Annotated in this window: 43 protein-coding genes (1 of these 43 running past the window's edge); 11 read left to right on the top strand and 32 right to left on the bottom strand. The window is 59.5% G+C overall.

What is annotated here, in order from left to right:
* Positions 1–276 precede the first annotated feature (276 nt).
* The 3 genes from ASG35_RS09650 to ASG35_RS09640 form a co-directional block, all read right to left on the bottom strand.
* The gene (locus ASG35_RS09650; RefSeq protein WP_056355960.1) at positions 277–1,470 is read right to left on the bottom strand and encodes a glycosyltransferase; all 1,194 of its coding nucleotides are present in this window, start codon (positions 1,468–1,470) and stop codon (positions 277–279) included.
* Between the two features lie 52 nt (positions 1,471–1,522).
* Positions 1,523–2,971: a hypothetical protein gene (locus tag ASG35_RS09645; protein ID WP_056355958.1), complete on the bottom strand. Its 1,449-nt coding sequence runs from the start codon at positions 2,969–2,971 to the stop codon at positions 1,523–1,525.
* A gap of 313 nt (positions 2,972–3,284) precedes the next feature.
* Positions 3,285–3,518: a hypothetical protein gene (locus ASG35_RS09640; protein ID WP_156393064.1), complete on the bottom strand. Its 234-nt coding sequence runs from the start codon at positions 3,516–3,518 to the stop codon at positions 3,285–3,287.
* A 107-nt stretch (positions 3,519–3,625) separates the two neighbouring features.
* Between ASG35_RS09640 and ASG35_RS09635 the strand changes: the two genes are divergently transcribed.
* Together ASG35_RS09635 and ASG35_RS09630 are read left to right on the top strand one after the other, a co-directional pair.
* Positions 3,626–4,774, top strand: coding sequence for an acyltransferase family protein (locus ASG35_RS09635; protein ID WP_056355953.1), 1,149 nt, complete (start codon positions 3,626–3,628; stop codon positions 4,772–4,774).
* Between the two features lie 168 nt (positions 4,775–4,942).
* The gene (locus ASG35_RS09630) at positions 4,943–6,121 is read left to right on the top strand and encodes an acyltransferase family protein (RefSeq protein ID WP_162244393.1); all 1,179 of its coding nucleotides are present in this window, start codon (positions 4,943–4,945) and stop codon (positions 6,119–6,121) included.
* Between the two features lie 5 nt (positions 6,122–6,126).
* Here the strand turns inward: ASG35_RS09630 and ASG35_RS09625 are convergent, their stop codons facing one another.
* Complete coding sequence (locus tag ASG35_RS09625; protein ID WP_056355949.1) at positions 6,127–7,332, bottom strand: glycosyltransferase; 1,206 nt, start codon at positions 7,330–7,332, stop codon at positions 6,127–6,129.
* A 363-nt stretch (positions 7,333–7,695) separates the two neighbouring features.
* On the opposite strand from ASG35_RS09625, the gene ASG35_RS09620 reads away from it, so the two are divergent.
* Both ASG35_RS09620 and ASG35_RS09615 read left to right on the top strand, forming a co-directional pair.
* Positions 7,696–8,943, top strand: coding sequence for an oligosaccharide flippase family protein (locus tag ASG35_RS09620; protein ID WP_056355981.1), 1,248 nt, complete (start codon positions 7,696–7,698; stop codon positions 8,941–8,943).
* Positions 8,943–10,022 (top strand): glycosyltransferase family 4 protein, encoded by a 1,080-nt coding sequence (locus ASG35_RS09615; protein WP_056355947.1) that lies wholly within the window; start codon positions 8,943–8,945, stop codon positions 10,020–10,022. The genes ASG35_RS09620 and ASG35_RS09615 overlap by 1 nt, the downstream gene beginning before the upstream one ends.
* A 65-nt stretch (positions 10,023–10,087) precedes the next feature.
* Here the strand turns inward: ASG35_RS09615 and ASG35_RS09610 are convergent, their stop codons facing one another.
* Positions 10,088–10,234, bottom strand: a complete 147-nt coding sequence (locus tag ASG35_RS09610) for an MFS transporter small subunit (RefSeq protein ID WP_056355978.1) — start codon at positions 10,232–10,234, stop codon at positions 10,088–10,090.
* Positions 10,235–10,262: 28 nt separating this feature from the next.
* Positions 10,263–11,660 carry an L-lactate MFS transporter gene (locus tag ASG35_RS09605; protein WP_056355945.1) on the bottom strand — a complete coding sequence of 466 codons (1,398 nt, stop codon included), beginning with the start codon at positions 11,658–11,660 and terminating at the stop codon, positions 10,263–10,265.
* 713 nt (positions 11,661–12,373) lie between these two features.
* Here ASG35_RS09605 and ASG35_RS09600 point away from each other — a divergent pair.
* Positions 12,374–13,195: an alpha/beta fold hydrolase gene (locus ASG35_RS09600; protein ID WP_056355943.1), complete on the top strand. Its 822-nt coding sequence runs from the start codon at positions 12,374–12,376 to the stop codon at positions 13,193–13,195.
* 43 nt (positions 13,196–13,238) lie between these two features.
* Here the strand turns inward: ASG35_RS09600 and ASG35_RS09595 are convergent, their stop codons facing one another.
* From ASG35_RS09595 to ASG35_RS31240, 6 genes are read right to left on the bottom strand one after another with little or no spacing between them, the layout of a single operon-like run.
* Complete coding sequence (locus tag ASG35_RS09595) at positions 13,239–14,348, bottom strand: MraY family glycosyltransferase (RefSeq protein ID WP_056355940.1); 1,110 nt, start codon at positions 14,346–14,348, stop codon at positions 13,239–13,241.
* A 31-nt stretch (positions 14,349–14,379) separates the two neighbouring features.
* Positions 14,380–15,414, bottom strand: coding sequence for a UDP-glucose 4-epimerase GalE (gene galE / locus ASG35_RS09590; RefSeq protein ID WP_056355938.1), 1,035 nt, complete (start codon positions 15,412–15,414; stop codon positions 14,380–14,382).
* A 44-nt stretch (positions 15,415–15,458) separates the two neighbouring features.
* A complete protein-coding gene (locus tag ASG35_RS09585; protein ID WP_056355976.1) occupies positions 15,459–16,604 on the bottom strand; it encodes a glycosyltransferase family 4 protein in 1,146 nt (381 codons plus the stop codon).
* Between the two features lie 28 nt (positions 16,605–16,632).
* Complete coding sequence (locus ASG35_RS09580) at positions 16,633–17,433, bottom strand: glycosyltransferase (protein WP_056355937.1); 801 nt, start codon at positions 17,431–17,433, stop codon at positions 16,633–16,635.
* Positions 17,430–18,686 carry an oligosaccharide flippase family protein gene (locus ASG35_RS09575; RefSeq protein WP_056355935.1) on the bottom strand — a complete coding sequence of 419 codons (1,257 nt, stop codon included), beginning with the start codon at positions 18,684–18,686 and terminating at the stop codon, positions 17,430–17,432. The genes ASG35_RS09580 and ASG35_RS09575 overlap by 4 nt, the downstream gene beginning before the upstream one ends.
* Complete coding sequence (locus tag ASG35_RS31240) at positions 18,680–19,069, bottom strand: hypothetical protein (RefSeq protein WP_156393062.1); 390 nt, start codon at positions 19,067–19,069, stop codon at positions 18,680–18,682. The genes ASG35_RS09575 and ASG35_RS31240 overlap by 7 nt, the downstream gene beginning before the upstream one ends.
* Positions 19,070–19,273: 204 nt before the next feature.
* Here ASG35_RS31240 and ASG35_RS09560 point away from each other — a divergent pair, with 204 nt between their 5' ends.
* The 4 genes from ASG35_RS09560 to waaA all read left to right on the top strand — a co-directional run bounded on the left by ASG35_RS09560 (position 19,274) and on the right by waaA (position 25,211).
* On the top strand, positions 19,274–20,689 hold the full coding sequence (locus ASG35_RS09560; protein ID WP_056355929.1) for a phosphomannomutase/phosphoglucomutase: 1,416 nt from the start codon (positions 19,274–19,276) through the stop codon (positions 20,687–20,689).
* Between the two features lie 1,069 nt (positions 20,690–21,758).
* Positions 21,759–22,754 (top strand): lipopolysaccharide heptosyltransferase I, encoded by a 996-nt coding sequence (gene waaC, locus ASG35_RS09555; RefSeq protein WP_056355926.1) that lies wholly within the window; start codon positions 21,759–21,761, stop codon positions 22,752–22,754.
* Positions 22,755–22,936: 182 nt separating this feature from the next.
* Positions 22,937–23,821, top strand: a complete 885-nt coding sequence (locus tag ASG35_RS09550; RefSeq protein WP_056355924.1) for a Kdo hydroxylase family protein — start codon at positions 22,937–22,939, stop codon at positions 23,819–23,821.
* Positions 23,822–23,855: 34 nt separating this feature from the next.
* Positions 23,856–25,211, top strand: a complete 1,356-nt coding sequence (waaA, locus tag ASG35_RS09545; RefSeq protein ID WP_056355922.1) for a lipid IV(A) 3-deoxy-D-manno-octulosonic acid transferase — start codon at positions 23,856–23,858, stop codon at positions 25,209–25,211.
* Positions 25,212–25,266: 55 nt separating this feature from the next.
* On the opposite strand, the gene ASG35_RS09540 is transcribed toward waaA, so the two are convergent.
* The 11 genes from ASG35_RS09540 to ASG35_RS09490 all read right to left on the bottom strand — a co-directional run bounded on the left by ASG35_RS09540 (position 25,267) and on the right by ASG35_RS09490 (position 33,959).
* Complete coding sequence (locus ASG35_RS09540; protein WP_056355920.1) at positions 25,267–26,448, bottom strand: glycosyltransferase; 1,182 nt, start codon at positions 26,446–26,448, stop codon at positions 25,267–25,269.
* 223 nt (positions 26,449–26,671) lie between these two features.
* Positions 26,672–27,322 (bottom strand): urease accessory protein UreG, encoded by a 651-nt coding sequence (ureG, locus tag ASG35_RS09535; protein ID WP_056355919.1) that lies wholly within the window; start codon positions 27,320–27,322, stop codon positions 26,672–26,674.
* 11 nt (positions 27,323–27,333) lie between these two features.
* A complete protein-coding gene (locus ASG35_RS09530) occupies positions 27,334–28,014 on the bottom strand; it encodes an urease accessory protein UreF (RefSeq protein WP_056355974.1) in 681 nt (226 codons plus the stop codon).
* Positions 28,001–28,621: an urease accessory protein UreE gene (ureE, locus tag ASG35_RS09525; RefSeq protein WP_056355916.1), complete on the bottom strand. Its 621-nt coding sequence runs from the start codon at positions 28,619–28,621 to the stop codon at positions 28,001–28,003. Before ureE ends, ASG35_RS09530 begins: the two co-directional genes overlap by 14 nt.
* A gap of 23 nt (positions 28,622–28,644) precedes the next feature.
* Positions 28,645–30,351, bottom strand: coding sequence for an urease subunit alpha (gene ureC / locus ASG35_RS09520; protein ID WP_056355915.1), 1,707 nt, complete (start codon positions 30,349–30,351; stop codon positions 28,645–28,647).
* 22 nt (positions 30,352–30,373) lie between these two features.
* Positions 30,374–30,679, bottom strand: coding sequence for an urease subunit beta (locus tag ASG35_RS09515; protein WP_056355913.1), 306 nt, complete (start codon positions 30,677–30,679; stop codon positions 30,374–30,376).
* Between the two features lie 31 nt (positions 30,680–30,710).
* Entirely contained in the window at positions 30,711–31,013 is a 303-nt protein-coding gene (locus ASG35_RS09510) for an urease subunit gamma (protein WP_056355911.1), read from the bottom strand.
* 67 nt (positions 31,014–31,080) lie between these two features.
* Positions 31,081–31,800, bottom strand: coding sequence for an amino acid ABC transporter ATP-binding protein (locus ASG35_RS09505; protein ID WP_056355909.1), 720 nt, complete (start codon positions 31,798–31,800; stop codon positions 31,081–31,083).
* Positions 31,787–32,437 carry an amino acid ABC transporter permease gene (locus ASG35_RS09500; protein ID WP_056355908.1) on the bottom strand — a complete coding sequence of 217 codons (651 nt, stop codon included), beginning with the start codon at positions 32,435–32,437 and terminating at the stop codon, positions 31,787–31,789. Before ASG35_RS09500 ends, ASG35_RS09505 begins: the two co-directional genes overlap by 14 nt.
* Positions 32,434–33,111 (bottom strand): amino acid ABC transporter permease, encoded by a 678-nt coding sequence (locus tag ASG35_RS09495; protein WP_056355906.1) that lies wholly within the window; start codon positions 33,109–33,111, stop codon positions 32,434–32,436. Before ASG35_RS09495 ends, ASG35_RS09500 begins: the two co-directional genes overlap by 4 nt.
* 44 nt (positions 33,112–33,155) lie before the next feature.
* On the bottom strand, positions 33,156–33,959 hold the full coding sequence (locus tag ASG35_RS09490) for a transporter substrate-binding domain-containing protein (protein WP_056355904.1): 804 nt from the start codon (positions 33,957–33,959) through the stop codon (positions 33,156–33,158).
* Between the two features lie 472 nt (positions 33,960–34,431).
* Here ASG35_RS09490 and ASG35_RS09485 point away from each other — a divergent pair, with 472 nt between their 5' ends.
* Both ASG35_RS09485 and ASG35_RS09480 read left to right on the top strand, forming a co-directional pair.
* Positions 34,432–35,256: a three-Cys-motif partner protein TcmP gene (locus tag ASG35_RS09485; protein ID WP_056355901.1), complete on the top strand. Its 825-nt coding sequence runs from the start codon at positions 34,432–34,434 to the stop codon at positions 35,254–35,256.
* Positions 35,257–35,304: 48 nt separating this feature from the next.
* Complete coding sequence (locus ASG35_RS09480) at positions 35,305–36,063, top strand: DUF5131 family protein (RefSeq protein ID WP_056355899.1); 759 nt, start codon at positions 35,305–35,307, stop codon at positions 36,061–36,063.
* Positions 36,064–36,113: 50 nt separating this feature from the next.
* Here ASG35_RS09480 and ASG35_RS09475 read toward each other — a convergent pair whose 3' ends face one another.
* The 9 genes from ASG35_RS09475 to ASG35_RS09435 form a co-directional block, all read right to left on the bottom strand.
* Positions 36,114–36,989: an urease accessory protein UreD gene (locus tag ASG35_RS09475; protein WP_056355897.1), complete on the bottom strand. Its 876-nt coding sequence runs from the start codon at positions 36,987–36,989 to the stop codon at positions 36,114–36,116.
* 43 nt (positions 36,990–37,032) lie between these two features.
* A complete protein-coding gene (gene urtE, locus ASG35_RS09470) occupies positions 37,033–37,725 on the bottom strand; it encodes an urea ABC transporter ATP-binding subunit UrtE (protein WP_056355895.1) in 693 nt (230 codons plus the stop codon).
* A 35-nt stretch (positions 37,726–37,760) separates the two neighbouring features.
* A complete protein-coding gene (urtD, locus tag ASG35_RS09465) occupies positions 37,761–38,588 on the bottom strand; it encodes an urea ABC transporter ATP-binding protein UrtD (protein WP_235527499.1) in 828 nt (275 codons plus the stop codon).
* A gap of 56 nt (positions 38,589–38,644) precedes the next feature.
* Positions 38,645–39,835: an urea ABC transporter permease subunit UrtC gene (urtC, locus tag ASG35_RS09460; RefSeq protein ID WP_056355894.1), complete on the bottom strand. Its 1,191-nt coding sequence runs from the start codon at positions 39,833–39,835 to the stop codon at positions 38,645–38,647.
* Positions 39,836–39,850: 15 nt separating this feature from the next.
* On the bottom strand, positions 39,851–41,470 hold the full coding sequence (gene urtB / locus ASG35_RS09455; RefSeq protein ID WP_056355892.1) for an urea ABC transporter permease subunit UrtB: 1,620 nt from the start codon (positions 41,468–41,470) through the stop codon (positions 39,851–39,853).
* 93 nt (positions 41,471–41,563) lie between these two features.
* Positions 41,564–42,865 (bottom strand): urea ABC transporter substrate-binding protein, encoded by a 1,302-nt coding sequence (gene urtA, locus ASG35_RS09450; protein ID WP_056355891.1) that lies wholly within the window; start codon positions 42,863–42,865, stop codon positions 41,564–41,566.
* Between the two features lie 355 nt (positions 42,866–43,220).
* Positions 43,221–44,540, bottom strand: coding sequence for an MFS transporter (locus ASG35_RS09445; RefSeq protein WP_056355889.1), 1,320 nt, complete (start codon positions 44,538–44,540; stop codon positions 43,221–43,223).
* 115 nt (positions 44,541–44,655) lie between these two features.
* Positions 44,656–45,414 carry an SDR family oxidoreductase gene (locus tag ASG35_RS09440; RefSeq protein ID WP_056355887.1) on the bottom strand — a complete coding sequence of 253 codons (759 nt, stop codon included), beginning with the start codon at positions 45,412–45,414 and terminating at the stop codon, positions 44,656–44,658.
* Positions 45,415–45,436: 22 nt separating this feature from the next.
* On the bottom strand, positions 45,437–46,081 hold the 3' end of the coding sequence (locus ASG35_RS09435; protein ID WP_056355885.1) for an aldehyde dehydrogenase family protein. Its footprint extends 795 nt past the window's final position; only the last 645 of its 1,440 coding nucleotides appear in the window; its start codon lies beyond the right edge, outside the window; the stop codon is at positions 45,437–45,439.

Here is a 46,081-nt window from a genome sequence, read left to right as displayed (position 1 = left end):
GGACTGCCCGAAAGTGTCAACCATGTCTCCGCACACCTGTCAGCTATGTCTCCGGTCTAAACACAACGGCGAAAAAGAAACGAAGCAAAGAAAACGCCTTCCAACCGCTAATTCTTAAGTGTCCACAGCGTGCAGTTTTTAATCATGTGGCACGCAAGAAGCACCCCTAGCGCATAACCCCGAACAGTTGAAACCCTCCCCCTCCGTATCCCTACATCCACACGCTTCGCCACCAGTGGTCTCGGGCAAGTTCTGACGGAACCGGATTGCTTCGGTCTACGCAGTTTGTATACGTTTATGTATTGTGTTTGCGCCTTCGCGCGCGCTTGTCTGTAAGACGCGTAGCAAATCCTTCGACATCGCATCGACCGTGAAGCGGCGATCGAACGTATCTATTGCCTGCGCTTTCATCGCTGCAGCCAACGATGGTTCTAGCTCCAGCCAGCGGGTGAGGCTCGATACCGTGCCTTCTACGGTATCCGCTGCAACGAATCCGGCGCCGTCTGTTTCTACCTCGCGCCAGATGTTGACCTTGTCGGAAATCAGCGCCGGCAAGCCGCATCCCAATGCCTCAGCAACCGCAATGCCGAAATTTTCCTGGTGCGAGGGCAACACGAATGCATCGCTTGCCTGGAATGCTCCCCACTTCATGTCTCCAAGCAGCATGCCCGTCCACGTGATGCGATCCGCCACACCAAGCTCAGTCGCTAACTTTTGCAATGTAGGTGTCCAGTCGCCACCGTCGGGGCCGGCCATTACGAGGTGCGCGCGCGGATCGATATCGCGGATCTGCGCAAATGCCTTGATCAGCAGATCGCATCCCTTTTTCTCATGGATGCGGCCCAGGAAAAGCAAGAGGCGCTTGTTATCGAGTTCGGGATATGCGGCAAGGAACGCGTCGCGTACCGGTGCCGATGCCGCCGGCGGCCGCGTCGTGCCGAATGCCACGACTTCTTCGTTCGCCTTGTACAAACGGAACGATTGCCGGGCGAGCACACGTTCTTCTTCGGCTGTGAAAAGCACGCGTTTTGCATCGCGCAGAACGCGATATTCCGCCCACGGCCAGTAGAGCGCCTTCTTCAAATGCTTCAGCGGATACGTGCGCTTGAACCATGGGTCCAACATGCCGTGCGGGAACACGTAGTAAGGCACCTGCATGGCATGCAGCGCTTTCCACGCGCCGTAGCTGTGGTATTGCCACAAACCGTTGACGATGACGGCATCGAAGCGTGCAGCGTTTTGCTTGAGCCAAGGCACAAGGTTCGGCGTCAGGCCGTAGTTGCCCTTCGATGGACCCAGCGCATGCACAGTCAAAGGAAACGCGGCGAGCCAGGACGCGGCAGGGTCATCGAGCGTGACGACTTCCACTTCGTGACCCAGCGCCGCCATGTTGATGCCGCTTTGACGCACGCCTTCAGTCGGGCCTCCAGCACGCGGGTCGATAGTCGATAACAGATGCAGGATCTTCATTGCCAGGCGCGCTCGATGTTAGGTCGTGTCATTTTATAAAGCCGCTCGTACCCTACGCCGATGTGAAGCGCGACAGCGAGTCACGATTTTCTTCGAGCGCGGAGACGTGGCCTGCCGGATGCATCGGCATGGACATGGGGCTGCCGGCCGGTGCAGGCGCGGGCGTCCCAGGACGGCGTTTTTTCGGCATGCCGCGTGCGGCTGCGAGCTCTGCGTTGCGCACCTTCATGGCGTACGAAAGACGCGTGTAGGTCGCGACAAGCAAGCCGAGCGCGACGCCAAACACCAGACCCGAATAGCGCGGACCGAGCGGATTGCCGCCAATCGATGTTGCAGGCAACGCAGCAAGCAACAACAGCGAGCGTCCCATGACCGGCAGGTACAGCAGGTCGGGCGCGCGCCGCCGCCATACGCGATACGCAAAGCCGCCCATCGCAAGCGCGAACAGGATTGCAAGCGGCATCCAGAGACCGAACATCAGGCCGCCGGCAAAAAGCTGATACACCCAGAAATTGTGGCCGGCCGCAAACTCGCGGATCGCGTAGAAGTCCTTCTTGGAGAACTGGCCGGCAAGGTAGGGCAGGTAGTCAGGCGAGTAGTGATAGACCGCGCCGTAGCCTCTTCCCGCTATCAACGCCGATGGTGTCGATGTGACCTGGTCGTACTGGTCCTTCATCTCGGCCAAGCGAGTGATCGTGGTTGGATCGCGGCCGGAGGTCGTCTCTTTGGACGCGAAGATACGCTGCGTCCAGTGATCGGCGACTTCGGGGAAGAACATGGCGGCACCTGCCGTCATCACGCCGATCAACACGCCGGTCATGATGGCGCGCATGCCTGCCCGGACCAGATGACGCGGCGAAGGCGCCGACAGCCACGTGGCAAACAGAAACAGCACGACGGTGCCAACCAGCAAGCTTCGCGTAACGCTCAGCAACTCGATCAGGATCGTGCCGAGGAAGATCGCGAGCGCGAATTTCGTAATGCGTTTGGCGACCACGAATTGATGCAGGATGACGCCTTGCAAACCAAGAAATGTCACCGATACGATCCGGTAGCGCACGTCGTCGAGCGGACCGCCGCTTGTCACCATGCCGTACCCGAAACTGAAAACGAGCGAGATGACCATCGACCAGAACAGCGCTTTTTCGAAGGCCGCAAGACGGTCGCCTTCCCATGGCCGGCATGCTGCGAGATACCCGAGCAGGAACAAGCCGAAGGGCAGCAGGGTACGCAGATAGTTGCCGAAATCGTTGCCCTGAAGAACCTGCGCAACAATGCTGCCGACCACGGTCATGATGGTCGCTGCAGTGATGATGGAGCGGAATCTGGAGCGGCGCGTGAAGCTTGGCGCGATCAGCCACAGCACCACGCCCGCGCCTATTACCGGCAGCGTCATGAGCACCTGTATCACGTGGCTTCCTGCGTCTTCCGCAGCTTTGTAGTCCAGCGAAAGCGGAACTAAAAACAGCCAGATCCACAGGTTCGTATATTTGTTGCGCATGGCGGGTCTCTCTTCGACTCTCAGTTTTTGAGGCTTCGCTTCAAGGCGCGGCTGATGACTTCGAGCTTGGGCGTGCAAAGCGGATTTGTCGGCCAAGCATGGGGCAACCGATGTGTTCCTTCCGTTGCATGTAGCGCATAGCGTCTTCAAAACCGCCACAAGAACGCAGCATGAGTGCGCGAACGAACATTCGATTTCATCGCAGCGAAATGCTTTGCCTATGACTTTCGCGCAACGCGAGCCGACGGCCGGAGCTGCTGGTTGGGAATATAGCAGTGGCGGAATCGGCTGCATCGAAGCAGGCGGTTATGCACTAGTCTTCGTCGTGAATCAACAGAGCGCGCCCTGTGCGCCGCCGCAAGCGGACCGCTGAAACAAGCCTGTTCAGCGCCATTTCAACGATGCACGCATTTGCGCAATGCAACGTGCATTCGACGCCTTCCGAATTGCTTGCGTGCGGCACGCCGCACTGGCTGTCCGTCAACGGCGTGATGTTGGCGGATGAAACCGGACCGGTGAGGAGAATATTCAGGGACCGCCAGATCATTGGTTCGTCGGGCGGTTCTGCCTGCGAATTAAACAGATAAGTCAGGAAATAACTACCGAGCATCAGGTCGGAAATGCGGAGCGAACGCCGCAGAAAAGGGGGTCCCCATGGGCTTGTTCGGCAAACCACGTACACAACAAACATCGAACAGGACGATAGAGCTCGACTTCGTCCGCGGCATTGCAATCATCGCCGTGATGGGTTTTCATTTTCACTCTGTCAAGACCGGCTACTGGTTCATCAGCGCGATCGAATATCCGCTGAAGAGTTTTGGCCGCGAGGGCGTCAATCTGTTTTTTACGCTGAGCGGATTTCTCGTCGGCGGCCTGTTGCTCAAGCAGTATTCCGAGCACGGACGCATTGACGCGTGGCGCTTCATCATTCGACGCATCTTCAAGATCTGGCCCGCGTATTACGTGCTGATCCTGTTTCATGTGTTCGCGGGACGTCACCCTACCGACACGTTCCTGTTCCAGAACCTGACCCACTTGCAGAACTATCTGGGGACATCGATCAGCCAGACCTGGAGTCTTGCGGTCGAAGAACATTTCTACCTGTTCCTGCCGGCGCTGCTGCTTGTTTTCGTGCGCTTCAAGGTGGGCGTGAACGCGATCATCGGGACCTTGCTGTCCATTTGCGGCATCGTGCTTCTGGCGCGTTGCGCGGTGGTATCGAACGGAGATGTCGACGCCGCGTTCTTCCAGACGCAGTACCGCATAGACAGCTTGCTGTTCGGCGTGATCCTCGCCGCGTTCTACTGGATGAAGCCCGACGTCTACAAGAAATTCGCCGATAAAAAATGGCTGCTGCTCAGCATGGTGGCCGTGCTGATTGCGTGGCTCGTGCTGGGAACGACGCACATTGCGCTCGATGAAAGCATTGGCTTCACCATTCAGGCGATCGGTTTTACCGCTGCCATCGTGCTTGCGATCGAATATTCGAAAGGCATTCGCGACTCGCTGCTTTATCGTGGCGTGGCGTGGGTCGGCGTGTATTCGTATGGCATCTATCTGTGGCATTCGCTGGCGCTCGCACCCGCCGACATCCTCATCCGAAAGACTGCCGCCATGCATGTGCCGCCGCTTGCCGCGTGGTTCGTCGTACTGGCGGCGCAGTTCTGCATTGCGATTGTGATCGGCTACGTGACCACGCGCGCGGTGGAGTTCCCGTTCCTCAAGATCCGGGATGCATTGTTCCCGGCCAAACAGCGCAAGGGCGAAATGGAAGTGCCGGTGGTGAGCACTCACGTGTCCTGAGCGTATCGACTGAAACCGCGCGGCAAGTTTTAGCGCAACGCGGTTTCCCTTCCTTTTTTCGATAGTCCGAACTGTGCGGGCTCACGCTCGTACCGTGCCAACCTGTTGCCCGACGCCGATCATGCAAGCACTTCATTACTATCGCGCGAACACTGCGAGGACATGCCGATGACCGCCCCCGCGCGCATTGCAGCGCTCGACGCAGGCCGCTCGCTTGCCGTCATTGGCGTGATCGCGGTCCATCTCGCGCCGTGGATGGTGACGAGTCCGGACTGGCTCGACACGCTAGCGAATCTCGGGCAATACGGCGTGCAGTGTTTTTTCGTGATCAGCGCAATCACGATCTTTGCATCGATAGAACACGATGCAGAGCGTCTCGGTGCAACGCGCGAAGTGGTGCGTAACTTCTACGTGAAGCGTATTGCGCGCATTGCGCCGCTTTATTACCTCGCGATCCTCGGTTATTCGAGCATCGAATTCGTGCTGCATTTCGCGCACAGTCATATCCAGACGCCGCACGATCTCTCCGATGTTTTCCTCAACATGCTTTTCCTTCACGCATGGTTTCCATCGGCCACCGACAGCGTGGTGCCGGGCGGATGGTCTATCGGCGTGGAGATGTTCTTCTACATGGTCGCGCCGGCGCTCGTGTTCGTGTGCCGGACAATGCGCGGCCTGGTGACGGTGTCGTTGCTGACCGCGTTATTCGCGCTTGCGTGCTGGTACTTCGGCGCATGCGACGGCGGTCCTGCATGCCGCGTGGTGAACAACGAATTCTTCTATTTCTGGCCGCCTATGCAACTGCCGTGTTTCATTGTCGGCTTCTGGGTCTGGCGGCTCGGAAGGGATTATCTCGTTGGCGACAGAAGACTGTCTTCACGTGCTTGCACGGGCCTTGCCGCAGGCGGACTCATTGCGTTGATTGCGTTGTTTTTTGCCGGCACGGGACGCGGCTTGGCGCATGGAATTGCGCCGACCTTTGCCGCGCTCGCGACCGCCGCATCGATGCTGTTGTTGACGCGTGTTTCGCTGAAATTTTTGAAAGCGCCGGCCACGGTAATGCTCGGAAAATACAGCTTCGGCATCTACGTATGGCATTTCATCGCGATACTCGGCGTGCGAGCCGTTGTCAGGCTCGACGTCGTGGATGACTTCGCCGAGGACCATGCGGTCCTCGTTTTTGCGGTATCGATGATCGCGGCCACGACGCTGGCCTGCATCGGCGCAATGGTGACCTCACGGCGCATCGAACAACCGTGTGCGCGCTGGGTCCATGAATGGCTGGGCCGCAACCCGGCGCGCGTGTCCGCAAGAAGTGTTGCGGTGGACGGCACCGAGGGCGTTTGAGTTGCTCAGACGATGGCTTGCCTGAGCGTCTGCTTGAACTCGCTCAGCGTGTTGCGTTCAAGCAGATGTGGCGCGCGAACCGGCGTTTCCGAGCGCGCTTCGAACACCTGATCGAGTGCCCGGTTGATCGACGTAACCGACAGATCCTGCACCACCGGCCCCAGCTCGCCCGTACGACAAAACCAGCCGATCAACCCATCCGCCGTCGCGATCACCGGCTTGCCGAAGCGGTACGCCTGCACGAGCACGCCGCTCATGCCGTAATGTCCTTTGTAGCCGAGCCACACGACATCGCAGGCGGAAAACAAATCAAGTTCTTCTTCAGCGGTCACAAAACGATCGATAAAAACCGGCGCCGGAGACAACGCGTCTGCCTTGGAAAAGAACGCGCGGATTTCTTCGTCCTGCGCGCCGGCAACGACGAGCGCCGGCTTATCCGCGCCCTTTCGTTCAGCCAATGCCGCGGCGAGTTCCTGAATGCCCTTGCGCTCGGTGATCGCGCCATACACGAGCACGTGCTTGCCGGCGCCCAGGCCGAGCCGCTGGCGCGCGATGGCGGGCTCGGACGCGCGGGCGTCGGGGAAAGGATCGGCGAGATACTGCACGGCCGCGCCACGCTTCGCCTGATACCGGTCGCGTTGGCCGGGCGTTCCCGCGCACCATTCGGTGAGCGTCGGATCGATGGTCAACAAGGTCTTCAAACCACGCGTCTGGATCGCGCGCCGAAACAGCTGCGCCTTGACGCCGTTCAACACAGGTTCGCGCGGCGCTCTTACGCCCACTTTCGCGTGATGGAAATTGGCGCGCATCGTGATGCCGACCCACGGCGTCGCGCCAAACGGCGAACCAGTGAACGGCAGCGTGTAAAAGAAATAATCGACGTAAGGCACCACCACGAGCGAGACCTTGCGGCCCTGGCTTGCAATGCTGAATGCATGTTTGAAGTCGCGGAAAAAACGCACGTAGCTGACCTTCGCCAAACCTTTCCCGCCGTGCACGAGCGGGCTTACGAACTGGATCTGCAGCTCGGGCCGGTTCTCCCCTGCAATGCGTTTGCTAAGCGAATGGTCCGCGTTGGCGGGGTCGGTCACGATCACGCACCGGTATCCCGCTTCCGCGTAAGCCGCCGCAGCCCACTCGGCGTATCTCCACCGGTGCCCGGTGAAATTCGGTTCGATAATCAGAACGGTATCCCGCGTGTCATTGGCCATGGTCTATTTTTTTATCGAAATCGTACAAAAGGTCGTGATGTTCGGGCGGTAGAACGCAGAACGCCCGCGTAATCGCGCACAACATGTAGTCACGACGCCGGGTATTGGCGATCAACGGCAACACTAGCACCGCAGCAAGTTTTGCAAGCGACAAAACGTAGGGTATTCCTCTGGCGAAAAAAGACAGTGAGCCAGCGTACACGAGGGCCGATATCAACTACGAGATGGCGCACATCACATGGCGTGGCACGTTACCTTTGCGGAAAACCTTGGGCAAGCATTGCTAATGAGAAGTCAAGTCTGGCCGGCAAACCGTTTGTCGCGCTCTAAATACAAAAAACCGACCCGACGCGAGGGATGTCTGTGAGAGCAGTTCGCTTACCGTTTTCAACCGCGAGCGTGCGTTTCGACCAGGACGCCGCCATCTGGGTCCTGCTGCAGCAGATCGTCGTGCGCGGGTTCGTCGCGGTCAAATTCCTGGCGATCGGGCGCATTCTCGGGCCGGCTGCCATCGGCAGCGTCAGTGTGGCGCTGCTCGCGGTTGCCATTGCCGAAGCGCTCAGCGACACCGGCCTGGCGCAAGCCGTGGTGCAGGGACGGGAGACGCCGAATCGCACGCAGCTCGGCGCAGTCTGGACCACGCTGGCTTCGCGCGGGGCGTTGATCGCCGTGCTGATTGCTTGTGCCGCGCCGTTCATGGACCAGCAGTTTCATCTCGGCGGATCCCTGCTGTTGCTGCAGATGGCCGCATTGCTGCCGCTGATTCGCGGCGTGGCGTCGCCGGCGTATTACATCGTGACGCGCGAACGCGGCTTCATGCGCATTGCGGGCGTGGAGATGTCGTCGGCGTTTCTAGATTGCGCGATCGGCCTGGCGTTTGCGCTCGGCGGCGCGGGCGCTTATTCGGTTCTGCTCGGCATGCTGGCAGGCGAGACGCTGAAGACCGTGCTGACATGGACCACGATGGGGCCGCGTCCGCCGCTGCGTGCTTCGTGGAAGGGCATCGGGCATTACGTGAACTTCAGCCGCTGGATCTGGGCCGGCAGCGTGGTCAATCTGCTGCTGAATCAGTTCGATAAAGTGATCGTCGCGAAGCTGCTCGGGCCGGCGCAACTCGGCGCGTACCAGATGTCGTCGAAGCTCGCGCAAATGCTGCTGGCTGATGCGGCAATCGCGATGTCGCAATATCTTTTCCCGACGTTTTCGGCGCATCATCGCAAGGACGCGGACTTCGCCGCGCGGCTTTTCCGCCGTTATCTTGGACTCATTGCGGGAGGACTCGTGGTGCTGGTCGTGATCCTGCGCTTTGCCGCCGAACCGCTCTTCCAGATCGTGCTGGGAACCGCGTGGCTGCCCGCCGTGCCGCTGTTCCGCATCTTCGTGGTCAACATGGCGATAGGCGCCGTGATCGCCGTGCTGGTGTCTTACCTGCGCGCGGTCGGCTTGCCGAAGGTCGCCACCCATGCATCGATCATCCAGGCCGTGGTGCTACTCGCCACAGTGCCGGTCGCGACCCACATGTGGGGCGTGACGGGCATTGCCTGGGCCATGACCGGCGGCCTCGCGGCAGCGGCCGGCTGGATGCTGTTCCGAATCGTCAGGGAGGCGTGATGCGCATCCTTCATCTGGTACTCGCACCACGTCTTTCGGGCGCTGAAGTGTTGGCCAAGGATCTGGCGATTCATCAGCAGAACAGCGGTGAAACCGTCGGCATGACATCGCTCAGGCCGCAGCATGAAGACTTCACCGAACTGCGCCGCGAACTCGATGTAAACCGTGTCGAATGCATGTTTCCAACGGCATCGCACGGAACGCTCGGCAAGTTGTGGCATTTGTACCATTCGGTTAATCACTACAAGCCGGACGTGGTTTTTGCGCACGCGACCATCCCCGCGTTTTACGCGCGCGCGTTGCCCATTGCCGCGCCCGTGGTGTACGTGATGCATTCCGCGACCAACGACTTCGAGCGCGGATTGTTCAGGCGTATTGAACGTGTGTTGTCGCGGCGCGCGCGTGCGGTAATCGCAGTGTCGCCGGCGAATATCGATGACTACGTGGCAGCGGTCGGCCGCCATCCTTCCATGCAGCTCATTCCGAACGGCGTCGACATGGCGCGTTTCTCGAAAGGCCTGACCGCGAGCCCCGCCGACGACCACGCGCAGATCGTGCAGATTGGCCGGTACACGTCGGTCAAGAACCAGTTGCAGACGGTGCATGCGTTCAAGGAGGTCGTGAAGGTCGTGCCGCATGCGCGTTTGCTGCTGGTCGGCGTGATCGAAGATCCTGCCTATTTCACGGCGGTGAACGATCTCGTGGCGAAGCTCGGGATCGAGCGGCATGTCACCGTGGAAGGGCCGCGCTCGGATGTGTCCGACATCCTGTTCAAGGCCAGCGTGTTCGCCATGCCATCGCGTTCTGAAGGGCACAGCATTGCGTTTCTGGAGGCACTTGCTTCGGGCGTGCCGATTGTCGCAAGCCAGATCCGGCCTTTCAGCTTCGCGGAAGATTTCCCGGCGGTGCATCTGCTCGATCCGGAAGACACCGCGAGTTATGCGCGGGCGCTTGTGACGGCGTTGGGCGAAGGACGGGCGCAACGGCCGCTAGGCGGGTTGACGCTTGCCGATACCGCCGAGCGGTATCTTGCCGTGGCAAGAGAAGTGACGAACGGGATGGCGGGGGCGGTGGCTTGAGATTGAAATGAAGCTCCAACGAAAAACGCCGGCTTTAAGCCGGCGTTTTTCGTTCACCTACAGGATCAATGAAACAGCTTCGTGGCCTGCACGAGCGTGTTGATCACGCCCCAGGCCAGCGGCACGATCACATAGATCCAAAAAACGCCAAGCAACGCCTTGTTCGTCGGTACGGCTTTCGACGAAAGATTCTGATCGATACGAGTGTTCATCGCGTTCTCCGGTTTATGGTTGTTCGGCTTATTCCGACGCAAGCGCCGAAGCACTCATGTGATGTTTTGCGTTCACCTGCTTCACGAGGAAATTGCAGATAAAGCCAAGCACCAGCAGCCCCGCCATGATGTGCAGCGTGGTCGTGTAGGCTTGCGCCTTCTCAACGCCATGCGCCACCTGATACGCGCGAATGTAGTTCACCAGCACCGGCCCCGCGATACCCGCAGCCGCCCACGCCGTCAGCAGCCGTCCATGAATGCCGCCGACGAACTTCGTGCCGAAGATATCGGCGAGATACGCTGGAACGGTCGCGAAACCGCCGCCGTACATCGAGAGAATCACGCAGTAGGAAAGCACGAAGAGCGCAACATTGCCGCTCTGCGCAAATTGCGGCACGAGCCAGTACAGCACGGCGCCCAAAGCGAAAAATACGAAGTACGTGTTCTTGCGCCCGAGCCAGTCGGAACCCGATGCCCACACGAACCGTCCGCCCATGTTGAAGAGCGACAGCAAGCCGACAAACCCCGCCGCCGCACCGGCAGTAATGGTCGCCTTGAAGCTTTCCTGGATCATCACCGACGCTTGCCCAAGCACGCCAATACCCGCCGTCACATTGAGGAACAGCACGAGCCAGATCAGATAGAACTGCGGCGTCTTCAATGCCTGATCGATATGCACGTGATTGCGCGTGATCATCTTGTTGCCGTTGCCGGCAGGCGGCGTCCAGCCAGCGGGAAGCCAGTTCGCGGGCGGCACGCGAATGGCGAGCGCGCCTATCGACATGGAGATGAAATAAACGATGCCCAGCACCACGAAGGTCTCGGTCACGCCGTTGCTCGTGGCGCTCTTGAAGTGGTTCATCAAGGCGACCGATGCAGGCGCGGCGATCATCGCGCCACCGCCGAAGCCCATGATCGCCATGCCGGTCGCCATGCCGCGGCGGTCCGGGAACCATCGGATCAGCGTTGAAACCGGCGACACGTAACCGAGCCCAAGCCCGATTCCGCCGATCACGCCATATCCGAGATAAACCAGCACGATCTGATGCAGGTGAATGCCGAGCGCCGCGACCAGGAAGCCGCCGCCGAAGCAGCACGCTGCGGTGAACATCGTGCGTCGAGGGCCGACCTTCTCGAGCCACTTGCCCGCGAATGCCGCCGACAACCCCAGGAACACGATAGCCAACGAAAAGATCCAGCCCAGCGTGGTCAGCGACCAGTCATCGGGCGCCGAATTCGTAATGCCAATCACGCGGGTGAGCGGCGCGTTGAAAACAGAAAATGCATATGCCTGGCCGATACACAAATGCACGGCGAGTGCTGCGGGCGGCACCATCCAACGGGAAAAACCGGGTTTGGCGACAGTGGCTTCTTTAGAAAAGAATCCGGGTGATGCGTGTATTGCGCTATCTGAGCGAGTGCTCATTGTGGTCTCCAGACTTGGTTTATTGCGCTGTTTATCGTTTGCATTTTTTATTGCACGACATATCCGGCACTTCGGCAGCTTTGCCGGAATGCCACTTCGATCGCCGTAGTGCGGTGAAAGAGGAAAAGGATAAGAAATGCGCAGAAAATAGGCTTCCGATCTTCATAATTTGCACGCATTGAAGCGTTGGTGCCACGATAGTTAAGCCATCGAATCAATGCAATAGGATATGTTCAGACATAAGTGTTTGTACTAATAAGGCAACCCCTGCATTCGGATGTTTTTACGGCATCGACTAAACAAAACTTTAGGGTTAATCGTGGGAAGTCGGTAAGAACGGCTTAAACCAAGACGCGTTTTAATAAAGCTATTTACGCAATAGATTGGGTTAATCCCATTTCAATCCAACGAACCAAAATCAAATTCACGCAAGCGCCTTGACGACACGGCCAGTTCATCTACGTGAATTTGGAAGTCTTTTCAGCGACACGTTCCTGCCGTAATCTGAGACACCTCGCGCGCCCCGGGCGTCATCCCCGACAACCATCAACACCAAGACGCCGCACCAACGGCGCAGCTTTTGTATGACCTTGACTGCATGACAAGTACGTTCGAATGCTTTTGCAGGTCCCTCGCGTTGCGCACACAAGAAGCAAGAAGCGCGATTCTCGACTTGGACGCAGCGCGCAATCTCACCTTAAGGAGCACGTTCGATGAGCACGATCAAGACGAAGGACGGCACGGAGATCTTTTACAAGGACTGGGGGTCGGGCAAGACGGTGGTGTTTTCGCATGGCTGGCCGTTGAACGCGGATGCGTGGGATTCGCAAATGCTGTTTCTGGTCCAGAAGGGCTTCAGGGTCATCGCGCACGACCGGCGAGGGCACGGGCGATCCGGTCAGCCCGCGCTTGGCAATGACATGGACACGTACGCCGACGATCTCGCCGCGGTAATGGACGCGCTCGACGTGAAGGACGCCATGCTGGTCGGCCATTCAACAGGCGGCGGCGAGGTCGCGCATTACATCGGGCGTCATGGGACGGGGCGGGTATCGAAGGCAGTATTGATCGGCGCCGTGCCGCCGTTGATGCTGAAGACCGAGGGCAATCCAAACGGCGTGCCCAAAGACGTATTCGATGGCATCCGCGCCGGCGTCGCGGCAGACCGGTCGCAGTTCTACAAGGACCTTGCGCTGCCATTCTTCGGCTATAACCGCGAAGGCGTGAAGAAATCGCAGGGCGTGATCGATTCGTTCTGGGCGCAGGGCATGCTCGGCGGAATAGTCGGGCATTACGCGTGCATCCGCGAATTCTCGGAAGTGGATTACACGGAAGACCTGAAGAAGATCGACGTGCCCACGTTGATCCTGCACGGCGACGACGACCAGATCGTTCCCATCGATACCGCCGGACGCATGTCGGCGAAGATCGTGCCGAACGCCACGCTCAAGGTCTATCCGGGCGGTGCGCACGGCATGTGCGTGGTGGAAGCGGACAAGGTGAACGCGGACTTGCTGGAATTTGCATCGAGCTAAAAAAGCTGCGCCGGCCTGGCAGCCGGCGCATTTTCATGCAGCGTTATTTTTTCGCCGGATGCGCGCGGCGGAACACCATCCATCGTGGCGACTTGAATCTGACAATGCTCACGTAGAGCCATACATACGTGAACGCAAACACTACGACGAAGCAGAACAAGTGCACCGTATGCCGCCAGAACAGCGTGGCGGGAATCACGGCGACCAGACATAGCAACCACAAGTACGGCGATGTCAGCGAATTGCGCCGCGTGAGTTCGCGTGCGTTCTGCGCGCCGACGGCCCATCGCATGAGACGCTTGTAGACGAGCATGTGCAAGTGCACGCCGTCAGGAATGCCCGGCGAAATGCCGCGAATGAACTTCTTCCGGTAGATTGAAAAACACGTCTCGAAGATCGGATACATGAAGAGCAGCACGGGGAACCATGCCGATACATCCCGGTTCCGCATCACGAGCATGATCGACAATTCGGCAAGCATGAAGCCGATGAAATACGCGCCGCCATCGCCCAGAAAGATCAGGCCTGCCGGGAAGTTCCAGATGAAAAAGCCCATCACCGCGCCCATCATGATCAGCGACGCCGACAGCACGACCGGATCGTGAACCTGGAACGCAACGTAGGCGAGCGAGGCGAACATCATGAAGGCGACCATCGACGCAAGACCGTTGAAGCCGTCGATGATATTGATCGCGTTCGCCAGCGCCGCCACCGCGATCACGGTCACGATGCACGAGATCACGCCATAGGTCAGCAGGAAGTCGAGCGGCGGCACGCTGATGCGCGTAACCGCAATGCCGAGCAGGAAATACGCGAGCGCGGCGGCGGCCATGGTGCAAAAGAGGCGCACGACGGGCGTCACGCGCTTGGTCAGGTCTTCGATGAGCCCCGAAAAAAACGCGGGCAAACCGCATGCGACCACCGCGAGAATTCCGCTCGATACAACCGGATAGCTCCATCGAAGCTGCACGGCGGAAACGGCGAGCCCCAGGAGTATCCCGACGCCGCCGACGCGCGGCACCGATCGCGCGTGAAACTTCTGCACGCCGGTGAGATCGGTATCGCCGGAAATGCCTTCGTGCAAGTGCGCGAACCGCACGATCAACAGCGTGATGAACAGCGAAACCAGAAAACCGAGCGCAAAGCTAAGCATGAAAAATAATCACTAGAAAGAACGAGACCGGTCAGGCAAAACCCTTCGGGTTCTGCGACTGCCAGCGCCAATGATCGGCGCACATGCGTTCAATGCCATGTTCCGCCTGCCAGCCGATGAGCGCGGCCGCGGCGGCGGGATTCGCATAACACTCGGCAATATCCCCCGGACGGCGCGCCACGAGTTCATACGGAACGGGTTTGCCCGATGCCGTTTCGAACGCCTTCACCACGTCGAGCACGCTGTAGCCCTGACCCGTGCCGAGGTTCACAACGAAGCTGCGATCAAGCGATTGCAACGCATCGATTGCCTTGATATGGCCGCGCGCGAGATCCACCACGTGGATGTAATCGCGCACGCCGGTGCCATCGGGCGTCGGATAATCGCTGCCGAAAATGCGCAGGCGCTCGAGCTTGCCCACGGCGACTTGCGCCACGTAAGGCATCAAATTATTCGGCACGCCTGCCGGATCTTCACCGATCAAACCGCTTTCATGTGCGCCGACCGGATTGAAATAACGCAACGTGGCAATGCGCCATGACGGATCGGAGATTTCCAGGTCGCGCAAAATCTGTTCGGCAATAAGCTTCGACTGACCGTAGGGATTCGTCGCCGAGAGCGGAAAGGATTCATCGATAGGCACGCTCTTCGGCATGCCATACACCGTCGCCGACGAGCTGAACACAATGTTCTTCACGTCGCGCGCGCGCATGACGTCGAGCAGCACGAGCAGGCTGTCCACGTTGTTGCGGTAATACTCGATCGGTTTCGCGACCGATTCACCCACCGACTTCAGCGCCGCGAAATGGATTGCGCCGGTGATTGCGTGTTCGTCGAAGATGCGGGTGAGGGCGGTTTCATCGCGTGCGTCCGCTTCGTAGAACGCGAGTGTTTTTCCCGTGATCTGTTCCACGCGCTTGAGCGACTGCGCGTTGCTGTTCACGAGGTTGTCGATCACGACAACGCCGAACCCTGCATTCAACAATTCCACGCAGGTATGCGAGCCGATAAACCCCGCGCCGCCGGTGACGAGAATGGTGCCTTTTTCGCTTGTGTGTTCAGTCATGAATCCGCTCCCGGAGGTGCTTTTTAATGTGATGCGCTGATCGCCTAGAAGCCGGTGATCGCGCGTATTGTGCCTTTATAACGTTCCACGACGCCGTTTTCATCGAATTCCCGCGTGACCTTGGCGCGGCCCGCAACGCCCATTCCGGCGCGCGCCGCGTGGCTCAGAAGCAGCATGCGCTCCAATTGTTGCGTCAGGCTGTCCGCGTTTTTCGCTTCGCAGAGAAAACCGGTCACGCCGTTTTCGACGACTTCGCGGCAGCCGGGGACATCGGTGGCGACGATCGGACGGCCCATTGCCGATGCTTCCATCAAGGTCCGCGGCACGCCTTCACGGTACGACGGCAGCACGACGCAATCGGCGTTATCGATAAACGCGCGGACGTCGGACGCTTCGCCGAGATAATCGATGACACCTTCGCGCTGCCACGCCTGGACTTCGTCGAGCGTGATCGCGCTGGGGTTGTCCACGCCGGCCGGCCCGAGCAGCTGGAACCGCGCGTACGGATATTTCGCGCGAATCCGGCGCGCCGCCTCGACGTATTCCGCCACGCCTTTATCCCACAGCAGGCGGCCAATTAAAACGAAAAAAAAGCCTTCCGTCTGCGGGTTGGCGCGCGGTAGCGGCTGAAAAGCGTAATCGGCGAGATCGACGCCTTCGCCGTGCAAAAGACGCGCGCGCTTTGGGTGCACCAGCAGCTTTTGATCGATGAAAGCCTGACGGTCGTCCTTGTTCAGGAACCAGATTTCGCGCGGAAAGCGGAATGCGAACTTGTAGAGTTTCTTCGCGATATTTGCCGTTCCGCTCTGCTGGATAAACACGTAACCCAGGCCGGTGGTCACCGCGATCGACGGAATGCCCGCGAGCTTCGCGGCAATCGTCCCGTAGATATTCGCCTTGATCGTGTAATGGAAAACGATGTGCGGCCTGGCCTTCCGATACTCGCGATAGAGCGCGGCGAGCGTTTTCAAGTCGTCGCGTGGGTTGGTGCCCTTGGACGCCATCGGCAGGTCGATGCATCGGCAACCCATTTCTTCCATCAGCGGGAACGTGCGGTCGCGCGGCGCGATGATCGAAACTTCCGCGCCCTGTTGAATCAACATTCGCAGCAAACCGCGCCGGTAGGTGTAGATCGCCCAGGCGGTGTTGCACACGAGGGCAATGCGTAGGCGGGATTTTTCTGCGTTCATTCTTTCCATTTGAAAAAAGAGGCGTTGTTCAAAGCCCGAGCAGCCGTGTTTTCAAGGCACGCAGCGCACGGTAAGGCAGCAGCAGATGCGCGACGTTCTTCGCAATCCCGATCCAGTCCGGCATGTTCGTCACGCGCATGTATTTCAGCTGAAGCCGCAGCGTGGACCAGACTTGCGTCCGGCGTTTTGTCGCGCTGATGCCGTGTTCATTGAGTTCGTAATACACGCCGAATTCGGGAAGATTCGCGCCCTCGTGATGTTGCAGAAGACGCAGGATCAGATCGAGGTCCTCGGCCGCCTGATATTGCGCGCGGTAATTGCCGGCATCGATCACAGCGTCGACGCGCAACATCAGCGAAGGATGCGTGAAACACGAACGCAGCAGCATGACACGCCGTATATCGGCGGGATCGGTTGGCGGCTGCAAGTCGAAAAGCGGCGCGCCCTCCATGTTCACCACGTGCGTCCACATGCCGAGCACGGCCGTTTCCGGATGCGCTTCCATATACGCGCGCTGATTTTCCAGGCGATACGGCGTCGCGAGATCGCCCGCATCTATACGCGCTGCATATTTGATGCCGCGCACGGCCAGTGCATCCATTCCCGCCTGCAACGCCCGCTCGATCCCGCCATTGCGCGGCATGCGCAGCACGTCGACCGTCATGTTCGCAACGGCCGGCGCGACGATGGGCGGCAGGCTGCCGTCATCGACAATCAATACGCGTACCGGCGCGCGTTCGCAAAACGATGCCAACGTGCGCTCGATATCGTGCTGCGCGTTGAACGCCGGAAGCAGCACGGCGACGTCGCCGAGGAAGGGCGCGCTCATGTCTGCAGCCGGAAGCGAATGTAGTAAAGATTCACCGAAGCCGCCGCCAAATATCCCGCAGCAAGCCCGACGAGTGCGCCATAACTTCCCATGCGCGGAATCGCGATCAAATTGACGATAGCCGCGACCACCAGCGCCAGCAGCCACTTCGAGAGCAATACGAACTTGGCCTGGTATTTCAGCACGACCAGATTACCAATCGCTTCAATACCGGCCGGCAGCGAGAGCCAGACGGCCCAGCGGAAGATATCGATGGAAGCCGTATATGCCGGCCCGAAAACATGCGAAATGATGAACGCCGCCAGCAGGTCGAGGACGATCGCGCCGCAGACCATCAGCACGGCGGTCATCGCGAAGAGGCGCACGATGTTGCGCTTCAACTGCAGCGCGTCGCTGACCTTGTAGACGAACGCCGGCGCGATGGTCTGCGCGAGCATCAACGCAAGCGCGATCCAGTTCTCGTTGAGTTGCTGCGCGGCGGAATACACACCGAGTTCGGCGAAGGAGATATGGCGTTCCAGCATCAGCCGGTCGAGCTTCATGAACACCGACATGCAGATCAGCCCGAGCCAGAACACCGTGCCGGCGCTCGCAAAATGCCTGAAGAGCGAGCCATCGACGTGCCAGCCGAGCTTGCCGCCGTTTCGGCGCATGTAGTAAAGCAGCAATACGCCGCCGATCGCCGCCGATTCCACTGCCCACAGCCAGCCGAAATGCGCCGGACTCGCGGCCGCCCGCACCAACACGAATACGAGCCCGGCTTTGAGGATGGCGGTGACCATGCTGGTCAGCAATTGCGGCTTGCTGTACGTCATGCTTTGCAGCCATGCGTTGATCACGCCGACAAACGGTTCGCGAAACAGCATGGTCACCGCGAGCCCGGCGAGCATGGCGCCGACGAGGGGATCGGTGAAACCTGCTGTTATCCCGATCCACGTCAAGACCAGCGCCGCCGTGGAAATGCTGATGCGCAGCACGAACGCGCTTCCGAGCACAGTGCCAATCTGCTTCGGATCGCGATGCACGATAGTCGGCACCAGGATCTCCGCGCCGCAGACCCATGTGACGGGCGCAATGACGAGCAGAAGCGTGTTTGCGTACTGCCATTTGCCGAAGACATCGGAGCCGAAATAACGCGCGAGCAATCCGCTGATGCCAATTGCAACCGCAATTTGCGTAAGCCGCTCGAGTCCCAGCCAGACGATATTCGCAAGCGCTCGGGCGACGTCCGGGTTCGAGATCCGCTTTAACATGCGCGCACGATGCCCGGGAACGCCTGAATAACAATGTCAGGAACGGGCATGCCGCTTGCTGCCATCACCCGACCGTGTACGCGGTTTATCGACGATTTCGGCCATGCCGTGTCCTGCCGTTCAGAGGCGCGATTGTCTGCACCTTTGTTGCCGTAAATGAAAAAGCGTCGGAGCATTGGATTAGAATATTTGCGCGGGTTCGCACAGCCTTGGAAGTGCGAAACGCATCCGGGAAAGGCCCGGCGCTTCGAAAGACTGCGATTATAGGTGCGAATAGTGTGCGCAAACGCGTGGTTCAATACATCCGGAAGTGATAGAAAGGCGCGTTTGACGATTTTGACCCGGTAACCAGAAACGCTGATGATGGAAGTTACTTCCACCATGGCCAATTTCTTCGTTATTTTTTGCGTCGTGCGTCCGGTATTGTTCCCGGACCGGCAGCACCAGGACCTTGTGCGCGGCGGGACGATGTCGACGCATCGGCGGAAAAACAGGTCTCAAGCAGGTCAGCAGCAAAGGGTCTTCGTGACCCGGGACGCTTCGGGATGCCCCGGAACCATTTCAATTATTAGTCAGGTAGCCATTCCATGAGCCAGTCACCGCAAGCATCAGTTACCCAGTCCATTTTCAAGGCTTATGACATTCGCGGGATCGTGGGCAAGACAGTCGATGCCGGCGTTGCTCGCAACATCGGCCGCGCATTCGGCAGCGAGATCCGCAAACTCGGCGGCGACTCCGTCGTCGTGGCGCGCGATGGCCGCCTGTCCGGCCCTGAACTCGTCGGCGCATTGGCTGACGGCCTGCGCGAAGCGGGCGTGGATGTGGTCGATGTCGGCATGGTGCCGACGCCCGTCGGTTATTTCGCGGCCAGCGTGCCGCTCGCGCTGCCTTCGGGCGAGCGCCGGGTGGACTCGTGCATCGTCGTGACGGGCAGCCATAACCCGCCCGATTACAACGGCTTCAAGATGGTCCTGCGCGGCGCCGCCATTTATGGCGAACAGATCCAGGCGCTGTACAACCGCATCGTCAACGACGACTTCGAAAGCGGCGCCGGCACATACACCGAATACGATATCCAGCAGGTTTATCTCGACCGGATCGTAAGCGACATCAAGCCGGCGCGGCCGTTGAAGATCGTCGTCGATGCCGGCAATGGTGTGGCTGGCGAACTTGCGCCGCGATTGTTCAAGGCGTTGGGATGCGAGATCGTGGAGTTGTTCACGGATATCGATGGCACCTTCCCGAATCACCATCCTGACCCGGCGCATCCGGAGAATTTGCAGGACGTGATCAAGGCATTGAAGGAAACGGATGCTGAAATTGGTTTTGCATTCGATGGCGACGGCGACCGGCTCGGCGTGGTCACAAAGGACGGCCAGATCATTTATCCGGATCGCCAGTTGATGTTGTTTGCGCAGGAAGTGTTGTCGCGCAACAAGGGCGGCCAGATCATTTATGACGTGAAATGCACGCGCAATCTGGCGAAGTGGGTGCGTGACCAGGGCGGTGAGCCGGTGATGTGGAAGACCGGTCATTCGCTGGTGAAGGCGAAGTTGCGTGAGACGGGCGCGCCGTTGGCGGGCGAGATGAGCGGTCACGTGTTCTTCAAGGATCGTTGGTATGGTTTCGATGACGGCCTTTACACCGGCGCGCGGATGCTGGAGATTCTTTCGCGGGTAGCCGATCCGAGCAAGCTGCTCAATGATTTGCCGAATTCGCTTTCCACGCCGGAGTTGCAGCTGAAGCTGAATGAGGGTGAGAATTTCGAGTTGATCGGGAAGATGCAGAAGAACGCCAAGTTCACTGGGGCGGATGATGTGGTGACTATCGATGGATTGCGGGTCGAGTATCCGGATGGGTTTGGACTTGCGCGGTCGTCGAATACCACGCCGGTGGTGGTGATGCGGTTTGAGGCGGACAGCGAGGACGCGCTGAAACGTATTCAGGAAGATTTTCGCCGGGTGATTTTGGCGGAGAAGGCTGACGCCCAATTGCCGTTTTAGGGTTGCTCGCGCCGGTGGACAGATTGGTTTGCTGGCGCGGGGGGTGGGGGTTGGTGCTGGGTTGTTGCTATTTAGGTCTTCGCGGGTTTTTTGTTAGTCGTTCTCTTTAGCACTGTTAGCCACTGTCCGTGGCGGGACTTCATTTCTTTGTCCAACGGCGACAAAGAAACGAAGCAAAGAAAACGCCTTTCCACCGCTAATTCTTAAGTGTCCACAGCGTGCANGTCCGTGGCGGGACTTCATTTCTTTGTCCAACGGCGACAAAGAAACGAAGCAAAGAAAACGCCTTTCCACCGCTAATTCTTAAGTGTCCACAGCGTGCAAGCACCACTGTTTGGCACGCAAGAAGCACCCTTAGCGAACAACCTCGTCCTGTTGAAACCCTCCCCCTCCGTTCATGGCAACCCACACGCTTCGCCACCAGTGTGGGAATCCACTAACCAGGCCTCCGCGCTACGCGCGCTAGCGCCCAAACAGAACGGGCGGCGATACTAACGGCGATGTTTGCAGCTCAAGATGCTTTGATCTGTTATGGGCTAAACCCGTTGTTATATGTGTGACGGGTTTCCGTATTAACGGATTCCGACACTTGTGGCGAAGCGTGTGGGTATCTGTTGCCGGAGGGGGAGGGTTTCAACTGGTCTGGGTTATGCGCTGAGGGTGCTTCTTGCGTGCCACACAGTTGTCGTTGCACGCTGTGGACACTTAAGAATTAGCGGTGGAGAGGCGTTTTCTTTGCTTCGTTTCTTTGTCGCCGTTGGACAAAGAAATGAAGTCCCGCCACGGACACTTAAGAATTAGCGGTGGAGAGGCGTTTTCTTTGCTTCGTTTCTTTGTCGCCGTTGGACAAAGAAATGAAGTCCCGCCACGGACAGTGGCTAATAGTGATAAAGAGATCAGCTAAGACAGAACCCGTGAAGGCCTAAGCAGCAGCAACCCGGCATCAACCCCGACCGCTACAAAAACTCGTCCGACCACTACAAAACACCCGTCCAACCGCTACAAAACACTCACCCAAGCGCCAGCGCCAACCCCGCCCGCTCCATAAAAAAAACCTCCCCCGTCCAGCGTGCAAAAGATCTTGATTGTCAGGGTGTCATCCCTCGGTGATGTCGTCCACAACATGCCAGCCATCGCCGATATCCGGCGCCTGCACCCCAACGCCCAAATCGACTGGCTAGTCGAAGAAAGCTTCACCGGCCTCGTCGAACTCGTCGACGGCGTGCGTCGCGCCATCCCGTTCTCGCTGCGGCGCTGGCGCAAACGCTTCCTCTCCCTCGATAACTGGCGCGAAATTCGCCGCTTCCGGCAAACCCTCGCCGCCGAAAACTACGATCTGGTCATCGATTGCCAAGGGCTCATCAAGACCGCCTGGGTCGCGAGCTGGGCGCGCGGCACGCTCGTCGGACTCGGAAACCGGACCGACGGCGCCGGCTACGAATGGCCAGTGCGTTTCTTCTACAACAAACGCATCCCCATAGATGCACGCACACACGTGGTCGAACGCACGCGTCAACTGGTCGCCGCCGCACTCGGCGACCCACGCCCGGAACCGACGGACAAGATCGAATTCGGTCTGGACACACGCCGCGCCGCGCTCGCGTTGTCGCAAGCGGATCTGAACTTGCCGGTGCCCTACGTGGTGTTCGTCCACGCCACGTCTCGCGCCGATAAACAATGGCCCGATACCGCCTGGATCGAACTCGGCCAGTCATTGATCCGCCGCGGGGTATCGATCGTGTTGCCGTGGGGCAGCGACGCCGAACGCGAAACGAGCGAGAAACTGGCAAAAGAATTCGGCGCAGCCGCCGTCGTGCCGCCAAAATTGTCGCTGCCGGCGGTGGTCGGTTTGATCGATGGCGCCGCGGCGACGGTCGGCGTGGACACGGGACTCGTGCACATTGCGGCGGCGCTCAAGCGGCCGACCATCGAGTTGTACAATTTCTCGACCGCGTGGCGCACAGGCGGTTACTGGTCGCCGCGTGTGGTGAATCTCGGCAGCGCCGGTCAGCATCCGACCTTGCAGCAGGTCAAGGCGACGCTCGCAAGCTTCGGGTTGCTGTGACAGATTGCTACGAGGTCTGAGCGTGTGCGGCACTGATGGCCGGGCCCTTGAGGCCTGTCAATCCGCGGCGTTTCAGGCTGCGGTATTTGCGGCCGGTTTGAGCGAAAATGCGGCTCGTTCGTCGAATGGAGGCACGTTGACCTGCCGACCGTTCACTCGCTCATCCAAATAATCGAAGGCTCATGACCGAATCTCAAATTATCGAAGTCGCTTCCGCCGACTGGCAGGGCCAACAGCTCTCCGTGCCGCGCGAGGCGTTGCTGGCCGGCGTCGAGCGCGGCAAGGTGCTGTACTTTCCGAACCTCGCGTTCGCCGTGGAAGGCGGCGAGCGCGCGCTGCTCGACCCTAAAGTCGCCGATCCCCAGCGCAAGAACATCAGCCTGGCGCCGAATGGCGGCGCGCTCGCCGGCGTGCTCGGCGACGCCGTCACGCAATCGGCCGTGCGCGCGCTGGTCGCCCGCTATCAGGCGAACGCACGCTCGCTCGTGGATGGCCTGTTCCCCGAATATCGCGGCAAGTTGCGCGTCGCGCCGACAAGTTTGCGGCTGCATCGCGTGGAAACGCGCGAGACATCCTGGCGCAAGGACGACAGCCGCCTTCACGTCGATGCGTTCCCCTCACGGCCCAATTACGGCGAACGCATCCTGCGCGTATTCACCAACGTGAATCCCGATGGCGCGCCGCGCGTGTGGCGTGTCGGCGAACCGTTCGAGGAGATGGCGAAACGCTTTCTGCCATCGATAAAATCGCCGGTTCCAGGCTCGGCATGGCTCATGAACCTGCTGAAAATCACCAAGACGCCGCGCAGCGAATACGATCACTTGATGCTGCATCTGCATGACGCAATGAAAGCGGATATTGGTTATCAGAAAACATCGCCGCAAGAAGAAATGCCGTTTCCGCCAGGCTGCGTGTGGGTGTGTTTCTCCGATCAAACCTCTCACGCCGTGATGTCCGGACAGTACATGATGGAACAGACCTTTTTCCTTCCCGTGGGCGCGATGGTGCAGCCCGAATGCGCGCCGCTCGGCATTTTGCAGCGCCTGAAGGGAAGGGCGCTGGTTTGAGCGCCGCCCGGCTTCAGCCATCAAAAGGCCGCCGATGCTGAGGCTCGTGTATCGCGCGTTATGGTGGATTGTCGCGCCGCTCGCCGTGCTGCGGCTTTTGATCCGCTCGCGACGGGAGCGCGGGTATCGCGAGCATATTGGCGAGCGGTTTGGTTTCGGCCCCGCGCGTCGTGGCGATGATCTTTCGCCGCTGATCTGGGTTCACGCGGTATCGGTTGGCGAGACGCGCGCGGCGCAACCCCTGATCGAGGCGTTGCAGCGCGCGTTTCCCGATGCCCGCATTCTTCTCACGCACATGACGCCGAGCGGCCGCGCGACCGGCGAGCAGTTGTTCGGCGAGCGTGTATCGCGCAGTTATCTTCCCTACGATTCACCGTCGCTCGTGCGGCGATTTTTGCGTGCGTGGCGGCCGTCGCTTGGAATCGTGATGGAGACGGAGGTCTGGCCGACTTTGATCGATGAATGCAAGCGCGCCGGCGTGCCGCTGGTGCTGACGAACGCGCGCATGTCGGCGCGTTCGTTCAAGCGCGCGGCGAAGTTCGGTAGTGCGACGCGCGAAGTGTTCGGCGGTTTTACGCGCGTGCTGGCCCAGACTCCGTCCGACGCCGAACGCCTCGGCGCGCTGGGCGCGCGCAACATCGCGGTGCTCGGCAACCTCAAGTTCGATATGTCCGCACCGCCCGAACTCGCCGCGCGCGGCCATGCGTGGCGCGCTGCGATTGGCGGCCGGCCGGTGTGGGTGGCGGCGAGCACGCGCGAAGGCGAGGAGGCGCTTGTGCTGCAGGCATTTACCGCGCTTCGAACGCACTTGCCGGACGCTTTGCTGATTCTCGTGCCACGCCATCCGCAACGTTTCGATGAAGTCGCCACGTTGGTCAACGGCGCCGCGCTGAACCACGTGCGGCGCTCGACGTGGGCAGGACGCGCGGCGGCGGCTGGATCGGGTATCGATGCCGCGCCGCCTTTGCCCGCGGATATCAACGTTCTTCTCGGGGACTCCATGGGCGAGCTCGGCGCGTACTACGCGGCGTCGGATGTGGCGTTTATCGGCGGGAGTTTGTTGCCGCTTGGCGGCCAGAATTTGATCGAGGCGTGCGCGGCGGGCGTGCCGGTGCTGATCGGGCCGCATACCTTCAATTTCACGCAGGCGACCAACGACGCAATTGCGGAAGGCGCGGCGTTGCGGGTGAGCGATCCGGCGGCGTTGGCGCGCGGCCTGCGCGATCTTTTCACCGATAAACCCCGCCGCCAGGCAATGAGCGCGGCGGCATCGGCGTTCGCGGCGAAGCATCGGGGCGCGACGGCGAGGACGGTTGAGGCGTTGGGGGTTTTGTTGCGGACAAACGCCGAGGAAGCAGGAAACGGCTTTTCAATACACGATCCGGCCTGAAACGGTTCTTCCCGGTTCTTCCCGGTCCATCCATCCAGCCGCGTTAGCGGCCCCGCTAACCCCGTCCCGCCAGCAACCGCTCCAAACACACCACAAACCGCGCGTTGCTGGCCTCGAGCCCGTATTCCCGCGCGCGTCCCAACGCCGTGCGCGTGAAACCGTCGCGCAACGTGTCATCCAGCAACAAGCGCGAAATCGCTTGCGCCATTGCGTCCACATCGCCGACAGGAACGAGCAGTCCGAACTTGCCATCGTCGAGAATCTCGCGCGGTCCAGTCGGGCAATCCGTCGATATCACCGGCTTGCCAAGCGCGAGCGCTTCAAGCAGGACCATCGGCATGCCTTCGTAGCGCGAACTCAGCACCAGAGCGCTTGCACCCGCGACCACCGCGTGCGGATTGTTCCGATACCCCGTGAAATGCACACGTTTCTCCACGCCCAACTCGGCCGCGAGCGCTTCCAGTTCCGCGCGAAACCCGCCATCGCCGACGATCACGAGGTCTTCCTTCAACGCGTCTTCATGCGTGGCGGCGAGTTGCGCATAAGCGCGCAGCAAGGTCCGGTGATCCTTCTGTATTTCATCGAGCCGAGCCACCGAGACGATATACGGCCCGGCGCACGGCGGCGCTTCCTGGGCCGCTGCGTTCTCTCGAATCCGGTCTATATCGATGGCATTCGGCAGCACGAATACGTTTCGCAGATGGCCATCGAAGAGCGCGGTCGCTTCCTCGGCCATATGCCGGTTCAGCGCCGCGATACCGTCGTAACGGCCATATTGCGTGAGCATGCGCTTCATTTTCCGGCGCCGGCCGCCGAGCCGGGCATCGAAACTGAAGTGATTCACGCCGAGCCACGTCGTGCCGAAACGGCCGGCAAGCCGGCGCAAGGACATGTCGAAGTCGATGATGATTTCGTGGCGCTGCGCCAGTTCGGCCACGCGCGCTTTCACATAAGGGCGCACGGCGAGCGTGTTGAAGACATCGCGGCCAACGCGGCCGAGCTTGCTCAGCGTATGCGCGTAGCGGTGCTTCTGAAACGTGTTGAGCCAGGGTTTGTTGGTGAGAATCTCGACGTTCACGTCCGCGGGAATCTGCGCGCGAAAGCGCTGTTCGAACGCGGGCGATGAAAACATCACCGAAAGCGTCACCGCAAAGCGCGCGCGGTCGAAGATCCGCAACCACTGCATCAGCGAGGTTTCGATGCCGCCGTCGTTGAAATCCGCGACGTGAAAAAGCACGGAAACACGGCGCAAGGATGCCTCGACGGGCGTTCGGGGCGCGCTAGAGGCCACGGAAGCTCGTTCCAGTATGACGGCGGTATCGGCGGGACTGTCGATCTGAATTCTCCCGGTTACTGGCGAAAAGCCATAGGAATAATTAAGGCAATATCCTATCGCACTCGCACAAGCGGACGCAGGTTCACCGCCGCAGCTTTGATTCACCTTACACCGTTTTACGGTGTCAAACGCTCAGCAAACCCTTCTTCTCGATAAAACTCACCACCTGGTCGAGCCCGTCGAGCGCCTTCAGGTTGCTCATCACGAACGGTCGTTCGCCGCGCATCTTTTTGGCGTCGGAGGCCATGATGTCGAGATTTGCGCCCACGTACGGCGCGAGATCGATCTTGTTGATCACCAGCAAATCGGATTTCGTGATGCCCGGGCCGCCCTTGCGCGGGATTTTTTCTCCGCCGGCGACATCGATTACGTAGATGGTCAGGTCCGACAATTCCGGGCTGAACGTGGCGGCCAGATTGTCCCCGCCAGATTCGATGAACACGATATCCGCGTCCGGAAAGCGTTCGATCATCTGGTCGACGGCTTCCAGGTTGATGGACGCGTCTTCGCGAATGGCCGTGTGCGGGCAGCCGCCCGTTTCCACGCCCATGATGCGTTCGGCCGGCAACGCGCCTGCCACGGTGAGCAAGCGCTGGTCTTCTTTCGTGTAGATGTCGTTGGTGATGGCGACGAGATCGTATTTATCGCGCATCGCCTTGCAGAGCATTTCGAGCAGCGTGGTCTTGCCGGAACCGACCGGGCCGCCCACGCCCACGCGCAGCGGTGGCAGTTTTTTGGTGCGGCGGGCGGCGGCGGAATAAACAGGTGCATTCATGGCGTTTTGGATCAGGAGCGAAATAAGCGCGAATATTGGGATTCGTGGCGCGCGGAAAGAATGCCGAGTTGCGGCGCGAAGGTGTTGATTTCGCCGGGCGAAGTAGCCAGCGCGCGTTCGACCGCTCGATCGATCGCAACGCGCAGCGCCACGATGATCCGTTGTCCCGCGATCTGTCCGAGCGGTACGGCTTTCAGCGCCGCTGCCGCCTGATTTTCCACCCACGCGAAGGCGTAGGCGGCGAGGGCGGCGTCGGGCGCGGCATCGTGGGTAAAGGCGGCGAAAGCAAACGCTGTCGGCTGGGAAATCGGTTTGATCGCGTTCAGCGTGGCGAGGCGCGCCGGATCGCCCCATTCGAGTTGCGTGCACAACTGCGCGAGCGACCAGCCCATTTGCTGCGTCTCGCGGCGCAGTTCGGCCGATTCCCGGCTGGCGAGGAATTCTTCATCGGCGCGAGTCAGTTCGTACGCTTCATGCGCGTGCCAGCGTTGCATTTGATGCGCGAGAAACGGCAGCTCGCCGCGCGCCAGAACGTTTGTCAGGCCGCTTGCGATCCAGTCGCGGGCGCTGTCGCCATCGTGGATAAAACCGTGTTCTATCGCGGATTCCAGACCCTGCGAGTAACTGAACGCGCCGATAGGCAACGCCGGCGACGCCAGATGCAGCAGCGCCGTGAGCTCAGCGGTGCGCATGACCGTGGTCGTGACCTTCATGCCCGTGCGAGCACTGCGAATGGTCGCCGTGATCGTGGCCGTGGTTGTGGCCGTGATCGTGATCGTGCGAATGGCCGTGATGGTCATCGAAGACTTTCTGCGCGAGTGCGTAGTCTTCCACGAAGGTTTCGTCGTGGCCGTGCTTGTGACCGCCGCCGTACGCGCCCGTTTCCGGCTGGAACGGCGCTAGCGCGTGATCGACGTGCGCGCCGAGGCGCTTCAGCATGTCTTCCAGCACGGGATCGGCTTCCAGTTTCAACTGGCCGGCAGCGACTTCAACGGGCGTGTGGCGATTGCCCAAATGATACGCAGCGCGCGTCAATGTCACCGGATCATGCGCGTGCACGACCAGCACGTCTTGCTGCGCCGCGATCACGCGAACCAGGCCGCCGTCGTCGGCAATGAGGATATCGCCGTCGCGCAGCACCGTGCCGCGCGGCAGGACAAGCGCCACTTCTTCACCGTTATCCAGCGTGGCGGCAAGGCGGCTTTTGCAGCGGTCATCGAAGGCGAGGGTGAGTGTCGGCGCGCGCTTGATCAGCGGCGCGGCCAGTTTCGCTTCGATACGTTTGTCGATAGTGCGCATTCGAGTCTCGGGTTCGATCAAATTCAGAATAGGAAGTAGCGCTGCGCCATTGGCAATACGGTTGCCGGCTCGCACGTGAGCAACTGGCCGTCGGCTACGACCTGGTACGTTTCGGGATCGACGGTAATCGACGGCATGTACGCATTGTGAATCATGTCGGCCTTCGAGATGTTCCGGCAGTTTTTCACGGCGACCACGTTTTTCTTCAGGCCATACTTTTCGCCGATGCCATTATCCAGCGCCATCTGTGAAACGAATGTCAGCGATGTCTTGCCGAGCGCCCCGCCGCGCGTGGCGAACATCTCGCGATAATGCACCGGCTGCGGCGTGGGAATGGAGGCGTTCGGATCGCCCATTTGTGCCACCGCGATCATGCCGCCCTTCAGAATCATCGCGGGTTTCACGCCGAAGAACGCCGGTTCCCAGAACACGAGATCGGCCCACTTTCCCGGCTCGATGGAACCCACTTCGTGCGCGATGCCATGCGTGATCGCCGGGTTGATCGTGTACTTGGCAACGTAGCGTTTCGCGCGGAAATTATCGTTGCGCGACGAGTCCTCGGGCAGCGCGCCCCGCTGCGTTTTCATCTTGTGCGCGGTTTGCCACGTGCGCATGACGACTTCGCCAACGCGTCCCATCGCTTGCGAATCGGACGACAGCATGGACAGCGCGCCGAGGTCATGCAGAATGTCTTCGGCGGCAATCGTCTCGCGGCGGATGCGCGATTCGGCGAACGCAATATCTTCGGCAATCGATGGATCCAGGTGATGGCAGACCATCAGCATGTCGAGATGTTCATCGAGCGTGTTGATGGTGTACGGACGCGTTGGATTCGTCGACGACGGCAGCACGTTCGATTCGCCGCAAACCTTGATGATGTCCGGCGCATGGCCGCCGCCGGCGCCTTCGGTGTGATACGTGTGGATCGTGCGGCCCTTGAACGCGGCGACCGTCGTCTCCACGAAACCCGCTTCGTTCAGCGTGTCCGTGTGGATGGCGACTTGCGTATCGGTATCGTCGGCAACGGATAGACAATTGTCGATGGCCGCCGGCGTCGTGCCCCAATCCTCATGCAGCTTCAAACCAATTGCACCGGCCTTGATCTGCTCGATCGCAGGCGCCGGCACGCTCACGTTGCCCTTGCCGAGAAAGCCGAGGTTCACCGGCCAGCCATCGGCGGCTTGCAGCATGCGTTCCAGATGCCACGGGCCCGGCGTGCACGTCGTCGCGTTCGTGCCGGTCGCGGGACCCGTGCCGCCGCCGAGCATGGTGGTCACGCCGGAAGCCAGTGCTTCATCGATTTGTTGCGGGCTGATGAAGTGAATATGCGAGTCGATACCCCCAGCCGTCACGATCATGCCTTCGCCGGCGATCACCTCGGTGGCGGCGCCAATCGCGATCGTCACGCCCGATTGAATGTCCGGATTACCCGCCTTGCCGATAGCAAAAACGCGCCCATTCTTGATGCCGATATCCGCCTTCACGACACCCCAGTAATCGAGGATCAGCGCGTTTGTCACGACCGTATCGACTACGTCGGCATGATCGCGTTGCGACTGGCCCATGCCGTCGCGAATCACCTTGCCGCCGCCGAACTTCACCTCTTCGCCATACGTGGTGAAGTCGCGTTCGACTTCGATCAGCAGGTCGGTATCGGCGAGACGCACGCGGTCGCCGGTGGTCGGGCCGAACATCTCCGCGTAGGCGCGGCGTCCGATGCGTAGCGTCATTTCAAGAATCCTGAAGTTGAGATCAAAGCGGACCCATCACGAGGCCGTTGAAGCCATACACTTTGCGATCGCCGGCGAGCGCCACGAGTTCGACCGTGCGTTCCTGGCCCGGCTCGAAGCGCACAGCCGTACCCGATGCAATGTTCAGCCGGAAACCGCGTGCTGTTTTGCGGTCGAACATGAGCGCCGTATTGACTTCGAAGAAATGAAAATGCGAGCCGACCTGCACCGGCCGGTCGCCCGTGTTCGATACCGTCACGGACACCGTCTCGCGGCCCGCGTTGAGTTCGTGCTCACCGTCGTCGATGAGATATTCGCCCGGGATCATGCGCGGCTCCTTCGGTGAATTCAACGTAAATTCAGGGAATCGGATGGTGAACGGTCACGAGTTTCGTGCCGTCGGGAAAGGTCGCTTCAATCTGGATGTCCGGGATCATTTCCGGCACGCCGTCCATGACGTCGTCGCGCGTGAGAAGGGTGGTGCCGTAGTGCATGACGTCGGCGACCGTGCGGCCGTCGCGCGCGGCTTCCATCAACGCGGCCGAGATGAACGCCACGGCTTCCGGATAATTGAGCTTCAACCCGCGTGCGCGGCGACGTTCGGCGAGCAATGCGGCGGTGAAGATCAGCAGCTTGTCTTTTTCGCGGTGAGTGAGCTTCATGGGATAGGAACGTCTCTTCGATTGGGCGTTATTGTTGCAAGAATCCTAGCATTGCAACCCTACGATTTCATTGGATGAACTTGCGCAACTCGATGGTCGTCGGACGCTCGAAAATCTCTTCCGGCGTGCCGCTTTCCCACACGCGTCCCTGATGCATGAACACCACCTTGTTCGATACCCGCCGTGCAAAACGCATCTCGTGCGTGACCATGATGAGCGTCATGCCATCGGCGGCGAGGCTTTCGACTACGGCCAGCACTTCGCCCACGAGTTCGGGATCGAGCGCGGACGTGATTTCATCGCAGAGAAGCACGGTCGGTTTCATTGCGAGCGCGCGTGCGATTGCCACGCGCTGTTGTTGTCCGCCGGAAAGTTGCTCGGGATAGGCGTTGAATTTATCGGCGAGGCCGACGCGTTCGAGCACTTGCTCGGCCGTCGCGCGCGCTTTTGCCTTGTGGACTTTCTTCACCACCGTTTGCGCGAGCATCACGTTCTGCCCGGCGGTCAAATGCGGAAACAGGTTGTATTGCTGGAACACCATGCCTACTTTCAAGCGCAATGCGCGCAGGTCGGCATGACGGGCATCGATATGTTCGCCATCGATTTCTATGGATCCTTCGTCGATGCTTTCCAGTCCATTCAAGGTTCGCAGCAAGGTGCTTTTGCCCGATCCGCTGCGGCCGATGATCGCCACGACCTGTCCCGGTTCCACCGAAAAATCGATGCCCTTCAGGACCTGGTTCGCGCCGAATTGCTTCTTGAGGTTTTGAGTTTCAACGAGCGGCATTCCATTTCCTTTCGAGCGTGCGCGCGTAGCGGGTAAGCGGATAACAGAGCACGAAGTAGATCACCGCGACGAGACCGTAGACCACGAAAGGCCGGAAGGTCGCGTTCGAGATCATCGTGCCGGCTTTGGTGAGTTCGGTGAAGCCGATGATCGAGACGAGCGCCGTGTCCTTCACGGCCTGCACGCCGAAACCGACCGTCGGTCCGATTGCAATGCGCGTGGCTTGCGGAAGAATCACGTGGCGCAATTGCTCGAAGTAATTCATCGCGAGACTCGACGATGCTTCCCATTGGCCTTTCGGAATCGCCTCCACGCAACCGCGCCAGATTTCGGCGAGATACGCGCTCGTGAAAAGCGTGAGGCCGACCGTAGCTGCAATCCACGGCTGGACCTCCACGCCGAGCAAAGGCAAGCCGAAGAACACCAGGAACAGTTGCATCAGGAGCGGCGTGCCCTGGAAGATCTCGATGTAGATCTTCACGATAGTGCGCAAAACGCGCGAACTCGATACACGCATCACGAGCAGCACGAAGCCCACGATTCCGCCCGCCACGAACGAGACGATCGACAGCACGATGGTCCATCGCGCCGCGAGCAGCAGATTGGTGAGGATTTGCTCGAACGTAAATTCGATCATCGCGCACCTCGCATGTTGCGCGCGAACATGCGCTTGCCCGCTTCGTTGAGCAGGAAACGCAGGATGATCGCCATCACGAGGTACATCGCGGTGATCAGGAAGTAGGTTTCGAATGCGCGGAAGTTGCGCGACTGAATGTAGCTCGCCGCGTACGTCAGATCGGACACCGAGATCTGCGATACAACCGCGGAGCCCAGCATGGTGATCACGATCTGGCTGGTCAGCGCCGGAAACACCTTCGCGATGGCTTGCGGCAAGACCACATGCCGGAAGGTCTCCCCGCGTGTCATCGCGAGCGACGCCGCCGCTTCCAGATGTCCCTTCGGCACCGCTGCAATTCCCGAGCGAATGATCTCGACTGAATACGCGCCGAGATTGAGCGTCATCGCGAGAACGGCGGCAACGTATTCATCGATGCGAATCCCGAGCGCCGGCAGCCCGAAGAACACAAAGAACAATTGCACGATGAACGGCGTATTGCGGATCGCTTCCACGTAGCCGCCCACGAACGACCGCAGCGCCGGGAACTTGCTGCCTTTGCCCGCGGCGCCGAGAATGCCGACCGTCAGGCCCAGTACGGTGGAAACCGCCGTGAGCCCGAGCGTGATCGCCGCGCCGCTCGCGAACATGCCGGCGTATTGCCCGAGGTCGCCGAACTGAAGTTGATATGCCATTGACCGGCGCCTTCTTATTTATGCTTCAGGGGAATCGGGCGGGTTTACAGGCCAGCCGGCAGCGGCGCCTTGAACCACTTTTGCGACATGGCTTCGAGCGTGCCGTCCTTCTTCGACTGAGCGATGGCGGCATCGACTTTCGCGAGCAGGCGCGGTTCGTTCTTGTTCAACCCGACAAAACACGGCGAGTTCTTGATCACGAATTTCGGTTCCGGACGGCGCGGCGGGTTCTTCGCAAGGATCGCCGCCGCCACAATGTTGCCCGCCGCGATCAGCTGGACCTGACCCGATAGAAACGCCTGGATGGTCGCGTTGTTGTCCTCGAAGCGCTTGATGTTCGCGGTCGGCGCCATTTGCGTGAGCGCGATTTCCTCGAGCGCGCCGCGGGTCGCGCCAACGGTCTTGCCGTTCAGATCGGCGGGGCTCGTCACCTTGATATCGGCGGGACCGAACACGCCCTGGAAGTACGGCGCGTACGGCGCGGAAAAGTCCATGACCTTCTCGCGATCAGGCGTTTTTCCCAGCGATGAAATCACCAGATCCACCTTGTTCGTGGTCAGGTACGGCACGCGGTTCGCGCTGTTGACCGGCACCAGTTCCAGCTTCACGCCGAGCGATTTGGCGAGGAGCGCGGCCATATCGATGTCATAACCTTGCGGCTTCATGTCTGCGCCAACCGCGCCGAATGGCGGGTAATCCTCCGGCACTGCCACTTTGAGCGTGCCGGCTTTGGTGATGTTGTCGAGCGCGTCGGCGTGAGCGGTGAGCGAGGTTAAAGCGAGCGCCGGAACGGCGAGAAGGGCGGTGGTTATCGTACGGAGGGCGGTGCGGCGAAGCGTGCTGGTCATTGTCTGCTTTCCTTGAGGCTGTGTGGCGCGGTGCGTATCGTTATTGGATGCACTCGTCGGAAAGGTATTTAAGCGAGAGTCGTGCCATCGGCGTTGAGCCGTGATGGGAAAGGGATTGCGTTGCCTCGCGAAACGTCATGCACACATGTGATACATAATAAAGCTCGAATTTGGTGCGTTTGTGCGGGTTCGGTCTGTTAGCGTCTCGAGCGAGTACGCAGGACACGTCCCGCGAAATAATGCCTTCCTAGGGTATGACTAAAAATCGTTAGTCCAAAAGCAGCTTTTAAGAATTTACTCAAGATGGAGTTCACGGTTGCACGTGATACTTTGTCAACTTAATTGGACTTCAAACTTGGCGCTTCAGCGCTTTGCTTTAGTTCTAAAATTATTAGGAGAGCGACGCACGATAAATCTCAATTGATGCGTCGACCAGTTAAAATTTAATCCGCGAAGCAGTACAGGAGCAACCTTGGCAAGCACAACAAAAATCGTCTACGATCCGGACGATGGATTACCTGTTATGGAAGTCGGACGTTGGGTTACGGAAGAAAAGCATCGAATAATTAAACGATACATTGATGCGTCTTGGGCTGCGCGTCAACGATTCAAATATCAACGTAGCTATATAGATTTGTTTGCCGGAACGGGGCGAGTAAAGATAAAGCACACGTTCGCGTTTGCGGATGGCGGTCCGTTGGCTGCTTGGAATATGGCGCAACAACGCCGGGGTACATTTTCAGACTTTTTCATAGCCGACGCTGACCCGAAGTTCCTTGAAGCATGTGACGCTAGACTGCGAAAATTAGGAGCGCCGGTGCGTTCGACGGTTGGCAGGGCTGACCGTACTATTGATTGGGTTCTTCCAAAACTTGATCCGCAAGGTTTTCATCTCGCACTACTTGATCCATACAACGCAGGTAATCTTCACTTCTCGATTATTCAGAAATTATCCGGGTTGAGAAGAATCGATATCGTGGTTCACCTTAGCACGGGCGATATCCAACGCAATATTGCCTCTGGGCTTCGCAGTGAGAGTTCTCCGTTGGATAATTTCGCGCCGGAGTGGCGTTCAACAATTCGCAAGCAATCATCGAAACAGGAAATGCGTCAAGCTTTCATCGGTCATTGGAAGTTGCTCGTTAACGCCACTGGTCTTCGAGTTTGCGACACCATGTATCCGGTGAGGAACAGCAAGGATTCGACAATGTACTGGCTGTGTTTGCTAACCAAGCACGAACTGGCAGAAAGGCTATGGCGCGACGCTTGCGACATACGTAATAAGACACTTTTCTAGAGGCGTACCGCCGGTATACTGCGGTACGTCCACATAGCCGCTGCTCTTATGGCCACAACCACAAATATCGAATGGACTGAGATGACATGGAACCCTGTGACGGGTTGCATCAAAATCAGTCAGGGGTGCAAGCACTGCTACGCAGAGCGCATGGCGAAGCGCTTAAATGCGATGGGTAGCAATCGCTATGAAAACGGCTTTGCTCCAACACTCCATTACGATTTAATCGATACACCTCGACGCTGGAAAAGGCCGCGAACAGTCTTTGTAAATTCCATGAGCGACCTGTTCCAGGAAGACGTTCCGCTTGAATTCATTCAGGCAGTCTTTAAGACCATGGTCGAATGCCCGCAGCATACGTTTCAGGTCCTTACTAAACGCTCGGCTCGCCTGGCGGAACTGGCACATCTTCTTCCTTGGCCACCGAACGTTTGGATGGGTGTGAGTGTAGAAGACGAGCGCGTTATTGGACGCGTGGTCGATTTAGCCTCCACTCCGGCGAGAGTGAAGTTTCTTTCATGTGAACCGTTGATTGGACCACTCGACAAACTGCCCCTGTCCGAGATCGATTGGGTGATCGTTGGTGGCGAGTCTGGAAGCGGAGCGCGTCCAATGAACGAAGAGTGGGTGCAGTCGATACGCAAGCAATGTCGTGCGTTTCGAACGGCATTTTTCTTTAAACAGTGGGGCGGGGTGCGCAAAGATCGTACGGGTCGAGAATTGAATGGCCGAACATACGACGAGATGCCACGATACGGGAAGTCGCGCGCCGAGGCGAACACGGAAAATTTCCGACACGCGGTCTAGCTGAGAACCCGGCGCCGACCTTACTTGTTTACTAACCCCGATGTAAGCAGTTACGTAGTCCAAAGCCGCAACGGTTTTGCATCGATACCGTGAATGATCGGGCGCAACGTTGACCAGCATTGCGTCATCAAAAGCTGAAGCGGTTCCATCGATAAACTCGCCGCTCGGATGATCAGAACGCCGGGCGCCACGCAAGATGCGGCGGCGCGAACTGTATTGTTGAACGGAAGGTTTGCGCTGATCGATTCGGCTAGCGCGTCGTCGCAAGCGGGACCGAGCGCCCAGAGCGTGCCGTATGCGGGAAAACTAGCGAGGCCTTGCGGCGCGTGACGCAACGGATCGTCCGCCGTGAGCAGCGTGCGTTCGAACCAGCGCAGCCGGCCGTTCTGGTCCCTGATCCGCGCGATGGAAACGAGCTTTCCCTCCGACCATCGTTCGCCGGCTGCCTGACGGCCCAGCTGCATCGCGTCCCAGCCAATGGCTGTTGCCGTCTCGTCCAGCGTCAGCGTGAAATCCAGCGATACGTTCGACGCTTCGAACACGATGTTGTTCTGCGGCAGCCAGTCGAGTTTCGCGTTCGCGCCGACCTCGATGTCGATGCGCTGCGTCGCGAGCTTGCCGTTCGCCTTGTACCACTTGGTCGCGCCGGGCGTGGTGATGACGGCGTGGGTTTGCGCGGCCAGATTGATTTCTATCGCCAGACGGTCGCCGCCCGCCACACCGCCCGGCGGATGCACGATCACCGCGTGGCAAATGGCGTCGCCTTCCGGGTACAGCGCGCGCTGCATGCGCAACGGACCGACATGCTTGCGATGCGTCAGCGCCGTGCGCGCCGGCGATTGATGCGTAAATCCGAGTTCGAGCTTGCCGTGCCATTCGTCGGCGTCAGGCAGCGGTAAAAGTGCAGCGACAGGTTCGTGATGCATAAGGCGTCAAAGATCGGGGCGAGCCGCCATGTTACGGCGCGCGTCAGACAGCGATCAACTCCCGCACGCCTTCGGCTTCCATATCCGCGCCCGCGCCGCCCGCGACAATCTCGCCGCGGCTCATCACCCAATAACGGTCGGCGAGCTCGCGCGCAAAGTCGTAATACTGCTCGACGAGCAACACGGTCATGCCCATTTCATCCACGAGTTGACGCAACGTGCGCCCGATATCCTGAATGATCGATGGCTGAATGCCTTCGGTGGGTTCATCGAGAATCAGCAGTTGCGGTTCGCTCATCAGCGCGCGGCCGATTGCGAGTTGCTGTTGCTGGCCGCCCGACAAATCGCCGCCGCGCCGGTGTTTCATCTCTTTGAGCACGGGGAAAAGTTCGTAGATACGATCCGGTACTTTCGATGGCGCCTTGCGGCTCGCCGCGCCGACCAGCAAGTTTTCTTCGACGGTGAGCCGCCCGAAGATATCGCGTCCTTGCGGCACATAAGCAAGTCCGCTCGATACGCGCTTGTAGGTGGGCATGGACGAAATCTTCGCGCCGCGCCATGCAATCGTGCCGCTTTTCGTGGGGACGACGCCCATCAGGCAGCGCAGCAACGTCGTCTTGCCAACGCCGTTGCGGCCGAGTAATACGGTGAGTTTTCCGTCGGGCACGGTCATCTTCACATCGCGAAGAATGTGGCTGCCGCCGTAGAACTGGTTGAGTGAATCGACTTCGAGCATTTCTGAATTCCCGTGTTGGCCGGATTAGCGGCCGATCAGCGACCGAGATAGGACTCGATCACTTTCTCGTCGCGCTTCACTTCGTCGAGCGTGCCGTGCGCGAGCACGCTGCCTTCGGCCATGACCGTCACGCGGCCGGTGTCGCCGGAAAGCGCCGCGACGAATTCCATGTCGTGCTCGACGACCATCATCGAACAGGTGCCGCGCAGCTTGTTGAGCAATTCGGCGAGTTGCATGGTTTCGTGATCGGTCATGCCGGCGGCGGGTTCATCGAGTAAAAGCAGAGCCGGCTGTTGCATCAGCAACATGCCGATTTCCAGACGCTGCTTCTGGCCGTGCGACAACTCGCCGGCGAATCGCGTGGCATCGGCTTCGAGATGGATCAGTTCCAGCGTTTCTTCTATGCGCGCCTGCGCCTCGCGATCCAGCCTGGATCGTAGCGATGCCAGCCATCCCTTGTCGGTTTTCATCGCGAGTTCGAGGTTTTCCCAGACCGGATGATTCTCGAACACGGTCGGTTTCTGGAACTTGCGGCCAATACCCGTACGCGCGATAACCGGCTCCGACATGCGCGCGAGATCGAAGGTCTGGCCGAGAAAAACCTTGCCCGAATCGGGACGCGTCTTGCCGGTGATGACGTCCATCATCGTGGTTTTACCCGCGCCATTCGGGCCGATCACGCAGCGCAACTCGCCCACGTCGATAGACAACGTCAGCTTGTTCAGCGCCCGAAAACCGTCGAAGCTCACGGTCACGTCTTCGAGATAAAGAATCGTGCCGTGCGATACATCGATAGCGCCCGGATCCAGCACATGGCCCAGGCCCGTGATGCCGTTCTGGTTACGCTCGTTGAGTTCGGGCAGCGGCGGCAGGTCCACGATCAAGGCGTTGTACGCGTCAGGCGAGTTGAGTGAAGTGATCAATGTGGATGTCCTCCAGCTTTTTTCTTGCGCATCGCCATGTCGATAAGACCCATGATTCCGCTTGGCAGCAACAAGGGCACGAGCGTGAAAATGAGGCCCAGAAAGAACAGCCAGTACTCGGGGAAATTCGCGGTAAAAAAGCTCTTCGCGCCGTTCACCGCAAACGCGCCGATGATCGGCCCGATCAACGTCCCGCGTCCGCCGACAGCCACCCAGATCGCCATTTCGATAGAGTTCCCCGGCGACATCTCGTTCGGATTGATGATGCCGACTTGCGGTACGTACAACGCGCCCGCGATGCCGCACAACACCGCCGACACGGTCCAGATGAACAGCTTGTACGCAAGCGGGCTATAGCCCAGAAACATGAGCCGTGCTTCGCCATCGCGCACGCCGGTTACAACGCGTCCGAGCTTCGACGTCACGATTGCACGCGCCGCGATAAACGCAAGGATCAGCACGCCGAGCGTCATCAGGAACAACACGGTTCGCGTGCTGGCCGCCGTGATCGGAAAGCCCGCGATGCGCTTGAAATCGGTGAAACCGTTATTCCCGCCAAAGCCGGTTTCGTTGCGATAGAACAGCAGCATCGCGGCGAAGGTCATGGCTTGCGTGATGATCGAGAGATACACGCCTTTCACGCGCGAGCGGAACGTGAAGAATCCAAAGACCCAGGCAAGCACGCCCGGCACCACGATCACTAGCAGCAACGCATACCAGAGATGTTCCGTGCCTTGCCAGTACCAGGGCAGCTTGTGCCAGTCGAGGAACACCATGAAGTCGGGCAGGTCGCTCTGATAATTCCCCTCACGGCCGATCGAACGCATCAGGTACATGCCCATCGCGTAACCGCCGAGCGCAAAAAACAGCGCGTGGCCGAGACTTAAAATGCCGCAATAACCCCACACGAGATCCAGCGCCAGAGCGCCGATTGCATAGCACATCAGCTTGCCGACGAGCGTCATGGAATAAGCGCTGAGATGAAACGCGCTCGACTCCGGCAAGACCAGCGCGGCGATCGGCACGCAAATGCCCATCGCGATGATGAACGCAATCAGCGCAATCCAGCCGCCGCGCGGCAAGAGAGCGGCGCGCGGCGGCAGGCCCAGCGCGAAACCTTCGCGCTTCGCCTGCTCGTCGGGCTGTGGTGCGACATCGAGATTCGCGGAGACGTTGGGTGTATTCACATTGAACCTCGCATCTCAAACCTCGGCGCTGCGGCCCTTCAGTGCAAACATGCCCTGAGGACGCTTCTGGATGAACAACACGATCAGCACGAGCACCGCGATCTTCGCGAGCACCGCGCCCCAGAACGGCTCGATCGTCTTGCTGACAAGCCCGAGCCCGAATCCGCCGATAACCGTTCCCGCCAGTTGCCCGACGCCGCCAAGCACGACCGTCATGAATGAATCGATGATGTAGCTCTGCCCCAGATCCGGTCCGATATTGCCGATCTGCGACAACGCGCATCCGCCCAATCCGGCAATGCCCGCGCCGAACGCGAACGCATAGGAATCCACGCGCGCTGTCTTCACGCCGACGCACGCCGCCATGCGGCGGTTCTGCGTGACGGCGCGAACAAAAAGGCCAAGCCGCGTCTTCGTCAGCACGACCCACGCAAGCAGCACGACAACCAGCGAGAAGCCGAGAATCGTCAGGCGGTTATAAGGCAGGATCAGGTTCTGCATGACCGACACGCCGCCGCTCATCCACGAAGGATTTGTCACCTGGACGTTTTGCGCGCCGAAGATCGTGCGCGTTGCCTGAATAAGAATCAGGCTGATGCCGAACGTAGTCAGCAGCGTTTCAAGCGGACGTCCATACAGATGTTTCAACACCAGCCGTTCGAGCACGATGCCGACAACCGCCGCCGCCGCAAACGAAACCGGCACCGCGAACAGCGGATACCAGTTGAACGCGGCGGGCGCGTAATGCTGCACGAGGTTCTGGACCACATACGTGGCGTACGCGCCGATCATCAGGAATTCGCCGTGCGCCATGTTGATCACGCCGATCAACCCATACGTGATCGCAAGGCCCAAAGCGGCCAGCAACAAGACGCTTCCCAGCGATAAACCCGCGAAGATCGTGCCGACAACTTGTCCGCGCCGTTGAATGGAATCGAGCTCTTCTATACCCGCCTGCGCCGCAGCGCGCACGCGTGCATCGGGTTCGGCGAAGGTGCCGTCGGCGTTCTTCACGACGATCGGACGCAACAGTTCGTTCATATCCAGGTCGTGGCGCGCCGCGACCAGTTGCACGGCTTCGAGGCGCTTGTTGGCGTCGGTATCGTGAAGGGCGGTCGTCGCCCAGAGCGTATCGAGGCGCTTTTTAAGCTTGGGATCGGTCTCTTGCGCGCGGGCTTTATCGACGAGCGGTTTGATCGACGGATCGGCGTTCTTCAGCAATTCATCGATTGCCGCGCGCCGCTTTTCAATATCCGGCGATGCCAGTTGCAATCCGGACAACGCGCCAGACACCTTCGAGCGCAGCAGATTGTTCAATGTGACCGGTTGCGCATCGGGCGCTTCCACCGTCTTGTTGGTCAGCGGGTCCTTGTTGCCATCGTCGGTTTGAATCAGCACCTTGCCGGCGTCGGTGGCAACGAGCGTGCTGTCGGAAAGCGCGTTGAGAACCGCGACCGAAGGTGCATCGGCGTTCGCAATCAGCTTGTCGATGGCAGCGGATTTGGCATCGAAGTCGTCGGCGGCGAGGGGCGCGAGGTCATCGGCTGTCAGCGCGGCGAACGCGGCCAGCGGCATGCAGGCAATCAGGATTGCGCAGAGGCCACGGCGAGCGAAGCGAAAAATCGAATCAGTCATGAATGGCCTGTCAGGTAGAACGTGCGAACCGCCGCTCTTGTATTTGTGCTTCGAGCGCGGCGGTCCGGTCTTCGACTGAATACTTACTGAGGCTTATGCAACGCGACGGCGGCGCAGGAATTCCGGAATCGAGCTGACCACATCCGGCTTGCCCTCGTTACCCGGAATGTACGGGCTCCACGGTTGCGCGCGGATCGCGGTCTTCGTACGCCACACGACGTTGAACTGACCGTCGGCACGCACTTCGCCGATCATCACCGGCTTGTGCAAATGGTGATTGCCGTCCATCTCGAGCGTGAAGCCGCTAGGTGCCGCGAACTTCTGGCCGACCATCGCCACACGCACTTTGTCCACATCCGTACTCTTCGCTTTTTCGACCGCCTGCTTCCACATGTGGATGCCGACGAACGTAGCTTCCATGGGGTCGTTCGTCACGCGCTTCGTGCCGCCCGGCAAGTTGTTCTTCTTGACCCAGTCGGCGAACATCGCCTTGAACTTCGTGTTCTCCGGGTTCTTCAGCGACATGAAGTAATTCCATGCGGCCAGATTGCCGACCAACGGTTTTGTATCGATACCGCGCAGTTCTTCTTCACCCACCGAGAACGCGACGACCGGAACATCCGTCGCTTTCAATCCTTGATTGCCGAGTTCCTTATAGAACGGCACGTTCGAATCGCCGTTCACCGTCGAGATCACGCAGGTCTTGCCGCCTTGCGAGAACGTCTTGATATTTGCCACGATGGTCTGATAGTCCGCGTGGCCGAACGGCGTGTAGACCTCTTGAATGTCGTCGTCCTTCACACCCTTCGAGTGCAGGAACGAGCGCAGGATCTTGTTCGTCGTGCGCGGATAAACGTAGTCGGTGCCAAGCAGGAAGAAGCGCTTGGCGCCGCCGCCTTCCTTGCTCATCAGGTATTCGGTGGCGGGGATGGCTTGCTGGTTCGGCGCTGCGCCCGTGTAGAACACGTTCTTCGACATTTCTTCGCCCTCGTACTGCACGGGGTAGAAGAGCAGGCCGTTGAGTTCTTCGAACACTGGCAACACCGATTTACGCGATACCGACGTCCAGCAGCCGAACGTCACAGCCACTTTGTCTTGCGAGATCAACTGACGGGCTTTTTCGGCGAAGAGCGGCCAGTTCGATGCCGGGTCGACGACCACCGGTTCGAGTTGACGCCCGAGCACGCCGCCGCTTGCGTTGATCTGGGCGATGGTCATCAGCGCAGTGTCTTTCAGCGATGTTTCCGAGATCGCCATCGTGCCCGAGAGCGAATGGAGAACACCGACTTTGATCGGTCCGGTATCGGCGGCTTGCGCTTTTGAAATGGGCAGTTGGCCCGCAATCGCGAGCGCGCCCGACATGGAGCCGAACTTCAGGAGACTGCGTCGTTTCATGTAATTCCCCTTGCCGATATGTTTGTTTTAAAGCGGGTGTCTGGTGGATTTTTAATATCGCTGACGGAGAGTCAGTTAAAGGGACACTGCAAGGGGTATGCCAATGTGACGAGAACGCTCGATGGGCGTGGGTTTCAGGCGGGAAGGGGCGTTGGCATGCGCCGACGCGATTCGCCGGATGCATGGTTTTGGTGCGTGCGCAGTGTGAGCGCCTTAGGGCGGTGCGGGAGGCGCGGAGGTGGAGCGTGGGAGAGTTGCGCTGCAATGGCCGACGTAATCACCGGCGTGATCTGCGATTTGAGCAGAGGAAGTTTGCGTCACCGAACGCTTGCATTCGATAACGCAAACGCAAGCCTTATCGATTCACCATCCGCTTCGGCGCGCTCAACGCCAGCAACCCGCCCAGCACCATGAACGCGGCGAGCATAAACATGCCGCTGGCATTGGAAGCCGTCACTTGCTTCAACCAACCCACGAGATAAGGGCTCAAAAACCCTGCCAGATTCCCAAGCGAGTTAATCATCGCGATCCCGGCAGCGGCGCCCGTTCCAGCCAGCATTGCCGTCGGCAGACTCCAGAACAGCGGCAGCGTAGTGAGAATGCCCATGGTTGCCAGCGTAAGACCGAGCATTGCCAGAGGCGTATTAGTGGACCACACGACCGATAAAACCAGCCCCAACGCCCCCACCGCCGCAGGCACGGCAATATGCCACCGACGTTCGCCGCGCTTATCGGCACTACGCGCAACGAGCAACATGCCGATCACAGCCGCACCAAACGGAATCGCCGACAACAAGCCGATATTCAGCGCATCCGTGACGCCCGTCGCCTTGATGATCGTAGGCAACCAGAAACTCACGCCATACAGACCCATCACGAACGAAAAGTACGTCAGGCTCATCAGCCACACGCGGCCGTTTTTCAGCACTTCGCGCACGGGCATATCGACCTTCTCGACATTGTCCTTCGCGATATTCCGCTCCAGCAATTCCCGCTCTTCCGTGGTCAGCCATTTGGCCTTTGCAATCCGGTCATCCATGAAAATAAAAACTAGAACCCCGACCACGATCGATGGAATGCCTTCCAGCAAGAACAACCACTGCCACGAATGCCAGCCGTTGACGCCATCGAAGTTCTTCATGATCCAGCCCGATACCGGACCGCCGATCAACCCCGAAACCGCAATCGCCGTCATGAACAACGTGGTCATGCGGCCGCGCCGTTCCGCAGGAAACCAGTACGTGAGATACAAGATGATGCCAGGGAAAAATCCCGCTTCGGCGACGCCCAACAAAAACCGCATCACGTAGAACATGGCGGGCGTGGTGATGAACATCGTGAGCGCCGAAAGAATGCCCCATGTGATCATGATCCGCGCAATCCACACGCGCGCGCCGACCTTGTGCAAGATGACGTTGCTCGGGATCTCGAAGATGAAATAGCCGAAGAAGAAGATGCCTGCTCCAAAGCCATAAACGGCGTCGCTCAAGCCGAGATCGGTGGACATTTGCAGCTTGGCAAAACCCACATTCACACGATCCAGATACGCGACCACATAACAAAGCAGCAACAGCGGCGAGAGCCGCCACGCGACTTTCTTGTACGTTGCCGCCTCGAAGGCTGAAGGTGGTGCGCCCGCGCCCGGCCGGTGAAACTCACCCGCTGTACTGGCCATGCTGTCTCCTGAATATTCTTATCGGTTGGAACAACGATTCTAGTCGTTGACCATGGCTTGCAAGCGTCTGTTTTATATGGGGAAAACACCGATCAATGTGTGTTCCCCACACACCTTATACGCAGCGTCCGCCGTCCACTTCCAGCGCCACGCCGGTGATGAACTCGGCGTCATCGGAGGCGAGATAAAGCGCCGCGTTCGCGATGTCTTGCGGCGTCGAGAGCCGGCCTAAAGGAATGGTCGAGAGAAACTTCTGACGGTTCGCGGGCGTGTCTTCCATGCCCATAAATTCGGACAGCAAACCGGTTTCACCCATCACGGGGTTGATGCAATTCACACGAATGCGATCCGGCCCGAGTTCGACGGCTAATGCCTTGCTGGCAATGATCACCGCCGCCTTGCTGCCGTTGTACCAGACCAGACCGGGGCGCGGCCGCACGCCCGCCGTCGATGCAACGTTGATGAACGACCCGCCGCCGACGGACCGGAAGTAGGGCACGAATTGCGTAACGCTGTGATAGATGCTTTTCACGTTCACCGCATACACGCGATCGAATTCGGCTTCGGTCACTTCCATCACCGGCTTATTCCGGTGCGTCGTGCCCGCGTTGTTCACCACGACCTGAACGCTGCCGAAGTCTTCGATGGCGGCATCGAAAAGCGTCTTCCAGTCGGCTTGTTTCGTTACGTCGCCGGCGACCGCAATCGCCTTGCCGCCGCTCACCGCAATCTCGCTCGCAACCCGTTCCGCCGATGCCCCGTTGAGGTCGTTCACCACGACGTTGGCGCCGTCGCGCGCAAACGTCTTCGCGATGCCTTCGCCGAATCCCGATCCGCCGCCCGTCACAATTGCTGTCTTGCCTTGCAGTCTCATGTCGTCTCCAGGTCTTGATTAATTAACCGTGTTTAATAGCGATGGTTTTAAGCACCGTGAATCCATATAACGCTTCGAAGCCTTTCTCGCGGCCATGTCCCGAGTGCTTGACGCCGCCAAACGGCAATTCGACGCCGCCGCCCGCGCCATAGTTGTTGATGAACACCTGACCCGATCGCACCTTTCGCGCAATGCGCATTTGCCGTCCGCCATCGCGTGTCCACACGCCCGCGACCAAACCGAAATCCGTGCCGTTGGCGAGCTTGATGGCGTCGGCTTCGTCGTCGAAAGGCATCGCGCAGAGGACCGGCCCGAACACTTCTTCGCGCGCCAGACGGTGTGACGGCGGGACATCGCGCAGAAGCGTCGGCGCCTGATAAAAGCCGGCTTCCGGCGCTTCTGAAACCACGTCGCCCTGCGCGGCCATCGCGATGCCGTCGTGTTGTGCATCGGAGAGAAAATCCCACACGCGCTGCTGCTGCTTTGCGCTGATGAGCGGCCCGCAGTCCAGGTCGAGCTTGCTGGGTCCGACCTTCAGCGCGCTGAATGCTTCGCTCAAACGCTCCAGCAACGGCTCGTACGCCGACCGTTCGATCAACACGCGGCTGCCGGCCGAGCACGTTTGCCCGGCGTTCTGCACGATCGCCGAAACGAGGACGGGAATGGC

It is taken from the genome of Burkholderia sp. Leaf177, assembly GCF_001424345.1.
Taxonomy (GTDB): domain Bacteria; phylum Pseudomonadota; class Gammaproteobacteria; order Burkholderiales; family Burkholderiaceae; genus Caballeronia.
Note: the sequence above shows the minus strand (reverse complement) of the source record. Positions and strands in the feature narration are given on the sequence as shown.

Excerpts from the sequence above, each read along its gene's own strand:
- ASG35_RS09650 (WP_056355960.1), bottom strand. The coding sequence starts at position 1,470 with ATGAAGATCCTGCATCTGTTATCGACTATCGACCCGCGTGCTGGAGGC.
- ASG35_RS09645 (WP_056355958.1), bottom strand. The coding sequence starts at position 2,971 with ATGCGCAACAAATATACGAACCTGTGGATCTGGCTGTTTTTAGTTCCG.
- ASG35_RS09640 (WP_156393064.1), bottom strand. The coding sequence starts at position 3,518 with ATGATCTGGCGGTCCCTGAATATTCTCCTCACCGGTCCGGTTTCATCC.
- ASG35_RS09635 (WP_056355953.1), top strand. The coding sequence starts at position 3,626 with ATGGGCTTGTTCGGCAAACCACGTACACAACAAACATCGAACAGGACG.
- ASG35_RS09630 (WP_162244393.1), top strand. The coding sequence starts at position 4,943 with ATGACCGCCCCCGCGCGCATTGCAGCGCTCGACGCAGGCCGCTCGCTT.
- ASG35_RS09625 (WP_056355949.1), bottom strand. The coding sequence starts at position 7,332 with ATGGCCAATGACACGCGGGATACCGTTCTGATTATCGAACCGAATTTC.
- ASG35_RS09615 (WP_056355947.1), top strand. The coding sequence starts at position 8,943 with ATGCGCATCCTTCATCTGGTACTCGCACCACGTCTTTCGGGCGCTGAA.
- ASG35_RS09610 (WP_056355978.1), bottom strand. The coding sequence starts at position 10,234 with ATGAACACTCGTATCGATCAGAATCTTTCGTCGAAAGCCGTACCGACG.
- ASG35_RS09605 (WP_056355945.1), bottom strand. The coding sequence starts at position 11,660 with ATGAGCACTCGCTCAGATAGCGCAATACACGCATCACCCGGATTCTTT.
- ASG35_RS09600 (WP_056355943.1), top strand. The coding sequence starts at position 12,374 with ATGAGCACGATCAAGACGAAGGACGGCACGGAGATCTTTTACAAGGAC.
- ASG35_RS09595 (WP_056355940.1), bottom strand. The coding sequence starts at position 14,348 with ATGCTTAGCTTTGCGCTCGGTTTTCTGGTTTCGCTGTTCATCACGCTG.
- galE (WP_056355938.1), bottom strand. The coding sequence starts at position 15,414 with ATGACTGAACACACAAGCGAAAAAGGCACCATTCTCGTCACCGGCGGC.
- ASG35_RS09585 (WP_056355976.1), bottom strand. The coding sequence starts at position 16,604 with ATGAACGCAGAAAAATCCCGCCTACGCATTGCCCTCGTGTGCAACACC.
- ASG35_RS09580 (WP_056355937.1), bottom strand. The coding sequence starts at position 17,433 with ATGAGCGCGCCCTTCCTCGGCGACGTCGCCGTGCTGCTTCCGGCGTTC.
- ASG35_RS09575 (WP_056355935.1), bottom strand. The coding sequence starts at position 18,686 with ATGTTAAAGCGGATCTCGAACCCGGACGTCGCCCGAGCGCTTGCGAAT.
- ASG35_RS31240 (WP_156393062.1), bottom strand. The coding sequence starts at position 19,069 with ATGGTGGAAGTAACTTCCATCATCAGCGTTTCTGGTTACCGGGTCAAA.
- ASG35_RS09560 (WP_056355929.1), top strand. The coding sequence starts at position 19,274 with ATGAGCCAGTCACCGCAAGCATCAGTTACCCAGTCCATTTTCAAGGCT.
- ASG35_RS09550 (WP_056355924.1), top strand. The coding sequence starts at position 22,937 with ATGACCGAATCTCAAATTATCGAAGTCGCTTCCGCCGACTGGCAGGGC.
- waaA (WP_056355922.1), top strand. The coding sequence starts at position 23,856 with ATGCTGAGGCTCGTGTATCGCGCGTTATGGTGGATTGTCGCGCCGCTC.
- ureG (WP_056355919.1), bottom strand. The coding sequence starts at position 27,322 with ATGAATGCACCTGTTTATTCCGCCGCCGCCCGCCGCACCAAAAAACTG.
- ASG35_RS09530 (WP_056355974.1), bottom strand. The coding sequence starts at position 28,014 with ATGCGCACCGCTGAGCTCACGGCGCTGCTGCATCTGGCGTCGCCGGCG.
- ureE (WP_056355916.1), bottom strand. The coding sequence starts at position 28,621 with ATGCGCACTATCGACAAACGTATCGAAGCGAAACTGGCCGCGCCGCTG.
- ureC (WP_056355915.1), bottom strand. The coding sequence starts at position 30,351 with ATGACGCTACGCATCGGACGCCGCGCCTACGCGGAGATGTTCGGCCCG.
- ASG35_RS09515 (WP_056355913.1), bottom strand. The coding sequence starts at position 30,679 with ATGATCCCGGGCGAATATCTCATCGACGACGGTGAGCACGAACTCAAC.
- ASG35_RS09510 (WP_056355911.1), bottom strand. The coding sequence starts at position 31,013 with ATGAAGCTCACTCACCGCGAAAAAGACAAGCTGCTGATCTTCACCGCC.
- ASG35_RS09505 (WP_056355909.1), bottom strand. The coding sequence starts at position 31,800 with ATGCCGCTCGTTGAAACTCAAAACCTCAAGAAGCAATTCGGCGCGAAC.
- ASG35_RS09500 (WP_056355908.1), bottom strand. The coding sequence starts at position 32,437 with ATGATCGAATTTACGTTCGAGCAAATCCTCACCAATCTGCTGCTCGCG.
- ASG35_RS09495 (WP_056355906.1), bottom strand. The coding sequence starts at position 33,111 with ATGGCATATCAACTTCAGTTCGGCGACCTCGGGCAATACGCCGGCATG.
- ASG35_RS09490 (WP_056355904.1), bottom strand. The coding sequence starts at position 33,959 with ATGACCAGCACGCTTCGCCGCACCGCCCTCCGTACGATAACCACCGCC.
- ASG35_RS09480 (WP_056355899.1), top strand. The coding sequence starts at position 35,305 with ATGGCCACAACCACAAATATCGAATGGACTGAGATGACATGGAACCCT.
- ASG35_RS09475 (WP_056355897.1), bottom strand. The coding sequence starts at position 36,989 with ATGCATCACGAACCTGTCGCTGCACTTTTACCGCTGCCTGACGCCGAC.
- urtE (WP_056355895.1), bottom strand. The coding sequence starts at position 37,725 with ATGCTCGAAGTCGATTCACTCAACCAGTTCTACGGCGGCAGCCACATT.
- urtB (WP_056355892.1), bottom strand. The coding sequence starts at position 41,470 with ATGACTGATTCGATTTTTCGCTTCGCTCGCCGTGGCCTCTGCGCAATC.
- urtA (WP_056355891.1), bottom strand. The coding sequence starts at position 42,865 with ATGAAACGACGCAGTCTCCTGAAGTTCGGCTCCATGTCGGGCGCGCTC.
- ASG35_RS09445 (WP_056355889.1), bottom strand. The coding sequence starts at position 44,540 with ATGGCCAGTACAGCGGGTGAGTTTCACCGGCCGGGCGCGGGCGCACCA.
- ASG35_RS09440 (WP_056355887.1), bottom strand. The coding sequence starts at position 45,414 with ATGAGACTGCAAGGCAAGACAGCAATTGTGACGGGCGGCGGATCGGGA.